The sequence below is a fragment of the Pseudomonas sp. NPDC087358 genome (assembly GCF_044900785.1).
Classification (GTDB): Bacteria; Pseudomonadota; Gammaproteobacteria; order Pseudomonadales; family Pseudomonadaceae; genus Aquipseudomonas.
Window position 1 is genome coordinate 141,062 of record NZ_JBJDOA010000002.1, and the last position, 57,134, is coordinate 198,195.

The window sequence follows — 57,134 nt, forward strand, 5'->3', positions numbered from 1 at the left end:
CGGCTTCACGGCCTATCTGACCCTGGTCGGCCGCATGGGCCCGGAGCGCGCGGCCTACTGCACGGTATTGTTCCCGGTAGTGGCCTTGAACGTCTCGGCCTTCGCCGAAGGCTACCAATGGACCGCCCCCGCGTTGATGGGGCTGGTGTTGGTGATGGCGGGCAATGTGCTGGTGTTCAGGAAGCCCAAGGCGGTGGTGCCGGTAGCGGGGAAGCTGGCCTGATCGTTGATCGTGACTACGCTGGTATCCCCACGGGGATCGTGGGAACGCTCATCGCGAGCGAGCTCACTCCTGCAGAGGGATGCGATCTCTGTAGGAGTGAGCTCGCTCGCGATAGGCTTTTTCAGGCGGTAAAACTTTTCAACCCTTCAACCCTTCAACCCTTCAACCCTTCCACACCTGCTGATTCACCAGATCCTGCGGCTTGTCGCCCAGCAATGCCGCTCGCAGGTTGGCGTACGCACGGTCGGCCATGGCCCGGCGGGTTTCGTGGGTGGCCGAGCCGATATGCGGCAGGGTCACGGCATTGCTCAGCTGGAACAGCGGCGATTCGGCCAGTGGCTCCTTCTCGTAGACGTCCAGGCCCGCGCCACGGATGGTGCCGTTCTGCAGCGCCTCGATCAATGCGGGTTCATCGACGATCGGACCACGGGCAATGTTCACCAGAATCGCGCTTTTCTTCATCAGCGACAGTTCACGGGTGCTGATCAGGTGCCTGGTCTTCTCGCTAAGCGGCACCACAAGGCACACGAAATCCGACTCGGCCAGCAGTTGGTCCAGCGTGCGAAATTGCGCCCCCAGCTCCTGCTCGATCTCGGTCTTGCGGCTGTTGCCGCTATACAGAATCGGCATGTTGAAGCCCAGACGACCCCGTCGCGCGACCGCCGCGCCAATGTTGCCCATGCCCACGATGCCCAGCGTCTTGCCGTAGACATCGGTGCCAAAATGCTGCGCTTCGATGCTGCGTGTCCAGTTGCCGGCCTTGGCATAGGCGTCCAGCTCGGCGACACGCCGGGCGCTGCTCATGATCAATGAGAAACCCAGGTCGGCGGTGCTTTCGGTCAGCACGTCCGGGGTATTGGTGAGCATGATGCCGCGCTCGCTCAGGTAGCCGACGTCGTAATTGTCGTAACCCACCGAAATGCTCGAGACCACTTCCAGCTGTGTGGCACTTTCCAGTTGCTCGCGGCCCAGCTTGCGACCGGCACCGATCATGCCGTGAGCGTGGGGCAGGGCTTCATTGAACTGCTGGTTCAGATCACCCTTTTTCGGGTCCGGGATGATCACGTTGAAGTCTTGCTGCAGGCGCTCGGCCATTTCCGGTGACACGCGGCTGAAGGCAAGGACGGTCTTTTTCATCGGATAGCTTCTCTCGGGCGGTTCGGATGGAAGATGCGTAGCACGCTAACATTCTTGCTGTTGGATTGGCAGGGGATATCCAGGCGACGCAGTGTTTGTGGCGAACGCGGTCCTTGTAGGAGTGAGCTTGCTCGCGATGGGTGGGTACATCCGCCAGGGATTCATTGGCCCCACCCCTGATCGCGAGCACGCTCACCCCTACACATTGAAAATACCGCCGATGGCTTAAACAGTCTCCGGCAACACATGGGTCTGCAGGTCGGCCTCGTGGGCTGCCATGATTTCCGGCAGCGAGCCGCGCAGGTATTCCACCCAGGTCTTGATCTTGGCATCCAGATACTGGCGCGAGGGGTAGATCGCGTACAGGTTCAGCTCATGGGAGCGGTACTGCGGCAACACCCGCACCAGCGAGCCGTTGCGCAGACCTTCGATAGCCGAGTAGATCGGCAGAATCCCGATGCCCATGCCGCTGCTGATCGCCGCTTTCATGGCGTCGGCCGAGTTGACCAGAAACGGTGAGCTGGCGATGGTCACGGTTTCCTGTCCTTCAGGGCCGTCGAACGCCCATTTTTCCAGCGGAAACACCGGGCTGACCAGACGCAGACAGGCGTGATTGAGCAGATCCGCCGGCTTGTGCGCCATGCCGAAGGCCTTGATGTACGCAGGTGATGCGCAAACGATGCTGTAGGTAATGCCCAGGCGCTGTGAGACAAAGCCCGAATCCGGCAGCTCGCTGGCCAGCACGATAGAGACGTCGTAGCCCTCTTCGAGCAGGTCGGGCACCCGGTTGGTCATGGTCAGGTCGAACGACACGTCCGGGTGATTGCGCCGATAGCGAGCAATGGCGTCGATCACGTAGTGCTGACCGACCCCGGTCATCGAATGCACCTTCAGCTGCCCGGCCGGTCGTGCGTGGGCGTCGCTGGCTTCGGCTTCGGCCTCCTCGACATAGCCCAGGATCTGCTCGCAACGCAGCAGATAACGCTTGCCGGCTTCAGTCAGGGCAATGCGTCGAGTGGTGCGGTTGAGGAGTCGGGTTTGCAGGTGCGCTTCGAGATTGGAGACGGCGCGCGACACGTTGGCGGTGGTGGTGTCCAGCTGAGCCGCAGCAGCGGTGAAGCTGCCCGCTTGGGCCACGCAACTGAAGGCGCGCATGTTTTGCAGAGTGTCCATTGGCCGTTCTCTGATGAGATGGCAAATTGTGACATGAAGTTACTGATCCATGTCAGCCATACCAAAGGATTATCTTCCGTTCAGTAATAAAGATTCACAGAAGTCCCGGCTTATCGCCGTAACAGGCGCAACCTAGAATCGCGGCACGATTCATCTCCTCCTCATTCGGGTAATTGCAGCTGTGCCGCGTCGCATCCTCAGAGGGCTCAAGCCCCTCAGTGTCTGGGCTTTAACGTTACTCATCAGCGGCTGCATTGGAACCGGTGGCATTGCTCCCCAAGGCACATCAATGTCGGCCGATACCCTGGCCACCGACGACGCCATCAAACAAGCCGCCATCGACGCGCACTGGCCGGACGGCCAATGGTGGCGCGCCTACCGCGACGATCAACTCAACCGCTGGATCGACCTGGCGGCGCTGGGCAGCCCGAGTCTGGCGATTGCCGCGGCGCGCGTGCGTCAGGCCCGGGCCATGGCGGGTATTGCCGAGTCGGCCGAATCGCTGCACATCAATGGCGACAGCACGCTCAAGCGGCATAACTGGCCCACCGACCAGTTCTATGGTCCGGGCGAGCTCTCCAATACCAGCACCTGGGACAATAACGCCTCCATTGGCCTGAGTTATTCGCTCGACCTGTGGGGCCGCGAAAGCAACAACAGTGAGCAGGCGCTGGACATGGCGCACCTGAGCGCCGCCGAGGCGCGTCAGGCCCAGCTGGAGTTGCAGGACAATATCGTCCGCGCCTATATCCAGCTGTCGCTGAACTACGCACAGCGCGATATCGCCCAAGCCACCCTGGCCCAGCAACAGCAGATTCTCGACTTGGCGCAGAAGCGTCTGAGAGGCGGGATCGGCACGCATTTCGAAGTCAGCCAGGCCGAAACCCCGTTGCCCGAGACCCATCGCCAGATCGACGCGATGGACGAAGCCATTGCCCTTAGCCGCAACCAGATTGCCGCGCTGGCAGGCAAGGGACCGGGCGAGGGTGCCAGTTTGCAGCGCCCAGGCCTGTCGCTCAAGGCAGCCCTTGCACTGCCTTCGGCCTTGCCTGCCCAGCTGCTCGGTCAGCGTCCGGACGTGGTCGCCAGCCGCTGGCGGGTGGCTGCGCAGGCGCGGGGTATCGATGTCGCGCACGCAGGGTTCTATCCCAACGTAGACCTGATGGGCAGCCTCGGCTATATGGCCACCGGCGGCGGTATGCTGGAGTTTCTGACCGGCAAGAAATTCAACTACAGCGTCGGTCCGGCCATCAGCCTGCCGATTTTCGACGGCGGTCGTCTGCGCTCCGAACTGGGCGTGGCCTCGGCCGGTTACGACGCCGCCGTGGCGCAGTACAACCAGACGCTGGTAACCGCGCTCAAGAGCATTTCCGACCAGCTGATTCGTCGCGAATCGATGAACAAACAGCAGGGCTTTGCCGATCAGTCGGTGGCCGCGGCGCAGAAAACCTATGACATTGCCATGGTCGCCTACCAGCGCGGCCTGACCGACTACCTCAACGTGCTCAACGCGCAGACCCTGTTGTTTCATCAGCAGCAAATCCAGCAGCAGGTGCAGGCCGCGCGTCTGACCGTGCACGCCGAACTCGTGGTGGCGCTGGGCGGCGGGTTGATGGCGGGCAATGATTCGCCGAGCCAGGACAAGACCGCAGTGCCAAAGACCCCGGCGTCGCTAGCGGTGTTTGACCGGTGAGCCAGATGAATACGGATTGCCGGCAACGGCCTCATCGCGAGCAAGCTCACGCCTACAGCTTCTGTGGCAAATCGAAAATCGCATCTGCAACACAAACCTCTGTAGGAGTGAGCTTGCTCGCGATTGCGATCCATCAGCCCCCGCAGGCCTTGAACTGAAATGAACACAGCCGTGCACTGGATCAAGTCGCTGGAGTGGCGTCGCGAATTCAACAGCTGGGCGCGCAGCGACGGGGTGACCTGGATCTACATCTTCAAGGTGCTGATCGCAGCGTTCCTCACCTACTGGATAGCGATGCGCCTGGAGTTGCCGCAACCGCGCACGGCGATGATCACGGTGTTCATCGTCATGCAGCCGCAGAGCGGGCATGTGTTCGCCAAGAGTTTCTACCGTCTGCTCGGCACCCTGGCAGGCTCAGTGGTGATGGTCACCCTGATGGCCCTGTTTGCGCAGAACAGCGAACTGTTCCTGGGCAGCCTGGCGATCTGGGTCGGCTTCTGCTGTGCCGGTGCTGCACGCTATCGCAACTTTCGCGCCTACGGTTTCGTGCTCGCCGGCTACACCGCTGCGATGACCGGGCTGCCAGCGCTGGCGCACCCTGACACCTCGTTCATGGCGGCGGTGTGGCGCGTGCTGGAAATTTCCCTGGGCATCGTCTGCTCGACGCTGGTCACTGCCGCAATCCTGCCGCAAAGCTCGGGTGCGGCGATGCGCAACGCCTTGTATCAGCGCTTTGGCACCTTCGCCCAATTCGTCATCAGTGGCTTGCGCGGCGACAGTGATCCGGCTGCCTTCGAGGCCAGCAACGTGCGCTTCATCGCTGATGCGGTAGGGCTCGAAGGCCTGCGTGCGGTCACCGTATTCGAAGATCCGCACATGCGTCGGCGCAATGGTCGGCTGAATCGTCTGAACAGCGAGTTCATGACCATCACCACGCGTTTCAACGCCTTGCATCAGTTGCTCGAACGTCTGCGCCGGCGTGGCCAGACCCCGGCGGTGCAGGCCATCGAGCCAGGCCTGCAGGCCCTGGTGGGCTTGCTTGAACATTTCGCCGGACGCGCGCTCACCGATGCCGATGCGGCACTTCTGGCCAATCGACTGAGCGTCTACAAGGCCGATCTGCCCGAGCGGGTGCGCAGTCTGCGCGCCGAGTTCGTTAGCACCGAACCGAGCGACGATGAGCTGCTGGATTTTCATACCGCCTACGAGCTGCTCTATCGCTTCGTCGACGACATGCACGACTACGCACAGACCCACGCATCATTGGCCGATCACAGCCATGCACGAGAGAACTGGGTCGAACCCTTCGTCAACACCACCAACTGGATGGCCTCGCTGGCGTCGGGGCTGCGTGCGACCTTCATTCTCGGCGTCATGTCGGTGTACTGGGTCGCCACCGCCTGGCCCAGCGGTGCATCGATGACGCTGGTCTCGGCGGCGACCGTGGCCTTGTCGGCGACCACGCCCAACCCGCGGCGCATGTCGTTTCAGATGGCCTGCGGCACCTTTCTCGGCGCACTGCTGGGCTTCTTCATCACCTTCTTCGTGTTGCCGCGAATCGATGGTTTCCCGTTGCTGTGCATGGTGCTTGCGCCGGTGTTCGTGCTGGGGACGTTTCTGACCACACGCCCGCAGTGGGTCGGTTACGGCCTGGGCTTGCTGATTTTTTTCAGCATCGGGTCGGCGCCGGACAATCTCACGGTCTACAACCCCTACAGCTTTATCAACGACTACATCGCCATGGTCATCGGCATGCTGCTGTGCGCGGCGGCCGGGGCAATCATTCTGCCGCCCAACAGCCGCTGGCTGTGGCAGCGACTGGAAAATGACCTGCGCCAGCAAGTGAGCTTTGCCATCAGTGCGCCGCTGCGCGGCATCCGCTCCAACTTCGAAAGCCGCACCCGCGACCTCATGCATCAGGCGTACGGCCTGGCAGCCGGCAAGCCGCAGGTGCAACGCAACCTGCTGCGCTGGATGTTCGTGGTGCTGGAGATCGGCCACGCGATCATCGAGCTGCGTCGCGAGCAAGACGTGCTGCCGGTGCACCCAAGCTATGCCCAATCGCAAGCCTGGCGCCAGGCGATCCGCGCCATGGGCCGTTCGCTGATCCGCCTGTTCCTCCAGCCCGACCGCCACAACCTGGCGCGCAGCCTGTACGCGGTGGACCATGCAATCTTTTGCGTGCAGAACACCGACGAGCCGTTTGCGCCGCATTTCGACACCTCGGCGTTGCGCCGAGTGAAGAGCTACCTGCACTTCATCCGTACCTGCCTGCTGGATCCGCAATCGCCGCTGGCCGGGCTGGCGCACAACCAGGCGGCAGCGCATCCCTCGCAAGGACTTTCAGATGCCACGTGAGATCGCCTTCCATGGCGTTTACATGCCCACCGTGACCGTGGTGTTTCTGGTTGCCATGGTGCTTTCCTGGGCACTGGACCGCTTCATGTCCGGGCTGGATCTGTACCGTTTCTTCTGGCACCCGGCGCTGCTGCGTCTGAGCCTGTTCAGCTGCATTTTTGGCGCGATGGCGCTCACTGTTTACCGTTGAGGCTCCAGACCTGGAGATGAATTCGAAATGAAAAAGTTTTTCAGTCTGATCGCCACACTGTTGATTCTGGCACTGGCTATCTGGATCGGCCGTCTGCTGTGGATTCATTACATGGACACCCCGTGGACCCGCGATGGGCGAGTGCGGGCCGACGTGATCAACGTTGCCGCCGACGTCAGCGGAGTGGTGATCGACGTCCCGGTCAAGGACAACCAGCCGGTGAAGAAAGGTGACCTGCTGATGCAGATCGATCCCGAGCATTATCAGCTGGCGGTCAAACAGGCCGAGGCGATGGTGGCGTCGCGCAAGGCGACCTGGGAGATGCGCAAGGTCAACGCCAGCCGGCGCAAGGACATGGACAGCCTGGTGGTCTCGGCTGAAAACCGCGAAGACGCCTCCAATGTCGCCAATTCGGCGATGGCCGACTATCAGCTGGCGCAGGCGCAGCTGGAGGCCGCGCACCTTAACCTGCAACGCACCAGGGTGCTGGCGGCAGTCGATGGCTACGTGACCAACCTCAACGTGCACCGAGGCGACTACGCGCGCATCGGCGAGGCGAAGATGGCCGTGGTCGACCAGAACTCGTTCTGGGTTTATGGCTTCTTCGAAGAAACCAAACTGCCCCACGTCAGGGTGGGCGACCCGGCGGACATGCAGTTGATGAGCGGCGAAGTCATGAAAGGCCATGTCGAAAGCATCGCCCGCGCCATCTACGACCGCGATAACCCGCAGAGTCGCGAACTGATCGCCGACGTTAACCCGACCTTCAACTGGGTGCGTCTGGCCCAGCGCGTGCCGGTACGCATCCACCTGGATAACGTACCGGACAGCGTGGTACTGGCCGCAGGGATCACCTGCACGGTGATCGTCAATCCGCAGTGATCAGGCGCTTTGGGCGGGAGGCTGCTTGACGCTCGCGGCGACCGTCGTGGCAGCGGCCGCAGCTGCCAGTCGTTGGCGAATTTCCGTGATCGCCACCTCTCGCGCCCACATCCTCAGGGCAAGGTCGTTGGCAATGAAGTTGCCCAGCGGGTCATAGGCGCCCAGCACGACCGAGGGCGGGATGTTCTGGCCGTAATTGATTTCGGTGGGTTTGAAGCGGATCTTGGTCGGGGCATCGGGATACAGCGCGTTGTGGTGGTTCTGGTACAGGTGGTAGCCATCGAGCTTGCGTGCATCAATCAGGTAGGTGTGGCCACCTTTCTGTCCGCCATAGACGAAAGCGCCGACTTTGTCCCGGTAGTAGAAAGCCGAGGTCGAGATGCCTTTGCCATCTGGATCGAGGGCGTCGTGGCCGCCGCCGAAGCCGCCGCGTACGCCAGTGACCTTATGGATGTCCTTCTCGATCTCGGCCGCCGGGGTCCTGAGCTCGAAACCCTTGGCAAAGATCTCCTCCGGCGGGCGCAGATCGCCTCGGAACACCCTGCCGCGATAGATCACCAGGTCATGCCCTTGGACCGTCTTGTTCAGCAGCCGCGCCTGACTTTCCACCAGTGACTGAGCCTGATCCGGTCCCATGGCAAGCCGGTGTGTCAATTGCCTCTTGATGCGCTTGAGATCGGCCGGGTCGGGTCTGATCCGCTGATCGAGGGCTGGCGTCTTGCCGGGGTAGGGGCGTGTGTTCTTGATGTGTTTGAACACCCGTGCACTCACTCTGGACCTGGAAACCGCTGACAGGGCTTTACCTGCCAGCACCAGCCCGAGTGGCCCGACAATTTCGGCAATTGCGGCGAACAGTGCCGCGTCGTAGTGGGCTTCGGCCTCTTCGGGTATGTCGGCATTGAGCGCACGGATGGCCTCCAGCGCCGCCGCGCCCTGGCCGAGCAGAAACGACACCAGCAAGCGCACCGCCAGGCTGCCCCCTGCGCCAAAAGGCAGGGTCGCGACCACCGACAACCCCTGGAATATGAACACCCCGGTTTCCAGAACACTGTCGGCCAGCCGCTCGCTGTCGGTGGACACCAGGGTGTCGATATCGGACAGCATTCGCTTGATACGGATACTGTGCAGCGCATCGAACGCATCGTCTGCGCTGCGAAATTGCAAGGGCGAGATCTGCCGGATGAGCGGCCCCATGAAGGTGTTCACGTAGACCAGCCGGTCCTTGCCGTATCTGAGCTGCAGGTCAAGCGGCAGGCGTCGCAGGATCAGGCGTGCAAGCCTTGAGGACGACTCTATGAAGCTGCGACGGTTCTCCCGGGGCAGAGGCACGACGGCATCCTGTTCGGTTTCATCCAGGAAAATCAGCAACCCGCCAATGGACTTGTCCACTGACGAGCGCAGGTACAGCGCCTGGGCCACGCTGAACTGGCTGGTCTGGGTGCGCAACTCCACCAGTTCGGGTTTAGCCTGGCCCGCGCCGTATGCGGCAATCAGGCGTTTGTACGGCTGGGGTGTCTGCGCCTGCCGGGCGTAGTGTTCGAGGCGGCTTTGCACCTCGGTGGTGGTCTGGATCTTCAACAGCAGCCTGGCTTGCGGGGTGCTCAGGCGCCGCTCGACCTCGGCCTGATAACGGGCCTGAAGGTTCGCCGATTCCAGCGTGTCGATCAGCGCCTGGGGGAAGTCGGAGGGCCATAACACTTGCACCTGTCGGTGATCCACGAGCTGCCGCCGATAACTGTCGGTGACTATTTCATCGAGGGTGAAGTTGCGCCGCTCAAGCGGCCCGAGCAGGGCGCTGGCGTCGATCAGTCCGCTGGTGGCTGCGGGCATGGGTCGATAACCCACGGCAATCGGGGTCTTGCCATGCAGGCGCTGTTTCAGTGCCGGGGAAGCGCCAGAGTCGTCCACCATCCGGCGGATGGACGCGTGGATGTAGCGCAGCGGGTCGAGCAGGTTCGGATCGTAGACGGTGTCGAACAACGCGATCATTTCGTTGCTCACGCGCGTCAATTGCTCTGCCGTAAGATCCGCCAGTGCGGCTGGTGTGCGACCGGCGGCCGGGCGCTGTGGGTTCTCGTGGTAATCGAAACCGGCCGGATCAATGCCTTCGGCGGTGAGTCCGGCGGAATCGAGAAGCGATGTCGAATCGAATGGGGCCAGGGCTTCTCTGGTCCAGCCCTGATCAGCGAAAACGCGTTCGTCAGTAGAGGGGTGCCTGTTCATGGTGTCTTCCTTGACAGTGGATTGACCTTTGGAGAAAGCCTCTGAAGGTCCGGCCCTGTGTGCAGGGCAACTGCAGGAAGTATCAAGCGATGCGCGGCGGTTCGCTGTAGGCCTGATCCTTGGGAGCAGGACGATAGGTCACCGACTTGCGGCGATTGAGGCGCTATGACGCGGGGATTTTCTCAAGCCACGCTGTGGGACGAATCAGCGCAAGGGGCCGAGCTTGAAGCGCTTGCTGAGGATTCGCTCCAGCAAGCCCTTGGGCAACAGCCAGGACATCAGCGGCAGGGCGCGACAGCCGTTACCCAGGCGCAACAGGCGCGGCGGCCTGGCGCGTTGTACGGCAGCGAGCACATCGCGGGCGAACTCGGTGGCTGGCGTCGGATTGGTTTGCGACGCGTTGGCCCGGGCGCGGATGCCCTCGCGAAGCGGCCACCATGCAGAACCTTCATGAATGACCCGCTCGGCCTCATGGCTGGCATTGCTGGCGAACTGAGTGTCGATGGCACCTGGCTGCACCTCCATGACACGCATGCCGAACGGCGCCAGCTCCATACGCAAGGCATCGCTCAGGGCGTGCACGGCGGCTTTCGACGCGCAGTAGGCACCGGCGAACGGCGTGACCAGTACCCCGGACACACTGCCGATATTGACCACCAGCCCCTTGTTGCGGCGCAGCAGTGGGAACAGCGCGCCGGTGACGCCGACAACCGAAAATACGTTGGTTTCGAACTGCCGGCGCATGGCGTCGACACCGCCATCGAGCAGCGGGCCGATGCCGCCGTAACCGGCGTTGTTGATCAGCACGTCCAGCCCTTTGCCCTGTCGCTCAAGCTCGGCGGCCAGTTGTTCCAGCGCCGCGCTGTCGTTGACGTCCAGCGCCACGGCATGCAAGCCCGCCGCCGCCAGCCGCGCTACATCGTCCGGCTTGCGGGCCGTGGCCCACACCTCATGGCCGGCGGCGTTGAAGGCATCGGCCATGGCCCGGCCAATGCCGCTGGAGCAACCGGTAATCAACACGACAGACATGGGCATTCATTCCTTGAGCGGGGGTTATGGGTCAGTCGGAGAAGCTGCCCTGCAGGCGTTCGGCGCGAAACTCCAGGGTCTGCGCCCGGTAGCCGGCACGCAGCGGCGGCAGCGGCAGGCAATCCTGCCATTGACTGCCGGGCAACAGCTGGCCAGGGCCGCGGTAGCGCGGGGCAGTATAAGTGTCATCGGCCAGATTGACCGTGTCGCCCGGGGCGTAAGCGGCGACTTTCCAGCGCAGTTCCTGAAGCGGGACGTCGTTGCCGTTGTCGATCAGCACCAGCAGCGGGCGGCCCGCCGGACATTGTTGCGGGGCGTAGTCCAGGCGCATTTGCAGGCGGTCCAGGCGTTGAACGTCGCGTTTGTCCTGCCAGACCACCACGCCGGCCACAAGTCCCAGCCCTACCGCTGCGGCCAGCGACACGGGCAAGGCTTTGCCGGGGTAGCGCAGCAGAAGGACAAGCCAGGTGAGGATCAGTACAGCGCCGATGATCATGTCTTCGGTCTCGCGAATGCAGGTGCGGGCATCGTACCGAATGGGGAAGGGATAGACCAAGCGTCGAAAACATCAAAAAAAACCCGCCTGCCCTCTGCGGATGGGGATACGCAGAGAGCGGGCGGGGCACTACAACCGGTGGTTACGGCTGCAATCAGCGAGCGATGGTCTGGGTTTTCACGCCAGCGTCGATGCCTGGAGTGGAGCGGCCATAGACGTCTTCGAAACGCTCGATGTCGTCCTCACCCAGGTAGCTGCCCGATTGCACTTCAATGATTTCCAGCGGGATCTTGCCCGGGTTGCGCAGGCGATGCACCGAGGCAATCGGGATGTAAGTGGACTGGTTCTCGGTCAGCAGGAACACGTTTTCGTCGCAGGTGACCTGCGCGGTGCCCGATACCACGATCCAGTGTTCAGCGCGGTGGTGATGCATCTGCAGCGACAGGCTGGCGCCCGGCTTGACCGAGATGCGCTTGACCTGGAAGCGTCCGCCCATGTCCACCGAGTCGTACGAGCCCCACGGGCGGTAGACTTCCAGGTGGTTCTGGGTTTCGCTGCGGCCTTGCTCGTTGAGCGTGTTGACCATCTGCTTGACGCCCTGAACCTTGTCCTTGTGGGCGATCATCATGGCGTCCTTGGTTTCGACGACCACGATGTTGTCCAGGCCGATCACGGTGACCAGTTTGCCGTTGCCCTGGATCATGCAGTTGCGGCTGTCCTGGATCACCACATCGCCCTTGGTGACGTTGCCGTTGTCATCCTTGGCCTGTACGTCCCACAGCGATGACCAGCAACCGACGTCGCTCCAGCCCGCTTCCAGTGGCACCACGCAGGCGCGCTGGGTTTTTTCCATGACCGCGTAGTCGATGGAGTTGTCCGGGCAGCAAGCGAAGCTGGCTTGATCCAGTTCGATGTTGTCGCCGTCGTGCTTGCTGCGCTCAAGGGTCAGCAGGCAGTTGTCGTAGATGTCCGGATCGTGCTTTTTCAGCTCTTCCAGATAGCGGCTGGCGCGGAACAGGAACATGCCGCTGTTCCAGTAGTAGCCGCCGGCTTCGACGAATTCGCTGGCGCGTTTTTCATCAGGTTTTTCGACGAACTGGGCCACGCGGCTGACGCCTTCGGGCAGCAGCGCATCGGCCGTGGACTTGATGTAGCCATAGCCGGTTTCCGGCTTGGTCGCCGGCACGCCGAACAGCACCATTTCGCCACGTTCAGCGGCTACGGTGGCCAGCGCCAATGCACGCTGCAGGGCTTTCTGATCGTCGATCACGTGGTCGGCCGGCAGTACCAGCATCAACTCGTCGCGACCTTCGTTGGCCAGCATCATCGCGGTGATAGCCACGGCCGGTGCGGTGTTGCGACCGAACGGCTCCATGATGATGGCCTGGGTGTCCAGACCCAACGCGCCGAGCTGCTCGCCAACGATGAAGCGGTGGTCCTTGTTGCACACCACCACCGGGTGCTGCATGCCGTCGAACTGCAGGCGCTCGAGGGTCTGCTGGAACAGAGTGTGTTCGCCGGTCAGTGCCAGGAACTGTTTTGGAAACTGTTTACGCGAAAGAGGCCAGAGTCGGGAACCGCTGCCACCTGACAAGATCACTGGAATCATTTTTAATTCTCCAAATAGCAATAGCGTTTTAATGGGCTATACGTCGGTTGTTCTGTCGTTTCGTCTGTCTTGTAGTTGTACCGCTGCAATCGGCGCCCTCACGGTGTGCGTGCTGCGCAGCACCTGGCGCCAACCGCTGAATCCTGTTTTGCCGAAGGTCTGTTTCTGCCGAAGGCGTGGGAGCTCGACTTGCCAGCGATCGACCGGGAACCGGTCGTAAAACCTGCCACTGCGGTGTATCTGAACCACCGCGTTGATCGGCTTGGCTGCCGCTGCGCGGCAGATCGTCAGCAAGCTGGCCTCCCACAGCCTGCGGCCAGAATCAAGAGCCAATCCGGCCTGCGGCCAGAATCAAAGCCGCAGGCGGGTTTGATTTCTTACCGCGTCGAAGTCGGGCGCTTGACCCATACAGGCGACAGGTTGCCGCCGCTGCCGGTGATGTACAGCACCGCAGCTTCACCGCGCTCCAGGGCCACAGGCTTGAGGTCGCTGACCTTCTTGTCGCCGTCGAACAGCGCGAAGCTGACTTTCACCGGATTGATTTCACGCTCGCCGGTGCCCTTGGCCTTGACCGAATCGACCACGGCAGTCTTACCGTCGGCGGTTTTCAGGGTCAGCGCCTTGTCGGTCAGGTTCTGCACGCGAACCAGCGATTTCTGCTTGTTCTTGTACGGCGGCTCTTCCACCAGTTGCGGGGCGCCGGAGGTGTTGTTGACGATGGTGTAGTAGTGATCGCTGGCCAGTTTCACCGGCAGGGTATTGCTGCCGATCTTGGCGCTGTAGTCGCCTTGTGGCATGAAGCTGAAATCGCTGCTGGCCAGTGGGCCGATCTCGTTGAGGCTGGTGTTGCCGACGCTGGCGCTGACTTCCGCGTTGCTAGCGTTGTAGACACGCACGAAGGTCGAGCCTTTTGGCGCGGTCGGCCCATAGAGTGCGGCGTCACCACCGGCGAAGGCCGAGAGCGATACAAAGCCCAGGCTTGCGGCCAGGACGCAGGTTTTCAGCAGGCCGGTCTTGGTCGAACGAGTTGGCATACGAGTTGGGTTCTGCAAGGTCATTTTGAGTAGTCCTCTCAGTTTGACGCCCGGCTGGGCGACTCGGAGTTGTTGGCGTTCAGAGCCAGATTTTGTTGAGGGTCACGAGCCTTTTTGAGTTCGGCGATCCACTGCGGATCGAACTCGGTCAGGTCGTTGTGAGCGGGCAGGTAGCGTTCCGGGAATTCCCAGATCAGCACCTGCGGCGGGCTGCTCTTGAAGGCGTCGGTCTGCAGATACTTGAGCATCGGCAGGATCGGGCCATGGCCGTCTTCGGCGTAATTCACGACATCACTGTGCAGGGCCTGCTTGAGCGCCCCGGCGAAGTTCCAGTTGGGGTTGGCGCTGTAGCTGGTCCCCACCAGACCGACGGCAACCGAGTTGTCGGCGAACAACGCGTCGCTGCTTTCACTGTCGCCCTGGCTCGGGTTGGTGCTGCGCTGCTGCAGGTCATCGGGCTTGGGCAGCAGGTTGCTGAACAGCGGGTCCAACGGCAGGAAGTTGGTCAGGTCACCCTTGTAAGGCGCACTGGATTTGGCTTCGGTGACGAAAGTCTGCGGGTCGCCGCTCAGCGGGGCCTCCCTGGAGATCGCCGCGCCAAGCTGCTGGGCCACGACTTCAGCGCCCATCGGCGTCCAGTGGGTGTCGGTGCGCAGGAACACCTGGCCCTTGTCCTTGGCGCTCTGCAGGGGCGCCAGCAGGTCAGGGGCGAAGATTCCGGCCTGACTCACCTGGGCGTGGAACTGCTGATACAGGTCGGTATGCAGGGCTGCCGGCTTGTTCGCGCCGACGTGCTCCGGATACAGCCGGGTCTTGGCCGGAACGATCGCCAACACCAATTGCGTGCCCTGTTTTTTCAGGGTGTCACGCACGCCCTGGATCAGCGCCAGGTTGTCGGCTTCGTTCTGCTCGCCGTTGACCACCGCGTCGAACTCTTCGTCGGTGTACAGCCATTGGTCCTTGCCCAGGATCACGCCCGGACGACCTTCGTTGAACACCTTGTAGTCCAGCGCGGCCCACAGATTGGTGCCCAGGCGCTTGATCGGAAACTCTTCGTCGTAACGGGTTTCCACCGCCTTGGTCCAGTGACCGTTGAGCACGGTGGTCTCCTTGGACGTCGAGAAGCCGACGAAGCTGCGCAGCGACCACAGACCCAGCACCAGCAGGATCGCCAGGAACAGGAACACGTAGAGGAAACGTAATGAACGGGTCATGTCAGGCTCCTCAGAACTGGAAGTAAAGGAACGGCGAGAAGCTGGCCGCCGAGAGTTTGAGAATCGAGGCAACGAACATCAGCAGGATCAGTCCGCGCATCACGTAGCGCGACCAGTCGGCGGTCCAGTACGCAGGCTGCACCTGCGCGTCGGTGCCGACGATGTAACCCGGTTGATGGATGCTGCCTGGCGTGTCACCTGGCACTGCCTTGATCAGGCCCGGCTCTGCCGAGGCAAGGCCGTCAGCCTGGGCTGGCCTGGCAGTGTTGTTCGTGTCGCTGGTCGGTTTGGCAGGCGCGCGGTTCTGGTAGAAGTCGCGCAGGCCGAAGAACGCCAGGGTGATGTAGGCCACGATCAGGGTTGCCACCTGCAAACCGGTAAGGCTGGCGCGGTTGAGATCCGACAGCTGCCATTGGCCGAAGCTGAACATGGCGCCATACATGCGGGCCGCAACGTGCAGGTTCTCGGAACGGAAGATCACCCAGCCCATCACCACCAGCAGGAAGGTCAAGGCCCAGCGCACCACATTGAAGGTGCGTGGCGCGGTGTTCAGGCCCAAGGCTTTTTCAATGGCCAGCCACACGCCGTGCCAGGCGCCCCAGACGATGTAGGTGATGTTGGCGCCGTGCCACAGGCCACCGAGCAGCATGGTCAGGAACAGATTGCGGTAGGTCGCGACCTTGCCGCCACGATTGCCGCCCAGGGTGATGTACAGGTAGTCACGCAGCCAGGTCGACAGGCTGATGTGCCAGCGACGCCAGAACTCGGTGATCGACTGGCTGACGTAAGGCTGCTTGAAGTTTTCCATGAAACGGAAACCCATCATCAGGCCCAGGCCGATGGCCATGTCGCTGTAACCGGAGAAGTCGAAATACAGCTGCGCGGTGTAGGCCAGCGCGCCGAGCCAGGCATCACCTGTGGTCGGGTGCTGCAAGGCAAAACAATGGTCAGCCACCACCGCCAGGGTGTCGGCGATGAAGACCTTCTTGATGAAACCCTGCATGAACCGCGTACAGCCTTCGGAGAACTTGTCCAGGGTGTGCGTGCGGTTGTTGAACTGGTCCACCAGGTCGCGAAAACGCAGCACGGGCCCGGCGATCAGGTGCGGGAAGATTGCCACGAACGCCGCGAAGTCGATCAGGTTGCGTGTGGCCGGTGTGTCGCCGCGGTACACGTCGATGATGTAGCTGATGGACTCGAAGATGTAGAACGAGATCCCGATCGGCAACAGCACATGCGTCAGGATGAACGGCTCCAGACCAATGGAGGTCATCATCGCGTTGATGCTGTCGACACCGAAGTTGGCGTATTTGAAATAGCCCAGGATGCCCAGATCGACTGCCACGCCCAGCAGCAGCCAGCGCTGCGCAGGTTTGGTCCTGACCCCGGCGGCACCGACGCGCAGGCCGATCCAGTAGTTCCACAGCGTCACACCTGCAAACAGTGCCAGGAAGTCCACTCGCCACCAGGCATAGAACACATAGCTGGCGATCAGCAGCAGCAGGTTGCGATAGCGTTGCCCGCTCAAGTAGTACAAGCCGAGGAACACCGGCAAGAACAGGAACAGGAACACGTTGGATGAGAAAACCATCCTTATCTCTCCGATTGTCCAACATCAAGGGCCGAAGCCCCCCCAAACCCCCCATGGGAAAATGGAGGGGTAAAACAAAAATCTCACGGCCAGCGCCTGATCGTCTGATCGTTCCCACGCTCCGCGTGGGAATGCATTTCTCGGCGCTCCGCGCCATCAAAGGCGACGCAGAGCGTCAGGGGATGCGTGCCCACGCAGAGCGTGGGTACGATCAGGTCGTCAGATCAAGAACCGCCTTTCTCACCCTTCTCATGACTCGGGTCATAGGTGCGGGTCAGGTCGCCGCCGAGGCGAAAGTTCTTGAACGGCTGCATCTTGTGTTTCTGATCCAGCACGTCCGGTCCGCACTCGTACAGCGAGCAATAGGGTTCCAGCCAGGCGAATTTCATGTCGGTCTTGAGGTCCGTCATGTCCTGCTTCTGGCCATCTTTGGCCTGGAATTCATCGCCCGAATCCTTGACCCCGGCCAGTACTCGATCACCCAGGCGCTTGAGCGCGCCGTTGTTTTCCGGCCGCAGATCAACACCATTGGCCTGGGCGAAACTGGCGATCATCGCCAGCGGCGGCAGGGCATAGTTGTGATACGCCAGTGCGCGCTGCTTGCGCTTGAGTTCGTTGGGCAGGAAGCCCTGCGGATCGACCTGATTGGCCGCGACCTTGAACTCCTTCACCGACCAGTCGAACAAGTCCTTGCGGTTGGTTGCCACGGCGGTGGACATCACCGACCAGGCAGCCCAGTACGAGTGGTTGTTGGTCTTGTCCAGGGGCAGGTTGTTCCAGTCGCTGACCACCTGATCGGCCAGCTTGCTGAACCAGGCCTCGATCACTTGCGCATCCTGGCCACGGGTGGCCAGCGGATGCGACTCGGAAAACTTCAGGCGCAGGTAGGACGAGGACATGCTGCCCAGCGCCCATTTGCGCATCGACTTGCCGGTGTGGTTGAAGTCTTTGGACTCCAGCGCGTCAGCCTTGGCCCAGGTGGTGAGCATGTTCAGCGCGCAATCGAGTTGTTCGGGACGACCATCGCGCATGTACTGCATCACCACTTTGCTGGTGTTGCGCTCCATGGTGGTGATGTCCTTGGTGGTGTCGCGGAACGACTGTTCGGAGGCCACGTTCAGTGTCGAACGTGACTTGTCCGAGCCTTCGTACTTGCTGCGAAACTGCAGCGAGCCGGTGTAAGGCTGCGGTGTCGCGTCACAGCTGAACTTGCCTTCGCCGCTCTTGAATTTCTCGACGCCCTCGTAATAACCCTGCGGCGGCACCAGTGTCGAGGCGGCGCTGGCGCTGGTGGCGAACGCTGTCGCAGACAACACGGCCAGCGAGAGGAGGGTGGGGAGCATCAGTTTTGGAGTGTGCATAAGAGCCTCATAACCCGGCTTGCGCGGTTTGATGCGCGACATTCGGGAACACGTTGCGTTTGCATACTTTCGCTTCGACCTGCTGTGGCGCAGCGCCCGCTTCCGGACCCTGCACTTCCAGTGCGAGCAATTGCTGGTCAGCCCAGTCCTTGTCATCGCGCAGTTCGAAGGAGAAGCGCCCGTCGGTTTCAGATGTTTCAGGTTTTTCGATCTTCAGGTCTTCGTGGCGGCCGTTCATGTACCAGAGGCGCGCCTGAAGCGTCTTCACCGAGGTGTCGGCGAACTTGATGTCGATCTGATTGCTGCCGTTGCGCACATCCTTGATGCCGTTTTTGCCGTTGACCAACAGCTCGTTGGTGCCTGGCTTGAGCGTGGTGCTGGTGGTCATCAGCGCCGGTTTGCCTTCGCAGCCGTTATCCAGCAGCGACATCATCTGGCGATAGATGGTCTCCTGGTCCAGGCGGTACAGCGGCGAGAATTCCCAGATGAGAATCTTCGGCGGGTGTTTCTGGAAGTCATCGCTGCCCAGGTATTGCAGCATCGAGCCTTCAAGCCCGCCGCCGGGGAAGGCCACGTTCAGCACGTCAGCACCTATGTATTCCTGCAGAAAACCGGCGAAGTTGTAGTTCTTGCCGCTGTGACTGGTACCGACCAGGGTGATCGACGGGTTACCGGCATCACCGAACAGGTCGCCATCGGCCGCTTCGCCCTTGGGTTCGGTCTCGAACTGATCCATGTACTGGATGGCGTAGCTTGAGCCGCACAATTGACCGGCCATATTGTGCAGAGTGCCCTTCTTGCCCATGCGACCTGACAGATGGGTCTCGAATTCGCGCTTGGGAACGTCGGCGAAGGCCTGCATTTTCTTCACCGATTCGGCGACGATTTTTGCAGTGCGCTGGGCGCCGTAAGGGGTCCAGTGCTGGTCGCCGCGGAAGTAGAAGTCGTGCGCCTGCTGCTCGTTGGTCAGAGGCGAAAGGTCCGGCACGGTGTAGCCCATTTTGGCGAAACGACCGAGCATCGCCTGGTAGTTACGCAGGGCGGTGTTGTAGTCGAACTTGTCACGCTCGGCCGGGAACAGCTTGTTGCGATCGACCAGGCCACGCGTGGGCTGATAGACCACCACCAGCTCCACACCCTTGCTCTTGAAGGCGTCGTGCAGCTGTTGCATGCGGCGGTAGCCTTCAGGCGTCGTATCGAACTCGGTGCGCAGGTCTTCCTTGGTACGGAACAGCCAGTCGCCCTGAGCCTGGACCAGCGTGGTGAAGTTCTGCTGGTAGCGAGTGACGTAGTTTTTCTCGTCGTGAGCTTCCGGGCACAGGCTGCAGCATGGCTCGGCGGTGAAGCTCGGTGCCGTTGCATCGGCGGCGTAAGCGGCGTTGCTGGCGGCGAAAAGCGCAGCGGTCAGGCCGGACAGGCTGAGCAACTTGATCAAATGTGCGTGCATAGACATATCTTCCTCAGTCCCGGAGTTGTTTCTGGCTTTCGACCGGGTCGATCAGCACGGCTTTTTGTTGGCGCACCAGCAGATCGAGAATTTCGTCCTGGCGGTCACCCAGTACACCGTTGAAGCTGATCCCGCTGCTCTTGGTCGGCGCGAGCATCGACACCTTGTACAACTCGACACTCAGCGGCGAATCGATGGACAGCGGGCCGGAACCGTTGGAGGTCAGTTCGCCGCCGACCATGATCAATGACACCTCGGCATCGAACGGGTCGAGCTTGATGTCACGGTCGGTGTCGGACAGATCCTTGATGTGGCCGTAGACGCCCATCAGGCCGTTACCGATGGCCAGGTTTTCGTACAGCTTGATGTTGGTGCTGTTGCGAACCCGGATGCCGTGGCGCTTGTTGGCGAACACGCGATTGCCCCACAGCAGGTTGTCGGCACTTTCATACAGGGTGATGCCGTCGGTGTGGTTGCGGTAAATCTGGTTATAGGCCACCAGGTTGTTCACGCTGTTACGGTCAAGAACGATGCCCGACAGGTGGTTTTCGTAGCTCTTGTTGTTGATGATGAAGCTGTCGTTTACCTCACGGGAAATAATGATCCCGTGCTTCTTCTTGGTCCCGTACACCGTGTTCTCGGCAATGATCAGCCCGTGTGAGCGGTCATGCGGGTCGATGCCGTAGATGATGTTGTCGCGGTAGGTATTGCCCTTGACCACGAAGTCGCGGGTTTCATAGCAGTAGTAGCCGTACCACATGTCCGAGAACTCGGAGTTGACGATCCAGCCGGTCGGGTCCGGACGGTTCATCTGGGCCTTCATGTTCGGCGTGTACTGGGAAATGCTCAGGCCATACGACTTGCTGTTGTTGTACCCAAGGCTTGCGACCTTGGTGTTGAACATGTAGGTCTGGGTTCCGCCCCAGGACAGCAGGAACGGGCGGAATTCCTTCGGCGTCTTGAAGGTGGACGGGGCATTGGCCTTTTCGCTCCAGCCGGTCAGCCTGGTGTCGGCGATGAACAGCTGGTTGTCGTTGACCAGAAACGCACCGGCGTCCTGCGACAGGCGCAGCTCGCTGGTTTTCTTGTCGATTTCAAAGATGCCTTTCTTGCCGACGACGATCGGCAGACGCGCCAGATAGACGCCCGGCGAGGTTTCGCTCAGGTACTGTTTAGGGACCTTTTTCGCCAGCTCCTGCAGAGTCATGTAGCCATCGTCGATGAAGATGGCCTGCGGGATGCCGTGTTGTCGGGCGACCCATTCGGCCATCTTGTTATCGCCGCCAATGAACTCCTTGAGCGAATCCTCCTGCATCATGCGGCGAATCGAGACCTTGCCCGCCTTGCTGCGCACGATTTTCTTCTGCATGGCCTGCTGGGTGTAGCCCGACAGGTCCGGCAGCTTTGGCTTGTCCATCATCAGCGGCCCGATAGGTGGGCTGGTGATGGTGTAGGTGCTCGCCTGATGCAGACCCTTGACCACATCATCGCCGGCCGCCGGCTGCGTCGTTGCAGCAGCGGCTGCCGCCGGAGCGGGAGTGGCCATGGCAGCAGTGCTGGCCAGCAGCAGGGCGCTGCTGAGCACCGCGCTTTCCAGCAGCGCGTGCGGCCAGGCCCGGTGACGCAGACTGTTTGCTTGGCTGTTCATGTCATTGCACTCCTCTCGCAACTTGCATCAGAAGCGCCAGATCACGTCGACGATGGCGCGGTGCATGTAGTTGTCCACACCGCTGTGATACGCATCACCAGGCTTGAATACGCCTGCACGCAGGCGGATCAGCGCCGACGGCTCGTCGAACGACTGGCTCACCGACGCGGGCAGCAGGCCTTGCTTGAAGTACTTGGTCACGACCACGTCCATCTCCTGACCCAGGTCCTTGCGACCGTCTTCGAGCGGCAGCGAGGCGAAGGTGCCGTTGCCGACGCCATCGTCACCGGCGTTCTCGCGGGCCGGGTTGATGCCCGCGCCACCGATACCGGCGTGACCATCCACGCGACGGAACTTGTGGTAGATCAGCGAGGCGTCGTAGTCCTCCTGCATCTGCCAGGAAGCGAACAGCGAGCCGGACTCCACGTTGGCCATTTCGCCCTGGAAGGCTTCACCGAAGCGATGCACGCGTGAGCGGGTACCGGTCCAGTTCGAGCGGTTGCTTTCCAGACCGTTCTGCTCGTAGTTCTTGCTGGCCCGGGAGTAAGCGCCGCCGACCTGCCATTGCGGGTCCAGACGCAAGCGCAGACCCAGGTCGGTGGCCCAGCCGTTGACGTTGCTGCTGTCCTTCTGGCCGGCCAGATACTGATCGGTGGTAGCGTCGTAGGTGCTGCCGATCTGGTCGCGATTACCGGTCAGCCAGGTCAGGCTGCCCCAGTAATTGACGGTGTTCAGGTTGCGGTAGTTGTACGCGTCGCTGTTGGCCTGAATGCCCAGCCAGGTCAGGTCGCCACGGCTGGTCTTGTCCAGATCGTCGATCGACTCGCCCTGATGCTTGAGGCTGCCGCCGTCGTGGCTGTAGTGGGCGCGTACGCCGGCCCACTGGCCGGGGGTCCACTGGTAAGCCACGTCACCGAAAACGTGCTGGCGATCCTTGTCCTGCGCCGACAGCTCGGTCAGGTCGGTGCGGTATTCGCTGAAGCGCTGCGCTGCGCCGACTTCGGCCTTGAGCAGAGTGGTGTCGAACGTCCAGTTCAGCGCCTCGATGTTGGTGTCATGCCATTGGCCATCGTCGTTGCGCAGGCGCTGGCGACCGAGCTTGAGGATCTCGCCAGGGTAGGGCGTGAAGCCGCTGTAGCCGATCCAGAATTCACGCAGCGCCGCATAGCTGTCGTCCACTTCACGGCTGCTCGAAGTACTGCGGGCACGCTGGCTGGTCTGGCCATCGGCGCCGGTGGTCTGCTGATCCAGCGGGTCGGTCTGGATGGTGTCGGTGGCGGTGACCACCTGGCCCATGGCGTAGCCACTCCAGTTGCCCCATTGACCGTACATCCAGGGACGCAGGTCCAGACCGATACCGTTGACGTCGCCACCACCACGGGTGCCCAGGTCACGGTCTTCTTCCATCTGGCCGGTGGCTTTGACTTCGATGCCGAAGTTCTGGTTTTCGGTCAAGGCAGCCAGTGTCGGTGTGGCCCAGACCAGGGTGAAACCCAGACCAAGCCCGGCCGCCATCAGCGGATTCAACTTAAGCTTCATAGAGGTGCGTCCTCGCCGTCTTTTTCTTCTTGCAGGGTCTGCAAGGCCAGCGCGTTCTGCGCCGTGGTGCCCCGGACCTGCTGCTCTCGTTGCAGGAGGCTCTGCGCTTGCGCGCGTTTTTCAGGCGGCAATTGATCGTTGAGTTGTTGCATCAGGTCGGTGGCCTGTGGGGTACCTTGAGCCAGTGCCAGCTGGCCGAAGACCCAGGCGTTGACCGGATCGGGCTTGATGCCCTTGCCTTGCGAGAACAGCTGCGCGAGGGCGAAGTCGGCGCTGTTCTGGCCGCCGCGGGCGGAAGTCAGCAGCTCATCGACGGCTTTCTGCGCGTCGGGGTGGCCCAGGTAGCCACGGCGATACAACTGACCAAGGTAGTAGTGGGCGGAGATCTGCGTCGGCGCGGCCTTGGTCAGGTGCTCCTCGGCTTTCTTCGCATCCGGCAGGACCAGCTTGCCTTCGTAATACAGTTTGCCGAGCAACAGTTCGGCGCGCGGCTGGTCAGCTGCACGGCCGTTGTCCAGGTATTCCATCATCTTGTTGACGTCACCCAGCTCGGGGTAGTCGTACAGCAGTTGCGCCAGGCTGACCCAGGAAGCGGGGTAGCCGGGGGCGACTTTCTCCAGCAGTTGCTGGGCGGTTTTCTCGTCCGGCTTGCCCAGGGTGGCATCGGCCAGCACACGGGCGACGGTGTCGACGCGCATCGCCGGCACGCTGCCCATGGCATAACCGCTTTGCATCTGCGCAAGCAGCGCGGCCTGTTTGTCGGCCTCGCCACGTTTCTGGTAGACCGTGGCCAGTTCCATGTAGCAGACGTCGTTGGTGCGCAGCGCCTGTTTGCAGATGCTTTCGACCTCGGCCAGGTGCTGGTCGTAGGTGCCTTGGGTGCGGTACAGCAACACCTGGGCAAGCCCTGCTTCCGGATAACCGGAGGCGCGCCATTCGTTGATCTTCTGTTGCGCGTTCACGTTGGGGAACGTGTGCGGGTATTGCAGATAGAGCATCGCCAGCGGAATCAGCGTGCCGGCTTCGCCATTGGCAAACGCCTGTTTGAGCAGGCCTTCGGCTTCACGCTGTTCCGCTTCGGTCGAGTTCGGCTTGACCGCCAGCAGCTTGCCCAGACGCGATTGCGCCCGTGGCGACGTCTGTGCGGCGGCGCGATAAGTCGCCTCGGCCTGTTTGATCAGTTCCGGGTCGCGGGTGCCGACCTGGATGTCTGCAAGGCCAACCTGTGCATCGCTATAACCCAGGTCCGCCAGTTGCCGATAGTTCTGCTCCGCCAGCGCGGTATCGCCGCGTTTGAGGGCTTCGTTGGCCAGGCGCTGATCGGGGAGGCCGGCACAGCCAGCCAGACCAATGGCGATCGCCAGGCTCAACAAGGTCGGGGCTGACAAGCTTCGTAGTGGGCTAGCCATGCTTAGAGACCTGCGGCCGTGGCTTTATCGATCAGCCAGTTCAGCGAAGGGCCGCGATCGCTGACCACTTCCACCGGGCGACCGGCCAGGCTGCTGCTCAGCGACTCGTCAGGCTGGATCTGCACGCGCAGGTCGGAGGACAGGTCAGCCGGGCTCAGCGCTGTGGAGCTGACGATCTTGCCGCTGTGAGTGCCTTCTTCACCGGCCACCTGGAAGTTGACGCGCGCCCCTGGCTGTACCTCGCCGAACTGGCGGTAGGTGAAGCGGGCATCGACGTTGGCGGCAACGTTGCGCGGGATCAGCTGGAAGATCACCTGGCCTTTGCTGGCGTACTGACCGTCTGCAACCAGTTGCTTGCCGACGACGCAGTCGCACGGGCTGGTCATGGTGCCTGCCAGTTGACGACCGAACAGCTCTTCAATCTTGGCCGGTTGCATTTCGTCCGGGTCCAGGTTGCCTTTGAGCATGTCCAGCATGCTGGTGTTGAAGGTGGCCAGTGGCGCGCCTTTGGACACTTCGCCGTTGGGTCCGACCAGGCTGGTCATGGTGCCTTCGCGAGGCATGGTCACGTCCATGGTCGGAACGCTCACCAGGCCTGAAGTCGAGTGGCTGACGAAGTACATGCCGTAGACCGATTTGGCGACGAAACCGAAGGCCACCAGACCGACCACGAAGATACCGGCGCTGAAGGTCACGGCGCGCAGACGGCCGAACGCGCTCAAGCCACTGCCGCTGTCCTTTTGCTTGCGGGCCTTGGTGAAGTTGTCGCGCTGCAGGGTGGCGAGCACTTCACCCATGCTGACGATATCGCCGCTCAGGTGTGAGGTGATCAGGTGGCGCAGGGTCGCGATGTCCTGGGCTTCCAGGTGCTGGAACTGGCAACCGACACGGCCGGTGGCCGAGTCGATGGCGCGGACCTGCAGTTCCACGTCCATGGCCAGGCCCAGATTGTCGATCAGAAACTGCAGGCGACCCTTGATCACCTCGCCCAGCGCAGGTCGCTGGCTGGCCGGGGCCACGTAGCTCAAGCCACCGGCGGAGAGGTCTTCGACTCGCACCAGCGGGGCGTTCGGCAGACCGTTGAGCAGGCGCAGCTTGGCTGGGATCTTGACCCGGGCGTGCTGGCGCTGGGCTTCGGATTCGTGGACGACGTTCACATTCTTCACGGCTGTATTCATGGCGGTAGTTCCTGATTAATCGAGTTGATCCATTGATGCGGTCAAAGACCCTTCAGACCATTGTCAGCAGCACGGCAACGAAGATGCTGCCAGCCGAGAAAGTCATGGTTCGAGACGACCAGGTGTTGAACCAACCCTGGAAGCTGGCCATGTCGCGGCTCAGTTTGGTGTCCTGGCGGGTCCAGGACTGACGGTCGAGCCGGAAGAAGACGTAGATCTTCATCAGCGCGCCGACGATCTGGTTGTAATAGAGAATCACGGGGTAGGCAGGGCCAATGGCATGCCCGGAGCAGGACAGCAGCAACGTGAGAATCAGACGGGTGATACCGATCCACAGCAGATAGGCGAGCAGCACGCCCATGCCGAATTTGAAGCTGGCCAGCACGGCAACGGTCAGGCCCAGAATCGAGGTCCACATCGACACCCGCTGGTCAAACAGCACGATGCTGGTGAACACGCCCAGGCGGCGGACACCAAGGCCCAGCGCGCGGGAGTTCTGGCGCAGGTTGTTGCCGTACCAGCGATACATCAGCTTGCGACTGGCTTTCAGGAAGCTCTTTTCGGGCGGGTGTTCGACGGTGTTGATCGCAGCGTCCGGCACGTAGAAAGTGTCGTAACCCAGGCGCATCAGGCTGAACCAGCTGGACTTGTCGTCACCGGTCAGGAACTTGAAGCGGCCCAGGCGCCAGTGCTGCAGGGAATCGCTTTCGACGTCGGCGATGAAGTCCGGGTCGGTGACCACGGTTGCACGAAACACCGACATCCGGCCGGTCATGGTCAGTACGCGCTTGGACAGGGCCATCGAGCACATGTTGATGTGACGCTGGGCGAAGCGCAGCTTGTGCCATTCGCTCATGATGTAGCCACCGCGCACTTCGCAGAACTCGTTGGTGGTCAGGCCACCGACGTTACCGAACAGCTGGAACCACGGCACGGTTTTGCGCACCACGCCTTCAGCCAGGACGGTGTCACCATCGATCACGGCCACCACTGCGCGGTCATCGGGCATGTGGCGCGAGATGGCGCGGAAGCCGAAGGCCAGGCCGTCACGCTTGCCGGTCCCGGCGATACGCACGAAGTCCAGGGTCACGTGAGGCGGTGGGTTGTGTTTGGCCCACAGCGCCTTGACCAGCAGTTCGTCGGACATCTCCACCAGCGAGCAGACTACGGTGGTGGGGTATCCGCAGGCGATCGCTTCGCTGATCACCGAGCTGTACACCTGAGCGGTGGTCAGCGCGTCGATACGAAAGCTGGTGACCATCAGAAACACATGGGATGGATCAGCCGCCTTGCCAAGCTTGCGCACTTTGCGGCGCAGATGCGGGTAGACGATGTAGAGAAAGATCATGCCGCGCACAAAGTGCGTTGCGCCCATCGAGTAACGCCAGATACCGACGATACCGACCAGGAAAATAAAGTCCTTCGACTGGGAGTCGAATAGAGTGACCGGCAACGCCATGGCAATGGCGGCCAGCAAACTTAAATAAAACAGCCAACCTGCGGCCTGGAGAAGGCCGTGTCTTAGCCTTTGCATAGTCGGAACCTCAACGAGTCAGTTGCAAACTCAAGCTGCAAGCGCCAGGCCTCAAGCTACAAGCCGGTGTGGCTTGCAACCTGGGACTGATGCTTGAAACTTGCAGCTCGGTGCTTGCAGCTTGCAGCTGCCTTACCAGCAAATACCTTCGGTCTGACCGTTTTCGGTGGTAGTGCCAGTCATGAAACCAACCAGGTCGATGACTCTCTTGCCAGCCGGAGCGTTGTTGGCCAGTGCGCGGAAGCGCTCGTCGCGGTTACCCAGGATGATCACGTCGGAGTTGTCGATCACCGCGTCGAAGTCCGAGTTGAGCAGGGACGAGACGTGAGGGATCTTGGACTCGATGTAGTCCTTGTTGGCGCCGTGTACACGGGCGTATTCGACGTTGCTGTCGAAGATGCTCAGGTCGAAACCCTTGCCGATCAGCATTTCTGCCAGTTCCACCAGCGGGCTTTCGCGCAGGTCATCGGTGCCGGCCTTGAAGCTCAGGCCCAGCAAGGCAACCTTGCGGGTATCGCTGGCGGCGACGATGTCGAACGCGTTCTGCACTTGCGAGACGTTGCTGCGCATCAGCGAGTTGAGCAGCGGAGCTTCGACGTCCAGCGTGCTTGCGCGGTAGGTCAGGGCGCGGACGTCCTTGGGCAGGCAGGAGCCACCGAATGCGAAGCCTGGGCGCATGTAGTACTGCGACAGGTTCAGCGACTTGTCCTGGCAGACCACGTCCATCACTTCACGACCATCGACGCCGACAGCCTTGGCGATGTTGCCGATTTCGTTGGCGAAGGTGACCTTGGTTGCGTGCCAGACGTTGCAGGTGTACTTGATCATCTCGGCGACCGCGATGTCCTTGCGGATGACCGGTGCGTCGAGTTCTTCGTACAGCGATTGCAGAACGTCACCGGACGCCTTGTCGAATTCGCCGATCACGGTCATCGGAGGATGATCGTAGTCTTTGATCGCGGTGCTTTCGCGCAGGAATTCCGGGTTGACCGCAACGCCGAAATCGACACCGGCTTTCTTGCCCGAGCAGTCTTCGAGAATCGGGATGACCACGTTGGCGACAGTGCCCGGCAGCACGGTGCTGCGCACGACGATGGTGTGGCGAGTGGTTTTGTCACGCAGGACGAAGCCGATTTCGCGGCACACCGACTCGATGAAATCCAGTTCCAGATCGCCGTTTTTCTTGCTTGGCGTGCCGACGCAGATCATCGACAGATCGGTGGCGCGAATGGCCTCGGAAAAGTCCGTGGTACCGCGCAGTTTGCCGGTCTTGATGCCCTTGTCCAGGAGTTCACCCAGACCCGGTTCCACGATCGGGGACTTGCCCTGATTGATGAGGTCGATCTTGGCGCTGGAGATATCTACACCCACAACATCATGACCACGCGCCGAGAGGCAACCAGCACATACTGCACCGACATAGCCCAAACCAAAGATGCTGATACGCATCGTAATCTCCTTAATTTTCACGCCATTAGTTGGCTGGATATAAGTACTGTCTTACAAGTTTCGCGCACTCGTCCGCACGGCAAGTTAATGTCGTGACACAAGCACAGGCAGAATTTAAAAGTGAGCGGCCTGATATCGGAGGCGGGCTCTAACTACGAATTCAAAAGCGTCGGGTGGCTCACATGTGGGTACGTGAGTTCCCGATCTGGGATATGGCATAACACTCCAGCGGATGGTTGCGAGTCGCTGCCGCGCCTCTGGCTCAAGGCTTTTGGCCATGATTCAGTATTGTCTTGCCCGTCAGTGGCTGCAGGCACCCGATTGGTGCTTGCTCAACTTACTTCAACTAGTTTGGTGCGTTCTCTCCTAGTACGTACCACTTGGACCTGATCGCCCTACTACGTTGATAAGTAACTTACAGTTCTATCCATATGCCTTGTAAGAGATGTCCTACAAGGGGGACGAGAATTGTTACGGGATGTAGGAGCCTGAGCTTTCGCCATTAGTTCCTGGCCGCTCGTCCTCTTTTTGAGATTTTTTTAGATGAGCTCGAATTATTGAGTAATCGCACTTTGATGGCACTTGCGGTTTCGCCCTTACTGGCAAGGGGGTTCACAGGCGTGCATGTAACTGTGCCACTAGCATGAAACAGCAAAGTGCCACTAGTCAAAAAAGTTGTTAGATTTTTGAGACAAACAGCGCCTCGGCGTTTAATGGATTGTTTATTGACGCCAAATACTTGTCTGTTGGTCCGTTCGTCTGGCCAAAGCGCTGGCAAGGAACTTTAGGGAGGTGAAAATCGGAGGGCTGGGCTGGGTTTTTTGCTGCGCCATGATCGCCCATGACCGAACGCGGGCACTCTGGCGCAAAGCGGCAGGCATGAAAAAGGGCCTCTGCAGGCCCTTTTTTGCGTCGCTTTTACAGCGCTGATTCGTCTCTGAGGAACACCAGTTTGTCGGGTTTCGACAGTTCCTTGCTGTAGCGATAACCCTGTTCATCGAAGCGCTTGAGGTCGTCGGGGTTGCTGATGCGCTCGGAAATCACGAACCGGCTCATCATGCCGCGGGCTTTCTTGGCGTAAAAACTGATGATTTTGTACTGGCCGTTCTTCTGGTCGCGGAACTCGGTGTTGATGACCCGGGCATTGAGCGCTGAGCGTTTGACGGCCGAGAAGTACTCGTTGGAGGCCAGGTTGAGCAGCACATCGTCGCCTTGTTCGGCCAGTGCTTCATTGAGCCATCCGCTGATGCGTTCACCCCAGAAGGCGTAAAGATCCTTGCCCCGGGCGTTGGCCAGTTTGGTACCCATTTCCAGGCGATACGGCTGCATCAGGTCGAGCGGGCGCAACAGCCCGTAAAGGCCGGAGAGCATGCGCAAGTGTTGTTGGGCGTAGTCCAGGTCCGCTTCGCTGAGGGTTTGGGCGGCAAGACCTGTGTAAACGTCGCCCTTGAACGCCAGCAGGGCCTGTTTGGCGTTGCTGGGGCTGAAGGCGGGTGTCCAGCTGCGGAAACGCGCGGCGTTGAGGCCTGCCAGTTTGTCCGAGAGGTGCATCAGCTCGCTGATCTGCGCGGGTGAGAGCTCGCGCAGTTGAAGGATCAGCTCTTGGGAGTGGTCCAGGTATTGCGGCTGGGTAAAGCGCTCGGTGGTCGGCGGGGTCTCGAAATCGAGGGTCTTGGCTGGGGATATCACCATCAGCATGCGTTCATCTCCTTTAATCGTGGGGGCGATTCTAGGGGTTGTGCGGGGATGACTCCAGCTATGGTGGCGATAGGTAAGGGCCGACACCGGTTTTTTTACCGCGTGCCCCTGTCGCAGTCCCGCTTGCCGGCGGTAGCGATTTTCAGGGCACCAGCGCCGGCAAGCCGGACTGCTACAGGTCGGTGTCTGCAAGCCGGGGTCGTCAGGCGCGGGCAGTCGCTGAGGTTTTCCGCTGATCAAATCCGCTATAGTGCCTCGTCGGTTAAGGCCTGTTTGTTCAAGGATTGGGAGCACGTCGTTTTGCGCATGGTTTTATTGATCGGTGCCTGCCTGCTGGGGCTCAACGCTCAGGCGGCGACCGGGGAAATTGCGACGCTGGATCGCAGCGTCTGGCCCGAAGTCCTGGAGACCCCGCAACTGTTCGATGTGGCGTCTCGCGCGCAGATCCTCAGTTTTGCTCATCAACTGCTCGAGAGCGAAAACCTCAGCGACGTCCAGCTCGCCGAGCGCTTGGGGTTGCGGCAAATCAATTCGCCGACGATCAACCTGATCCGCACGCGTATCTGGGCGCGCCTGTTCGAGAACTGGAAAGCGGCCGAAAAGACCTGTGAGGCTGATGCTTCTTTTTGCGTGCTGGTCGACGATGTGCCGATGCTGCGTCAGCGGGCAGCGGAATACAAAGTCGCAGAGGATTCGTTCTACGTCCGCTGGGCGGCGCCGGCCGATGCGTTCAATCAACGTTACCTCAATGAGCTGTTGCGCATGGCTGCACTGTTTCCGCAGACCAGCAGCGAAATCGAGCGCTACAACTCTGACGAATTGAGCGGCGAAGAGATGCCCGACCGGACCTTTCTGCTCAATTTCGAGAGTGGCCCGACGGTCGCCGATGGCGCTACCGACTGGCTGGCCGATTTCATGCGCCAGCAGAAGATCAATGCGACGTTCTACGTGCTCGGCAAGAACCTGCAGAGCCGCCTGGACAGCAGCTCACCCCAGGCACTACAGACGCTCTACCGCCAGCAGTGCGTCGGACTGCAGGGCTGGGACTACCGCTCTCATGCCCACTGGAACGACTGGCAGAACTCGGTCGAACGCAGCGCCGCCCTGATTCAGCAGACCCTGCCTGACAATTTCGTTCCGCTGTTCCGTCCGCCTTACGGCCACCGTCGAGCGGACGGCGCACAGTTCTTCCGTGATCAGCAACTGCGGGTGTCGCTGTGGAATATCGACTCTCAGGACGCCACTGGCCGCATCAGCGCCGAACAGGCCGCTCACCGGGTGTTGACCCTGATGCTGCTGTGGCGACGCGGCAACATCGTTTTCCACGACAGCACCGACAAGGCCCAACAGGCGGTGCCGTGGTTGATGGCCAACACCGCGCAAACAGGCGTTTCGTGGGAAGACTGTCATATCTATCCGCAGCAGTTGTCGGACGATCCCGATCAAGCCGAGCCTGAAGATGAGGAGATGGATACGCCTGCGGACCAACAGCCGCAACAACCGGAGGACGAACAACCTGACGCTGGGCCGCAAGCACCCGCGCAGCCGCCCGCCGATCAGGCCACGGAGCCGGAAAAACAGGAGCAATAGGGAAGATGCAGAGGAGGGCCGGTAGGGATTTTTCGAGGCTTTCTCGCCGACCGGACTTCCGACTGTAAACGCGTACGAGGCCTGCGCCAAGGGCTATTCGTCATGCTGTGAAATAAACTTCAAATTCGCTCAAAACGCTTTTTTATGTCATCGGTTTTGCGGTATTACGACAACAGACCGCCGAACCCTGCAACACAGGTGGCGTCACCCAGACCCCACTTTGCGCAATTTTTCTCCTGCCTCAAGGGGAAAGCCTCGGCGGCCTTTCCGTAGCGCAGCATCGATGTGTGTTGCGTTACCTGGCTACTACAAAGGTGAGCGAGTATGGATGACCACGGACGCACCCCTTCCTCTAACCAGCCAATCCTCTATGTGCTCGATACCAACGTTCTGATTCACGATCCAAACGCGCTGTTGAATTTCGAAGAACACCACGTCGCAATCCCCATGACGGTCCTGGAAGAACTGGACAAGCTCAAGGCGGGCAAGCACTCGGTCGCTGCTGAATGCCGCCAGGCAATCCGGCTGATCGACAAGACACTCGGCGAAGCGACCCCGGAGGAGGTCGAGCAAGGCGTACCGATCGATCGCGGTACGGGGGTTCTCAAAGGTTATCTGTCCATCCTGATGAGCAAGCGTGAAGAGCCCAACAGCCTTCTGCCTGAGCACCTGAACGACAACATCATCATCAACCAGTTGATCGACCTGCACGCGCGTAAAAAGGAAGTGCGCATCGTACTGGTCACCAAAGACATCAACATGCGCCTCAAGGCGCGTGCCTGCGGTATCGAGGCCGAGGACTACAGCACCGACCAGCTGGTCGATGACGTGTCCATGCTGTCGCGCGGCTACCACACCATGACCGGCTCCTTCTGGGACCGTGTAAGCAAAGTCGACACCCGTCAGGACCACGGCCGTACCTGGCACAAAGTGCAGATGACCGAGCAGATTCCGGCGGTGCACATCAACGAGTTCATCATTGATGAGCAAGGCTTCGTCGGCTGGGTCAAAGGCGTCAAGCCTGACGAGTTGCTGCTGCTGGACATGCACCAGGAGCCATTGCTGCATCAGGAAGCCTGGGGCCTGAAACCACGGGATATCTATCAGGGGCTGGCGTTGTTCGCGCTGCTCGATCCCGACATCCACCTGGTCAATCTGTCCGGCGCGGCAGGGTCGGGCAAGACCATCCTCGCGCTGGCTGCTGCCATCGAGCAGACCATGGTCAGCAAGCGTTACCGGCGCATCATCGCCACCCGAAGCGTGCAAGGGCTCGACCAGGAGATCGGCTTCTTGCCCGGTACCGAGGCCGAGAAGATGGAGCCGTGGCTGGGTGCGATCACCGATAACCTGGAAGCGCTGCACATGGATGATGAAAACACCCATGGCAGTGTCGACTACATCCTGAGCAAAGTGCCGCTGCAGTTCAAATCCCTCAACTACATCCGAGGCCGCAGTTTCCAGCAAAGCCTGATCCTGATCGACGAATGCCAGAACCTCACCCCGCACCAGATGAAGACCATCATCACCCGTGCCGGTGCCGGTTCCAAGGTGGTCTGCCTGGGTAACCTGGCGCAGATCGACACCCCTTACCTGTCGGCCACCAGTTCCGGGCTGACCTACCTCACGGAGCGCTTCAAGGATTTCCCCAACGGCGTGCACATTACCTTGCAAGGGGTGCCACGCTCGATCCTGGCGGAGTATGCGGAGAGTCATCTCTAGGGTTCAAGCCTGACCCTGAAGGCGCCGACTTGCTGGCGAAGGCGTGCTCAACGTCGCCGCGTCAGCGGGTCGGACTGCTATAGGATCAGCGCCTGCATACCCTTGTAGGAGTGAGCTTGCTCGCGAAGGCGTACCGTCGGGCCACTCATGGTTGCCAGACAGGACGCAATCGCGAGCAAGCTCACTCCTACAGTTTCGTGCGTACGATCGCGAGCAAGCTCACTCCTATAGTCTCGTGCGTACAATCGCGAGCAAGCTCACTGCTACAGTTTCGTGCGTACGATCGCGAGCAAGCTCACTGCTACAGTTTCGTGCGTACGATCGCGAGCAAGATCACTCCTACAGTTTCGTTGTGTACAATCGCGACTCCTGTCCAGGAGTTATCCCGTGCTTACTCATCTTGATTCCCAAGGTCGCGCCAACATGGTCGACGTCACTGAAAAATCCGTGACGTCCCGTGAAGCCGTGGCTCAGGCGCGCGTGCGCATGCTTCCCGAAACCTTGCAAATGATCGTCGCCGGCGGCCACCCCAAGGGGGATGTGTTTGCCGTGGCGCGCATCGCCGGAATTCAGGCGGCCAAGAAAACCAGCGACCTGATCCCGTTGTGCCATCCCTTGATGCTGACCAGCGTAAAGGTCGAACTCAGCGCCGAGGGCGACGACACCGTGAGCATTGTTGCCCGCTGCAAGCTCTGCGGACAGACCGGCGTGGAAATGGAAGCGCTGACCGCTGCCAGCGTTGCGGCGCTGACGATCTACGACATGTGCAAGGCGGTGGACCGCGGCATGGTCATCGAGAATGTTCGCCTGCTGGAAAAACTCGGCGGCAAGAGCGGGCATTTCGTGGCCGACGCGCAGGAGGACGCTCAATGAGTATTCAGGTTCAGGTGCAGTTCTTCGCCCGCTTTCGCGAGACGCTGGGCACCGAAAGCGAGCGTCTGGAGGGCAGCTTCGCCAGCGTCGACGCGGTGCGTCAGCATTTGCTTGGGCGCGGCGGCGTGTGGGAGGTGCTCGGCGAGCAAGGCATCATGTGCGCTCGGAACCAGGAACTGTGCTCATTGAGCGAGCCTGTGGAGCCCGGCGATGAAGTGGCGTTCTTTCCCACCGTGACCGGAGGCTGAGCATGGCGATCAGGGTGCAGGCCACGCCGTTCGACCCCGGCGCCGAGGTCAACGCGATGCACGATGCCAATGTCGGCGTCGGCGCGGTGGTGAGCTTTGTCGGCTACGTGCGCGATTTCAATGATGGGCGGGACGTGGCGGGGATGTTTCTGGAGCACTATCCGGGCATGACCGAAAAAGCTTTGGGCAAGATTGTCGACGAAGCCGGGCGACGCTGGCCGTTACTGCGCGTCGACGTGCTGCATCGTGTGGGTGCGCTGGAACCGGGCGAGCCCATCGTCTTCGTCGGCGTTGCCAGCGCCCACCGTCAGGCCGCTTTCCAGGCCTGCGACTTCATCATGGATTACCTGAAGACCCGTGCGCCGTTCTGGAAAAAAGAGAACACCTCCCAAGGACCGCGCTGGGTGGAAGGGCGCGATAGCGATCATGCTGCGGCGGATCGCTGGAAGTGATCAAAGTACGGGCTTGGCAGACGACCTGTAGCAGTCCGGCTTGCCGGCGGTAGCGGTCTTGAAATCGCCACCGCCGGCAGGCCGGACTGCTACAGCAAATCATCCCCCGACCTTCGACATCATTCCGCTGCAGGTTCAACCCTGGGCTGGCGCACCACCGCTCGCAACAGCTCGGTCGGTGGCGTCTCGCAGCTGATCTTGCGACCCAGCTTTTCTTCGATCGACGGCAACTGGTAGGAGTCGTCTTCACCGGCAAAGCTGATCGACACACCGTCGGCGCCCGCGCGGCCGGTTCGGCCGATCCGGTGCACGTAGTCGTCCGGCACTTCCGGCAAAGTGAAGTTGATCACATGGCTGATGCCGTCGATGTGAATCCCGCGCCCTGCGACGTCGGTCGCCACCAGCACGCGAATCTTGCCCTCACGAAAGCCTTCCAGAGTCTTGATGCGTTTGTGCTGCGGCACATCGCCCGACAGCTGCGCGGCATTCACGCCATCGCGCACCAGGCGCTCTTCGATGCGCCGCACTTCGTCCTTGCGGTTGGCGAATACCATGACCCGCGACCAGCCGTTGTCGGTGATCAGGTTGAACAGCAGCTTGTACTTGTCGGCCGCCGCCACGGCATAGATGTGTTGCTCGACGTTATCGCTGGCCACGTTCTCCGATTCGATCTCGACGATCGAAGGGTCGGTGGTCCATTGCTTGGCCAGGTTCATCACATCTTCGGTGAAGGTCGCCGAGAACAGCAGCGTCTGACGCTCGCCCTTGTGCGGGGTCTGGCGAATGATCGAGCGCACCTGCGGGATGAAGCCCATGTCCAGCATGCGGTCGGCTTCGTCCAGCACCATGACTTCGACCATGTCCAAATGCACCTCGCCGCGCTGGTTGAAGTCCAGCAGGCGGCCAGGGGTAGCGACCAGAATGTCGCAATGACGTGCTTCGAGTTGCTTGAGCTGCTTGTCGAAGTCCATACCGCCGACGAACGTCATGACGTTGAGGTCGGTGTACTTGGTCAAGGCCGCGGCATCCTTGGCGATCTGCACCACCAGCTCGCGGGTCGGCGCGATGATCAGCGCACGGGGTTCGCCCATATAGCGTTCCTTGGGCGGCGGCGTCTGGGTCAGTTGGGTGATGATCGAGATCAGGAACGCGGCGGTCTTGCCGGTGCCGGTCTGGGCACGTCCGATCGCATCCTTGCCCTTGAGGGTAAAGCCCAGAACGCCTGCCTGGATCGGCGTGCAATAGGGGAATCCCAGATCCTGGATGGCGTGCATCAGTTCCGGCGCAAGGGGAAAGTCGTGAAAGCGGGTCTTGCCTTCCTGCGGTTCGACCACGAAGTCGCTGATCGACCACGGTGCGACGACAGGCTTGGGCGCGCGTTCGCGGCGCGGGCGCTCGACCTTGGGGGTCGCAGGCGCGGGCGGGGTGATAGCCTCGGGCGGCGCAGTTTGCGCTACAGGCGTGGCGGCTTCCCGGTATGAGCCTTCGGTCGGGCTTTTCGAAGCGGGAAGAGGAGCAACAGGTGCGAGCTGTTCAGCCTCGCTTTTACCGAACATTTTTTTTAGTGCTTTAAGCACGGTCATCTCGTCGATTGATTAAGGAATGTACGCCGGGCAGTGTAAAGCAAGAACCCGGCGCGGCGTAGTGCCATACCAAATCCGCAGGATAAATGAAAGGAACAATTGGCCGATCAGCGCAACCGATCCGCGAGCCAGACACCTACATCGCTGATTTCCTGCGGTAACACTTCGTGGCCCATTGGGTATTCCTGCCATGTTGCGGTGACGCCCTGGGCCTTGAGCTGCTCGTAGGCGGTTCGCCCCATGGCGTTCTGCACCACGTCGTCATGCTGTCCATGCAAGCAATACACCGCAATGCGCTGCTGGCTGGCGGACAGGTGCATGTCGTCACTGAACGTCGGCGCATAGGTGGACAGGGCCAGAACCCCGCCCAACGGGCCTTGCCAGCGCAAAAAAGCGGTATGCAACACCACCGCGCCGCCCTGCGAGAACCCGGCCAGGAAGATACGTGCAGGGTCGATGCCCTGGTCCCGCTGCTGTTCGATCAGGGACAGGATCCGCTGGGCGGAGCCTTCGAGTTGCTCACGATCAATGGCGCGCGCGGGGCTCATGGCCTTGATGTCGTACCAGCTGGGCATTTCATAGCCGCCGTTGATGGTGACCGGGCGGGTCGGCGCCTGGGGCAGGATGAACCGGGTGGTGAGCAGAGACTGCTGCAGCGCCTCGGCCACGGGCATGAAGTCGTAGCGGTCAGCACCCAGCCCATGCAGCCAGATGACACAGGCATCGGCGGTGTTTACCGGCTCGAGAATCAAGGGTTCGCTCATGTGTGCTCCATTTGTGTGCGATGGCTCGGGCGCGGCGCGTCAAGGCGGTGCGCAGCCGTATTCAGATGTGAAAGAAGATGTCGCAAGACTACAAGTTTCCGGCTTGACCTGTCGCTAATTCGACTTTGCCAGCATGGTGGTACGGGCTTTGCTACACAACCCCCGGAGTGAAGGCGCTCACCTCCGGCGGTAACACTAATAGGCTATTACTGATTCAGCCCGTTGTTACGTCGAGGTAGCAAGGAGTCCATCGACACGGATTCCCGGCACGATTCGCTTTGGGCCTCGGGGTTCAAGGACATCAGGGGGCTTCAGTCAAGATGACCCAATCGGATCAGCAACGCGGTGGACGAGACGCTTGGCGCCCGTTACTGATTCGGGTCTTACGTCGCATGACCCAAAAACAAGCCAGCACGGGTCATTAACGCCTCACAAGGGTGCGACGGGACTAAAGCTCCTACACAACAAAGAGCAAACTGGAGGTTTGAATGAAGATGTTGAAATCCACCCTGGCTGTAGTGGCCGCCGCAGCAGCGCTCGGTATCACCGGTTTCGCTCAAGCGGGCGCCAAACTGGACGCCATCAAGGCGAAGGGCTTCATCCAGTGCGGCGTGAGTGACGGTCTGCCAGGTTTCTCGGTGCCTGACAAAAGCGGCGCCATCCAAGGTATCGACGCCGACTTCTGTCGCGCTGTAGCGGCTGCCGTGTTCGGCGACGCCAAGAAAGTCAAATTCAGCCAGCTGAACGCCAAAGAGCGTTTCACCGCGCTGCAGTCGGGCGAGATCGACATCCTGTCGCGTAACACCACCTGGACCAGCTCTCGCGACGCGAGCATGGGTCTGGTGTTCCCTGGTTTCGTCACTTATTACGACGGCGTTGGCTTCCTGGCCAACAGCAAGCTGGGCGTGAAAAGTGCCAAGGAACTGGACGGCGCGACCATCTGCATTCAAGCCGGTACCACTACCGAGCTGAACGTGTCCGACTACTTCCGCGCCAACAACCTGAAGTACACGCCGATCACCTTCGACACCTCCGACGAAAGCGCCAAGTCGCTGGAATCGGGTCGTTGCGACGTACTGACCTCCGACAAATCTCAGCTCTACGCACAACGCTCCAAGCTGGCTTCGCCGAAAGACTACGTCGTTCTGCCTGAAACCATCTCCAAAGAACCACTGGGCCCGGTCGTCGCACGTGGTGACGAAGAGTGGACCACCATTGTTCGCTGGGTTGGCTACGCACTGCTGAACACCGAAGAAGCTGGCGTGACGTCGAAAAACGTCGAAGCCGAAGCCAAGTCGACCAAGAACCCGGACGTCGCTCGTCTGCTGGGTGCTGACGGTGATTACGGTCCGCAGCTGAAACTGCCGAAGGACTGGGTCGTCAAGATCGTGGCTCAAGTAGGTAACTACGGCGAAATCTTCGAGAAGAACCTGGGTAAGACCACTCCTCTGGAAATCGACCGCGGTCAGAACGCTCTGTGGAACGCTGGCGGCATTCAATACGCACCACCTGTGCGTTGATTGACCTGCGCCTGGCTGCGTAACCCGCAGCCGGGCGCTTCGTTCCATTTCTTCTGGGGCACTCCATGCAAAATCAAATCAGCGCACCAAAGCAGAGCCTGTCGCTCAGCGATCCCAAAGTGCGTGCGTGGCTATTTCAGATAATCACGGTTATCGCTGTAGTCGCGATGGGTTGGTATCTGTTCGATAACACCCAAACCAACCTGCAACACCGGGGTATCACCTCAGGTTTCGGTTTCCTGGAAAACAGTGCCGGTTTCGGCATCGCGCAGCATCTGATCCCGTTCACGGAGTCGGATACCTACTCGCGGGTTTTCCTCATAGGTTTGCTCAACACACTGCTGGTGACCTTCATCGGCGTGATTCTCGCGACCCTGCTGGGCTTTCTGGTCGGCGTGGCGCGGCTGTCCAACAACTGGATCATCAATAAACTGGCGACGGTCTACGTCGAGGTTTTCCGTAACATCCCACCGCTGCTGCAGATTCTGTTCTGGTACTTCGCGGTGTTCCTGACCCTGCCGGGACCGCGCGCAGCCCATGGCTTCCTCGGCTCGTTCTTCGTCAGCAGCCGTGGCCTGAACATGCCGGCGGCGATCACCAACGCTGCCACCTGGCCGTTCGTGATCAGCGTGATCGTGGCGATCGTCGCCATCGTGCTGATGACCCGATGGGCCAACAAGCGCTTCGAAGCCACTGGCGTACCTTTCCACAAGTTCTGGGCAGGCCTTGCGCTGTTGATCGTGATCCCGGCGCTGTGCGCACTGATCTTTGGTGCTCCGGTGCATTGGGAAGTCCCTGAACTCAAGGGCTTCAACTTCGTTGGCGGCTGGGTATTGATCCCCGAACTGCTGGCCTTGACCCTGGCCCTGACGGTCTACACGGCGGCGTTCATCGCCGAAATCGTGCGTTCGGGCATCAAGTCGGTCAGCCACGGCCAGACCGAAGCGGCGCGCTCGCTGGGCCTGCGCCCGGGTCCGACCCTGCGCAAGGTCATCATCCCGCAGGCACTGCGGGTAATCATCCCGCCGTTGACCAGCCAATACTTGAACCTGGCGAAGAACTCTTCGCTGGCGGCCGGTATCGGTTACCCGGAAATGGTTTCGCTGTTCGCCGGTACCGTTCTGAACCAGACCGGTCAGGCCATCGAAGTCATTGCCATCACCATGAGCGTGTACCTGGCGATCAGTATCAGCATTTCCCTGCTGATGAACTGGTACAACAAGCGCATTGCGCTGATCGAGCGGTGAGGAAACGCGCATGACATCTCATACTTTCAAACCTGATATGCCGCCGCCGAGCAAAGTCTTCGGCCCGGTGGCATGGATGCGCCAGAACCTGTTCTCGAACTGGCTCAACACACTGTTGACCCTGTTCGCGATCTACCTGATCTGGCTGGTCGTTCCGCCGCTGTTGAGCTGGACGATCTTCGACGCCAACTGGGTCGGCACCACGCGCGCCGACTGCACCAAGGCGGGCGCCTGCTGGGTGTTCATCGAGCAACGCTTCGGCCAGTTCATGTACGGCTATTACCCGCAGGAGCTGCGCTGGAGGGTCGACCTGACCGTGTGGCTGGCGATCATCGGCGCCGCGCCGTTGTTCATCAAGGCCGTGCCGCGCAAGGCTGTCTATGGCCTGAGCTTCCTGGTGCTGTATCCGATCGTGGCGTACTTGCTGCTGCACGGCGGCGTCTTCGGCATGACCGAAGTTGCGACCAGCCAGTGGGGCGGGCTGATGCTGACCCTGGTCATCGCCACGGTGGGTATCGCCGGTGCGTTGCCGCTGGGTGTGATCCTGGCGCTGGGCCGTCGCTCCGACATGCCGGCGATTCGCGTGATCTGCGTGACCTTCATCGAGTTCTGGCGGGGCGTTCCGCTGATCACCGTGTTGTTCATGTCGTCGGTGATGCTGCCGCTGTTCCTGCCTGAAGGCATGAACTTCGACAAGCTGCTGCGGGCGCTGATCGGCGTGATCATGTTCCAGTCGGCCTACGTGGCCGAAGTGGTGCGTGGCGGCATGCAGGCCATTCCCAAGGGGCAATACGAAGCGGCAGCGGCCATGGGCCTGGGTTACTGGCGGCGCATGGGCCTGGTGATTCTGCCGCAAGCCCTGAAGCTGGTGATTCCCGGGCTGGTCAACACCGTGATCGCGTTGTTCAAGGACACCAGCCTTGTGATCATCATCGGCCTGTTCGACCTGCTCAACAGCGTCAAGCAAGCTGCCGCCGACCCGAACTGGCTCGGCATGGCGACCGAGGGCTACGTATTCGCAGCCCTGGTGTTCTGGATCTTCTGTTTCGGCATGTCCCGCTACTCCATGCATTTGGAGCGTAAGTTGGACACAGGCCACAAGCGTTAGGAGTTATGTGATGAGTGAAGCTATCAGCAAGCCTCTGGGCGCCGAAGGCATGATCCGGATGGAGGGCGTACACAAGTGGTACGGCCAGTTCCACGTGTTGAAAGACATCAACCTGAACGTGCGTCAGGGCGAGCGCATCGTCTTGTGCGGCCCGTCGGGTTCGGGCAAGTCGACCACCATTCGCTGCCTTAACCGTCTGGAAGAGCACCAGCAGGGTCGCATCATCGTCGATGGCACCGAACTGACTTCGGACCTCAAGCAGATCGAAACCATCCGCCGTGAAGTCGGCATGGTGTTCCAGCACTTCAACCTGTTCCCGCACCTGACCATCCTGCAGAACTGCACGCTGGCACCGATGTGGGTACGCAAGATGCCGAAGAAAAAGGCTGAAGAAATCGCCATGCACTACCTGGAGCGCGTACGCATTCCGGAGCAGGCGCACAAGTACCCGGGCCAGCTGTCCGGCGGTCAGCAGCAGCGTGTGGCGATTGCCCGTGCCCTGTGCATGAAGCCGAAAATCATGCTGTTCGACGAACCGACCTCGGCGCTCGACCCGGAAATGGTTAAAGAGGTGCTCGACACCATGGTCGGTCTGGCGGAAGAAGGCATGACCATGCTCTGCGTGACCCACGAAATGGGTTTCGCCCGCACCGTGGCCAACCGCGTAATCTTCATGGACAAGGGCGAAATCGTCGAACAGGCCGCGCCTAACGACTTCTTCGACAACCCGCAAAGCGATCGCACCAGGTTGTTCCTGAGCCAGATTCTGCACTGAGTCGATCGTTGCTCAACCCGAAACCCGGACCTTGTGTCCGGGTTTTTTGTCTGCGAAACAAAGCGCGCAGTCAATGCCAGCAAGCCTGCGCAGACGGCCCATTGCCCTCACGTGGCGATGTTCTACAGCAACTGGCCGACCGGGCATAAGCGGTCGACATCTCAGGGCGTGCGGGCACAGGCGATCGACATCTATAGCGCCTGCGCAGCCTGCTTTTGATTCTGGCCGCAGGCCGTGGGAGCTTGGCTTGCCAGCGATCTGCCGGGCACCGGCAGTAGAATCAGACGGCGCGGTGGGTCAGGTTCCTAGCATTCACAGGGTTTGCTGGCGCTGCCCGGCAGATCACCCGATCGCGGTCCGCAGCAAGCTGGACTCCCACGCCTTCCGGGCAGAAGCGAATTCCGCAGGGGGGCGCTTTTTGATGCGGTTCAAAACTGTACCCAATCTGCGCAAAACTTGTGTTCTGTGTCGTTCTCCAACAGGATTGCTGCTTTGCGCAATGCGCTGTTACACATCCTGCCCCCACGAGAATCCCATGACGACCAAGGCGCCACCGGCGAGCGACACGCTTTCCCACTCCCCCAAACACCATGAAATCGATGAGTTGTTGATCGACGCCGAGGCGGACGACGAGCAAGTACAGCAACATCAAGCTGTACTCAAGCGCCCGTGGTTTCTGTTGCTCGGGCTGGTGTTGGTGGCGTTGAACCTGCGTCCGGCGTTGTCGAGCATGGCGCCGTTGCTCAGCGAAGTGTCGAAAAGCCTGGGGTTGTCTGCCGCCACGGCGGGGTTGCTGACCACGCTGCCGGTGTTGTGTCTGGGACTTTTCGCGCCGCTGGCACCGATTCTGGCCCGGCGCTTTGGCAGCGAAAGGGTGGTACTGGGCATTCTGTTGACCCTGGCCTGCGGCATCATCGTGCGCAGCTCGTTCGGTGAAATCGGTCTGTTCGCCGGTAGCATCATGGCCGGCGCGAGCATCGGCATCATCGGCGTGCTGCTGCCAGGGATCGTCAAGCGCGATTTCGCCAGACAGGCGGGAACCATGACCGGCGTGTACACCATGGCGTTGTGCCTGGGTGCGGCGATTGCGGCCGGCTCCACTGTGCCATTGAGCAAGGCGCTGGGAGACGGCAGCGGCGACAGCTGGGCCCTGGGTCTGGGCTTCTGGATCGTCCCGGCCATTCTCGCGGCGCTCTTCTGGTGGCCGCAGACGCGCCAGAAGCAGGGTCAGCATCAGGTGGCTTATCGCGTGCGCGGCTTGCGCCACGATCGCCTGGCCTGGCAGGTGACGCTGTACATGGGCCTGCAATCGTCGCTGGCCTACATTGTCTTCGGCTGGTTGCCGTCGATCCTCATTGGTCGTGGCCTGACGCCGACCGAAGCAGGAATACTGCTCTCCGGCTCGATCATGGTGCAGTTGATCAGCTCCTTGACCACGCCCTGGCTGGCGACCCGTGGCAAGGATCAGCGACTGGCGATCGTGGTGGTCATGCTGCTGACCCTGGGCGGACTGTTCGGCTGCCTGTATGCACCACTGAACCAGCTGTGGTTCTGGGCGGTGATGTTGGGTCTGGGGCAGGGCGGAACGTTCAGCCTTGCGCTGACCCTGATCGTGCTGCGTTCGCGCGACTCGCATGTCGCCGCCAACCTGTCGAGCATGGCTCAGGGCTTCGGCTACACCCTGGCGTCACTGGGGCCGTTCGCCGTCGGTGTGGTCCACGACTGGACCGGCGACTGGAACTCCGTGGGCTGGATCTTTGGCGTGATTGGCGTCGCGGCGATCATTGCCGGCCTGGGCGCCGGGCGCGCGCTGTACGTGAACGTCAGCAGCGAGAAGGTCTGAGTCAGGGTATTGCCGTGGTGAATGTGCATGGCCAAACCCGGTGCTGGCGCTTATCGTGCAGACACCTTTCCCACGGACGTCCCCGGCATGAGCGAAATCGACCAGAGTGAGCAGCACAGTGCGCTGATCACCCGCTTCTACGAAGCCTTCAACCGCCTCGACGCCGAAGCCATGGCGGCCTGCTACACCGACGACGTGGTGTTCAGTGACCCGGTCTTCGGCCAACTGAACGGGCAACAGGCGGGCGACATGTGGCGCATGCTGACCTCGCGGGCCAGGGATTTCTCCGTGCGTTTCGACAACGTACGTGCCGATGAGCGCACCGGCGCCGCGCATTGGGTCGCCACCTACCTGTTCAGCCAGACCGGGCGCACGGTCATCAACGATATCCAGGCAAGCTTTGTCTTTCGTGACGGCAGGATGTGCGAGCATCACGATCATTTCGATCTGTGGCGCTGGTCAAGCCAGGCCCTGGGTGCAAAAGGTGCGTTGCTCGGCTGGGCGCCTTTCGTGCAGAACGCCATTCGTGCCCAGGCGCAAAAGGGCTTGAAGGCATTTCAGGCGGGCCGATGAGGCTCTGTTAGAATCGCCGCTCCAGTGCCTGTAGCTCGCTGATTTTCCATGACCGAAACTGCCATCGCCGCTGTCCCAGCGGTTGATACCCTCATCCCGAAGCCTTGGTTCGTGTACCTGATACGCGCGGCCAACGGCGCCCTGTACTGCGGTATCAGCGACGACCCGCAAAAGCGCTTCGCCAAGCATCAGAGCGGCAAGGGGGCGCGTTTCTTTCATTCGAGCCCGGCAGTGGCGCTGGTGTTTGTCGAGGCCTGCGCCAGCAAAGGCGACGCGTTGCGGCAGGAGCTGGCGATCAAGAAGCTCAGCAAGGCGGCCAAAGAGCAGTTGGTCATGGCAGCGCAATGATCTGGTCCTGCGCGTGGTAGGAGAAGGGCGGCTGAGCCTGATAGTCCAGGCGCACGATCGGCACCACATTGCCATGTGCCGCGAGTTTTCTCTGAAAATTTCGCGCCGGTTCCAGCCCTGCTTCGAGTGACGGGGCGTAGAGGAACACCGCCGGGATGTAGTCTTTCAAGGAATAGCCGTCGTCCACCGTCGCCATGATCAGTTCATTCCAGATGAAGTCCATCGAGGGGTACTGTGGTGCTATGGCCAGAGCATTGTTCCAGCCGATTTGGCTGTCCACGTTCCAGGAGCACTGATTGTGGGTGTCGCCTGCCTGCAGATCGCCGGTGTACTCGATCCAGTCTGTAATCGTGGTGATCCCGATCTCCTCGCAAGAGCCCCAGGCGTGCCCGGCATTGCGGTGAGGGACGTCCGGTTGTGGATAAATGGCCTGGGTGACGGGTTTCTCGTTCAGGCGCCCACAGCCGTTGTGACGCAGGTTGCCGCTGGTCGATGCGTCGAAGGGGTAGAGGCAGATCAATCCCGCGTCGAAACCCGGCAGGCCGTAGCGTTCGCCCTCTCTGGCGTTGCGCAGGATAAAACCCGAAGGGTTGAGCATCATCGCGGGGTGCATATCCTTGCGAACCCATGAGAACGCCGCGCCTCCCTGAGCGATGGCGCCGGGGCTGAATGTCCAGGGAAGATAATCGCCATCCTGGGTGGCTCTGATCAACAAGCAGCTGCAGTAATAATGGCCGCGAGGCAGATTGCTGCCGATTTCCCGGCAGTCGTTGTTCTGGTCGTCATACAGCCGGTTGAGCGAGGCTACGACCTCTTCTGGCGACTGTATTGCGTGGATCGACAAAGCGTTGGCGGCGCTGATCGGAGTGTGGGGCGGCCTGGCTGACTCACAGCCTTGCAACAACAGGGCGCAAAGCGCCAGGCTCAGACAGGTCATCTTCATGATGGCGGGCTCCTTCCATTGACAGGGCTTAAGCCTAGTCCTCACGTCGCCGCACAAGACCTGCGCGCTGGAACGTGTTGCGATAACCCGGTGGTTGGTTATCGCGGCATTCGATTTGGCAGTCACGTCACTCGACGCGGGCAGGGGCAGCCACTAGGCTGATCGGTCCATAGACGAGGTTCGAGAGCTCATGTCAGAACTGATCCTGCATCACTACCCAACCTCCCTGTTCTCCGAGAAGGCGCGCTTGATGCTCGGTTTCAAGGGGCTGTCGTGGCGTTCGGTAATCATCCCACCGATTCTGCCCAAACCCGATGTGACTGCCTTGACCGGCGGCTATCGCAAGACGCCGGTGCTGCAGGTAGGCGCTGACATCTATTGCGACACCGCTCTGATCGGCCATCGCCTGGAGCAGGAAAAATCCTCGCCGTCGTTTTATCCCGAGGGCCAGGAGTTCACCTCGCTGAGCCTGGCCAACTGGGCGGACACTGTGCTGTTTCTGCATTCAGTGGCCCTGGTGTTTCAGCCGGCATCGCTGGCGGTGCGCTTCGCCAAGGTCCCGCCCGAAGGCGTGAAGGCCTTTGTTGCCGATCGAGCAACCTTCTTCGACGGCGGCAGCGCTACACGTGTTCCGCTTGAGCTGGCGCAGCATCAGTGGCCGACCCTGATGAGTCGCCTGGAGACCCAGCTGGAGCGCAACGGCGACTTCCTCCTGGGTGCCCCGTCGATTGCCGACTTCGCCGTGGCCCACACCTTGTGGTTCCTCAAGCAGACCCCGGTGACCGCACCGCTGGTCGATGCTTACCCGGCCGTGCTGGCGTGGTATCAGCGGGTGATCGGCTTTGGGCATGGCGCGCCCAGCGAGTTGAGCCCGGCCGATGCGATCGAGATCGCCCGTCATGCCACGCCTGCGCCGTTACCGGATGAAGCGTTCACGGATCCGAACGGCTTCGAAGCCGGACAGCAGGTGAGCGTGTCGGCAGTGGACTACGGGGTGGACCCGATCCATGGCGAGCTGGTGTTCAGCGGGCGTGAGCAAATCATCCTGCGTCGCGAGGATGAGCGCGCGGGCACCGTGCATGTGCACTTCCCGCGCTATGGCTTTCGCATCGCAAAGCGCTGAGTTACTTCAGCGCTGCCAGAATCTCATCCGGTGAAAACCCTCTGATCAGCGTGCCGTTGACGTCGATCAGAGGAATGCCGCGTCCGCCCAGTGCTTCGTAGGCCTTGCGACCTGCGGCGGACTTCTCGATGTCGAACTCGGTGTAGGGAATGCCCTTGCTGTCGAGGAAGCGGCGGGTCTGTTTGCAGTAGCCGCACCAGTCGGTGGCGTACAGCGTGACCTGCGCCTGCGCCTGTGCCTGGGTCGACACGGCCTGGGACGGATTGACGAAGTGTTCGATCTTGCCCCAGTTCTGATAGACCACCACCACCAGCATGATCAACAGGAACTTCTTCAGAGTGCGCCCGAGCATGGCTGTCAGCGCCGCTTCAACTGATCGGTAAGCTGCGTCGGCAGGCCCTTGATGATCAGGGTGCCTTTCTCTTCGTCGTATTCGATCTTGTCGCCCAAAAGGTGTGCTTCGAAGCTGATCGACAGGCCTTCGGCGCGGCCGGTGAAGCGGCGAAACTGATTGAGGGTGCGCTTATCGGCCGGAATCTCCGGCGACAGCCCGTAGTCCTTGTTGCGAATGTGCTCGTAGAAGGCGCGCGGGCGATCTTCGTCGATCAAGCCGGACAACTCTTCCAGGGCAATGGGTTCACCCATCTTGCTCTGGCTGCTGGCGTAGTCGACCAGTGCCTTGGTCTTCTCGCGGGTCGACTCTTCGGGCAGGTCTTCGCTTTCGACGAAGTCGCTGAAGGCCTTGAGCAGGGTACGGGTCTCGCCGGGACCGTCTACGCCTTCCTGGCAGCCGATGAAGTCACGGAAGTACTCGGAGACCTTCTTGCCGTTCTTGCCCTTGATGAAGGAGATGTACTGGCGGGAGGCTTTGTTGTTCTGCCACTCGGAGATGTTGATGCGCGCGGCCAGGTGCAGCTGGCCCAGATCCAGATGGCGAGAAGGCGTGACATCCAGCGCTTCGTTCACCGCCACACCCTCGCTGTGGTGCAGCAGCGCGATGGCCAGGTATTCGGTCATGCCCTGCTGGTAATGGGCGAACAGTACGTGGCCACCGACTGAAAGATTGGACTCCTCCATCAGCTTTTGCAGGTGCTCGACCGCCACGCGGCTGAAGGTCGTGAAATCCGTGCCTTCATCCACGTACTCCTTCAGCCAGCCACTGAATGGATGGGCACCGGACTCGGCGTGGAAAAACCCCCATGCCTTGCCCTGTTTGGCGTTATAGCTCTCGTTGAGGTCGGCCAGCATGTTCTCGATGGCCTGGGACTCCGCGAGTTCGGAATCTCGAGCGTGGAGGACTGCGGGCGTACCGTCGGGTTTCTTGTCGATCAGGTGGACGATGGCATGACGGATCGGCATTGATTTCTCGGCTGCTGAAGTGGAACTGAACGGGGGCAGGCTCGCCCGTGCGAAAGTCGCCAAGTGTACCGCAGACCGGCTGCGGGACGCGCTGGACGGGCTGAAAACGCTGCCTGGCGCCCATTTATATGACTTTTTTACCCTTGCGGCGTGATAAAGCTGACCAAATGGGTAGCAAGGTGCGGATATTTGCTTGGCTCTGTGCTAGTTTTGCCCGGTCTTGCGCACTGAAGCGCGCCAAGCATGCAGTTTGTGGGCGTTCGGCCGAACCAAAGGCCGATTTGAGTATCTACATTTCGCGTCTGTACACACTCTGCAAACCATATGAATTTGATAGGGAAGGAACACCACCATGGCTCTGACTAAAGACCAATTGATCGCCGATATCGCAGAAGCTATCGACGCGCCTAAAACCACCGCGCGCAACGCTCTCGACCAATTGGGCCAAATCGTTGCTGACCAACTGGAAAATGGCGGCGAAATCACCCTGCCAGGCATTGGCAAGCTGAAAGTGACCGAGCGTCCTGCCCGTACTGGCCGTAACCCTTCGACTGGCGCTGCCATCGAAATCGCTGCCAAGAAAGTGATCAAGCTGGTTGTGGCCAAAGGCCTGACCGACGCTGTCAACAAGTAAGCGAAAACGCTGCTTGTAGATAAAACCGTGTGGCGGAGTGATCCGGACACGGTTTTTTTGTGGGCGGGATTTGACGCTTGCCCCGGCCAGCCGGCCTGCAACGCCCACGCAGCGTATCTGGCATCCGGCGAGTAGCGGTTTTGCTGCCGCTGCGCGCCAGATCGCCTGCACGCCGGCTCCTACGGCCTTCGGCCAGAATCGAGCGCAGTACGGTGCGCTTCAGCTTCGCGGTTGCCCCCAGCGCTCAGCCCGCCAGGCTTGTTGCTGTGCCTTGTCCTGAAACGTCCAGGCGACGAAACGGCTTTGCTTCTGCCCCTGAGACATCTCCACGACGCGGCTTTGGACCGCACCGATCTTCTTCAGCGTGCTCTGGATCAGCGGCAGGTTGGAGGCCTTGGAGACCAGCGTGCTGAACCACAGCACCTGGGTCTGCACCTTCACGCTCTCGTTGATCAATTGCCCCACGAAACGCGCCTCACCCCCTTCGCACCACAGCTCCGCAGCCTGACCGCCGAAGTTCAGCACCGGCAGTTTGCGCTTGGGATCGGCCTTGCCCAGTGCCCGCCATTTACGCTGGCTGCCTCGCAGGGCCTCTTCGGCTGAAGCGTGGAAGGGAGGGTTGCACAGGCTGATGTCGAAGCGTTCTTCGGCTTGCAGCAGGTCGAGCAGGATGTGCTTGCGGTTGTCTTGTTGGCGCAGGCTGATGGCCTTGCCCAGGTTGTTGGCCTTGACGATGGTCGCGGCCGAGGCCAGGGCAATCGGGTCGATGTCCGAGCCCACGAAGCGCCAGCCGTACTCACCCTGGCCGATCAGTGGATAGATGCAGTTGGCGCCCGTCCCGATATCCAGCGCCTGAACCGCCGCGCCGCGAGGGATCACTCCGTCGTTGTGTTCAGCCAGCAGGTCAGCCAGAAAATGCAGATAATCGGCACGCCCCGGGATGGGCGGGCACAGATAGTCTGCGGGAATATCCCAATGGGCAATGCCGTAGAAAGACTTGAGCAGCGCGCGGTTGAACACCCGCACGGCAGCCGGATTGGCGAAGTCGATGCTTTCCTTGCCATACGGGTTGATGATCACGAACTTGCCCAGCTCCGGGCTGCCTTTGATCAACCGTGGGAAGTCGTAGTGGCCCTGATGGCGGTTGCGCGGATGCAGGCTGGCCTTCTCGCGAGGCTCGGCAGGTTTGGCCTGTTGAGCAGGTTTGGCTTTTTTGCGTGGGGGATTGCGTGGAGGGTTGCGGGAGTCGGCGCTGGTCATCGGTGATGCATCTCGTGAAAGCACAACCCCTGTAGGAGTGAGCTTGCTCGCGATAACCGTGTATGAGTAAGGGTTAGGTTACTCATATACCGATATCGCGAGCAAGCTCACTCCTACAGGGGGCATGGTCGTCAACCGGCCTGCGATTCAGGCCGGCTGATTTGATCAGATTACAAACTGGCAATCCGTGCGTGTTGCTCGGCCAGCTTGCCCAGGGCCTGCTCGGCTTCGGCCATCTTCGCGCGTTCCTTGGCGATGACTTCCGGCGGCGCCTTGTCGACGAACGCGGCGTTGGACAGCTTGCCGCCCACCCGTTGCACTTCGCCTTGCAGGCGCTGGATTTCCTTGTCCAGACGCGCCAGTTCGGCGTCCTTGTCGATCAGGCCGGCCATGGGTACCAGCACTTCCATTTCGCCGACCAGGGCGGTGGCGGACAGCGGTGCTTCGGCGCCTGCGGCCAGAACGGTGAACGATTCGAGCTTGGCCAGCTTCTTGAGCAGGTGCTCGTTCTCGTCCAGGCGGCGCTGATCTTCGGCGCTGACGTTCTTGAGGAACAGCTGCAGCGGTTTGCCCGGGCCGATGTTCATTTCGCCACGAATGTTGCGCACGCCCAGCATCAGGCTCTTGAGCCACTCGATATCGCCTTCGGCGGCGGCATCGATACGCGACTCGTTGGCCACCGGCCACGGTTGCAGCATGATGGTCTTGCCTTCGATACCGGCCAGCGGCGCCAGGCGCTGCCAGATTTCCTCGGTGATGAACGGCATGAACGGGTGAGCCAGGCGCAGCGCCACTTCCAGCACGCGAACCAGCGTGCGGCGAGTGCCGCGCTGGCGCTCGATCGGCGCGTTTTCATCCCACAGCACCGGCTTGGAAAGCTCCAGGTACCAGTCGCAGTACTGGTTCCAGATGAACTCGTACAGCACTTGTGCCGCGAGGTCGAAACGGAACTGATCCAGCTGGCGGGTGACTTCGGCTTCGGTACGCTGCAGCTGCGAGATGATCCAGCGATCCGGCAGCGACAGTTCGACCGCTTCGCCGTTCTGGCCGCAATCCTCGCCCTTGTCCAGCACGTAGCGCGCGGCGTTCCAGATCTTGTTGCAGAAGTTGCGATAGCCTTCGACGCGGCCCATGTCGAACTTGATGTCACGACCGGTGGAGGCCAGCGAGCAGAAGGTGAAACGCAGGGCGTCGGTGCCGTAGCTGGCGATGCCCTCGGCGAATTCATCGCGGGTCTGCTTCTCGATCTTCTTCGCAAGCTTGGGCTGCATCATGCCCGAGGTGCGTTTTTGCACCAGTGCCTCGAGTTCGATGCCGTCGATGATGTCCAGCGGGTCAAGGACGTTGCCCTTGGACTTGGACATCTTCTGACCCTGGCCGTCGCGCACCAGACCGTGCACATAAACGGTCTTGAACGGCACCTGCGCGGTGCCGTCTTCGTTCTTCACCAGGTGCATGGTGAGCATGATCATCCGGGCAACCCAGAAGAAAATGATGTCGAAGCCGGTCACCAGCACGTCGGTGGGGTGGAAGGTCTTGAGGAAATCGGTCTGCTCCGGCCAGCCCAGGGTGGAGAAGGTCCACAGCCCCGAACTGAACCAGGTGTCGAGCACGTCGTTGTCCTGCTGCAGCACAACCTCAGGCCCCAGGTTGTGCTTGGCACGGACTTCGGCTTCGTCGCGGCCGACATAGACCTTGCCGGACTCGTCGTACCAGGCCGGGATACGGTGGCCCCACCACAGCTGACGGCTGATGCACCAGTCCTGAATGTCGCGCATCCAGGAGAAGTACATGTTCTCGTACTGCTTGGGCACGAACGCGATACGGCCGTCTTCGACAGCGGCAATGGCAGGTTCGGCCAACGGTTTGGTGGACACGTACCACTGATCGGTCAGCCACGGCTCGATGACGGTGCCGGAACGGTCGCCTTTGGGCACCTTGAGGGCGTGGTCGTCGACGCTGACCAACAGGCCCGCGGCGTCGAACGCGGCAACGATCTGCTTGCGCGCCTCGAAGCGGTCCAGGCCTGCGTATGCGGCCGGGAGGCTGCCATCGACCGACTCGTTCAGGGTGCCGTCGAGATTGAACACTTGAGCGACCGGCAGAACGGCGGCGTTCTTGTCGAAAATGTTCAGCAGCGGCAGGTTGTGGCGCTTGCCGACTTCATAGTCGTTGAAGTCGTGGGCCGGAGTGATCTTCACGCAACCAGTGCCGAACTCGGGATCGCAGTAGTCGTCGGCGATGATCGGGATGCGTCGGCCCACCAGCGGCAGCTCGACGAACTTGCCGATCAGCGCCTGGTAGCGCTCGTCGGTCGGGTTTACCGCGACGGCGGCGTCGCCGAGCATGGTTTCCGGGCGGGTGGTGGCGACGACCAGGTAATCCAGGCCTTCAGCGGTCTTGGCGCCATCGGCCAATGGATAGCGCAGGTTCCACAGGTTGCCTTTTTCGTCGTGGTTTTCCACTTCGAGATCGGAAATGGCGGTGTGCAGCTTGGTGTCCCAGTTGACCAGGCGCTTGCCGCGATAGATCAGGCCGTCTTCATGCAGGCGCACGAAGGCTTCCTTGACCGCTTCGGACAGGCCGTCGTCCATGGTGAAGCGCTCGCGGCTCCAGTCGACGGACGAGCCCAGGCGACGAATCTGACGGCTGATGTTGCCGCCGGACTGGTCTTTCCATTCCCAGACTTTTTCGAGGAATTTTTCGCGACCCAGGTCATGGCGGCTCTGGCCCAGCGCTTCGAGCTGACGCTCGACCAGCATCTGGGTGGCGATGCCCGCATGGTCGGTGCCCGGCTGCCACAGGGTGTTGCGACCCTGCATGCGACGGAAACGGATCAGGGCGTCCATGATCGCGTTATTGAAACCATGGCCCATGTGCAGGCTGCCGGTGACGTTCGGCGGCGGAATCATGATGGTGTACGAGTCGCCCGCGCCTTGCGGAGCGAAGTAGTTTTCGGACTCCCAGGTCTGATACCAGGAAGTTTCGATGGCGTGCGGCTGGTAGGTCTTGTCCATGCGAGGCGGGAACCTGATCTGCTTTAAGTCGAAAAGCCGACGAGTATAGCTTTTCAGGGCAGGTGCAAGCTACAAGCGGTGACTGGCGGGGTATGAGCGGTGTGCGCTCGGCCTGAAGAGTTGATCCATATCGCTTTTGATTCTGCGCGAATGGCGGGGAGCAAGCTGCTCGCGATCTGCTGCTCAGCGGCAGTCACTCCTGGGCACTCGGTACGCCTGGCACCATTGAGTCGTCTGACACCACTGCGGTGCCCGGCAGATCGCTGGCAAACCGAGCTCCCGCGCCCTCCGGGCAGAAGCTGCGTTTACGTCGCCAAGCCGGGCGCGCACTCGGGCACAAGCGGCGTTTACGCCGAGGCTCAGTTGTCGTACTGCGCCAACAACCTTTCCATCCGGGCCTCCAGCCGACGCTTGATTTCGTTCTCGATGTGCGGGGCGAAGTCGTCGATCACGTCCTGCATGATCAATCGCGCCGCAGCACGCAGTTCGTTGTCCAGGTGCAGCAGGTCGTCGGGATTGGGCGTGCTGTTGTGCGGCTCGGGTTCGGGTGCGGCTGTCGGCGGTGTTGGTGGCGTGAGGGCTGCAACAGGCTCAGGGATGAGTACGGGAATGTCATCGGCGTGGACGTGCTGGTCGTCGTCGGCAATGACCTGGCCGCTGACCACATCGAACAGCAGGGGGATCTGGCCTTCGTCGGCGACCGTGTCGGTCAGCAGCGGCGGTTGCGGGGAATGTTCGCCGAGCAGTTGGCGGATCGACTCGAGGTCGTCCAGCAGGTGCGCGGAGTCTTTCAGGTTTTTTGAATTATCCATCGTGTGCTCAAAGACGCTGCAGCCGGTGATCCTGCAGAGGATAGCCCTGTTCACGGTAGAAGCGGAAACTCTCTCGCGCTGCTAGCCGGATGGCCGGATCTTCCACCACGATCTCGGCAATGCGAGCGAAGCGTTTGAAGAATTCGGGGATGCGCAGGTCGAGATTGACCAGCAGATCCTGATGTTGTCCCGGGTCGGTGCCGATGCCCAGTACCACCGGGGCGTCGTGATCGTCCTCTGCCGGACCATGTGGCACGAAGGTTTCGCCCTTGAAGCGCCACAGACGGGCGTCCAGCTCGGCACGCTGTTGGGCATCGCTGCAATGCAGGTAGACCCGGTGCCCGAGGCGCCAGGCCTTGTCCGTGAGTTTGCAGGCGAAATCCAGCCGCGCGAGTGGGTCGGCGCTGGGCAGGATGTAGAAGTCGACTTGGGTCATGGTAATTCCAGAACGTACGTGCCGGCCCCTGCGACGGGGCACGGCACGTTCTGCGGCGTTACACGCCAGCGCGGTCGAGCAGGTATTGAGTCAGCAGTGGCACCGGACGGCCAGTGGCGCCCTTGTCCTTGCCGCCGCTCAGCCATGCCGTGCCGGCGATGTCCAGGTGCGCCCACTCGTAAGCCTTGGTGAAGCGCGAGAGGAAGCAGGCCGCGGTGATGGTGCCGCCTTTCGGGCCGCCGATATTGGCGATGTCGGCGAACGGGCTGTCCAGTTGCTCCTGGTACTCGTCGAACAACGGCAGCTGCCAGGCGCGGTCATCGGCGCGTTTGCCGGCATCGAGCACCTGGTCGATCAGCGTGTCGCTGTTGCCCAGCAGGCCCGAAGTGTGGCCGCCAAGGGCGACGACACAGGCGCCGGTCAGGGTGGCGATGTCGATCACCGCCTGCGGCTTGAAGCGTTCGGCGTAGGTCAGGGCATCGCACAGCACCAGTCGGCCTTCGGCGTCGGTGTTGAGGATTTCGACAGTCTGGCCGCTCATGGTCTTGACGATATCGCCCGGACGGGTCGCGTTGCCGCTCGGCATGTTTTCGGCAGCGGCCACGATGCACACCAGGTTGATCGGCAGTTGCAGTTGCAGGACCGCATGCAGGGTGCCGAACACGCTGGCGGCGCCGCACATGTCGAACTTCATCTCATCCATGCCGGCGCCCGGCTTGAGGCTGATGCCGCCGGTGTCGAAGGTGATGCCCTTGCCGACCAGCACGAACGGCTTGTCGCCTTTCTTGCCGTTGGCGTACTGCATCACGATCAGGCGCGGTGGCTGGGCACTGCCCTGGCCGACGGCCAGAAACGAGCCCATGCCCAGTTCGGCGATTTTTTTCTCGTCGAACACTTCTACCTTCAGGCCTTTGTTGGCTTTGCCCAATGCCTTGGCTTGCTCGCCCAGGTAGACCGGGTGGCAGATGTTCGGCGGCATGTTGCCCAGGTCGCGCGTCACTGCCATGCCGGCGGCGATCGCCTGTGCATGCCTGGCGGCGCGTTCGACTTCGGCGACGCTGGCCTTGGCCGTCAGCAGGGTGACTTTTTTCAACGCGCGTGGATCGGCCTTCTGGCTCTTGAAGCGATCGAACACGTACTCGCCGTCTGCGAGGGTTTCGACCAGCAGGCGGTTCTTGCCGTAGACGTCGCGGTTCTTGACGTTGACCTGATCCAAGGCGAAGGCCGCATCAGTGCCGCCCAGGCTTTTCAGGGTGTTGAGCGCGCCAGTGACGATTTTGCGGAATTGGCGATCGGTCAGTTCAGGTTCCTTGCCCGTGCCCACCAGCAGTACGCGGTCGGCCTTGAGGTTGGGCAGGCTGTGCAGCAACAGGCTCTGGCCGGTTTTGCCCGACAGATCGCCGCGCTTGAGCACGGCGCTGATCGCACCACCGCTCAGGGTGTCGACATTTTTAGCAGCATCGCTCAGCGTGCGGCCTTCACCAACGGCAACCACCAGGGTGGCGGTCTTCAAGGTTTCTGCACTGACGCTTTTAACAACCAATTCCATGTCGGGGTCCCCGAATAAACTGTGGGTAATCGCAAATGAGTTCGCGGCTCGGCGCAGGTCGAGGTGTCTCGCATCGCCCTGCCAGCGGCAAGGCCCGCAGTTTGACCCTGCGAGCCGATAGATGACAACCCCGTCGGAACGCTCGTACTTGCATTGGTTGGAGAAGTATCCGGCACGCGCAGTGACAGACACACCCAATCACAGGATAATGCCGCATATTTTTTTGGTGGGTCGCCGTCGCGAGCACCATGGCTGACCCATTTCCTTGTCAGGCTGCCTGAGCGTGACAACCCTGGAGTGTCTGGTTTGATTGTCTTCCGTTACCTGTCCCGAGAAGTGCTGGTTACCTTGAGCGCTGTCAGCGCCGTGTTGTTGGTAATCATCATGAGTGGCCGTTTCATCAAATACCTGGCCCAGGCTGCATCCGGTGCGCTCGACCCGGGCGTGCTGTTTCTGATCATGGGCTTTCGTCTGCCCGGTTTTCTGCAACTGATTCTGCCGCTGGGTCTGTTTCTCGGGATTCTCCTGGCTTACGGGCGGCTGTACCTGGAAAGCGAAATGACCGTCCTGGCGGCCACCGGCATGAGCCAGCAGCGTCTGCTGTGGATGACCATGGCGCCCGCTGCCCTGATTTCCCTGCTGGTCGCCTGGCTGAGCTTCAGTCTTGCACCGCAAGGCGCTACCCAGTTCCAGCTGCTGCTCAACAAGCAGGATGCAATGACCGAGTTCGACACCCTGGTGCCCGGTCGTTTCCAGACGCTGCGCGATGGCAGTCGCGTGACCTACACCGAAACCCTGTCCGATGACCGGGTCAATCTCGGCGGCGCGTTCATTTCCGAGAAGAAGCTCGGCGAGAAGAAGGACCACGGCATCACCGTCCTGGTCGGGGAGAAGGGGCGCCAGGAAATCCGTCCAGACGGCAGTCGTTACCTGATTCTGGAAAACGGCTATCGCTATGACGGCAATCCCGGGCAGGCCGACTACCGCGTCATCAAGTACGACACCTATGGGGCATTGCTGCCCAAGCCCGACATCAGCGACGAGATCACCGACCGCGATGCCATCTCCACCAGTGAGTTGCTCCACGGTGAGCCATCGTTGCGTAACTCGGCCGAGCTGCAATGGCGTCTGTCGTTGCCGATCCTGGTGTTCATCGTGACATTGATGGCCGTGCCGCTGGCGCGGGTCAATCCACGTCAAGGGCGCTTCCTCAAGCTGCTGCCGGCGATCCTGCTGTACATGG

Annotated in this window: 47 protein-coding genes and 1 pseudogene (2 of these 48 running past the window's edge); 20 read left to right on the plus strand and 28 right to left on the minus strand. The window is 61.0% G+C overall.

Annotation, left to right across the window (positions count from 1 at the left end):
- Positions 1-223, plus strand: partial view of a DMT family transporter gene (locus ACI2KS_RS04275; protein WP_404617528.1) — the end only. It extends 677 nt beyond the left edge of the window; 223 of the gene's 900 nt are visible here — the last part of the coding sequence; its start codon lies beyond the left edge, outside the window; the stop codon is at positions 221-223.
- A gap of 162 nt (positions 224-385) precedes the next feature.
- Here ACI2KS_RS04275 and ACI2KS_RS04280 read toward each other — a convergent pair whose 3' ends face one another.
- Together ACI2KS_RS04280 and ACI2KS_RS04285 are read right to left on the minus strand one after the other, a co-directional pair.
- Positions 386-1,360, minus strand: coding sequence for a 2-hydroxyacid dehydrogenase (locus ACI2KS_RS04280; protein ID WP_404617530.1), 975 nt, complete (start codon positions 1,358-1,360; stop codon positions 386-388).
- A 225-nt stretch (positions 1,361-1,585) separates the two neighbouring features.
- Positions 1,586-2,533, minus strand: a complete 948-nt coding sequence (locus ACI2KS_RS04285; RefSeq protein WP_110946929.1) for a LysR family transcriptional regulator — start codon at positions 2,531-2,533, stop codon at positions 1,586-1,588.
- Positions 2,534-2,714: 181 nt separating this feature from the next.
- Between ACI2KS_RS04285 and ACI2KS_RS04290 the strand changes: the two genes are divergently transcribed.
- The 4 genes from ACI2KS_RS04290 (at position 2,715) to ACI2KS_RS04305 (ending at position 7,656) form a co-directional block, all read left to right on the plus strand.
- Entirely contained in the window at positions 2,715-4,226 is a 1,512-nt protein-coding gene (locus tag ACI2KS_RS04290) for an efflux transporter outer membrane subunit (RefSeq protein ID WP_404617532.1), read from the plus strand.
- A 159-nt stretch (positions 4,227-4,385) separates the two neighbouring features.
- Complete coding sequence (locus tag ACI2KS_RS04295) at positions 4,386-6,584, plus strand: FUSC family protein (RefSeq protein ID WP_404617534.1); 2,199 nt, start codon at positions 4,386-4,388, stop codon at positions 6,582-6,584.
- Positions 6,574-6,774, plus strand: a complete 201-nt coding sequence (locus ACI2KS_RS04300; RefSeq protein WP_404617536.1) for a DUF1656 domain-containing protein — start codon at positions 6,574-6,576, stop codon at positions 6,772-6,774. Before ACI2KS_RS04295 ends, ACI2KS_RS04300 begins: the two co-directional genes overlap by 11 nt.
- Before the next feature lie 27 nt (positions 6,775-6,801).
- Entirely contained in the window at positions 6,802-7,656 is an 855-nt protein-coding gene (locus ACI2KS_RS04305; RefSeq protein WP_404617538.1) for an efflux RND transporter periplasmic adaptor subunit, read from the plus strand.
- On the opposite strand, the gene ACI2KS_RS04310 is transcribed toward ACI2KS_RS04305, so the two are convergent.
- The 16 genes from ACI2KS_RS04310 to yaaA all read right to left on the minus strand — a co-directional run bounded on the left by ACI2KS_RS04310 (position 7,657) and on the right by yaaA (position 30,115).
- Positions 7,657-9,879 (minus strand): hypothetical protein, encoded by a 2,223-nt coding sequence (locus ACI2KS_RS04310; protein ID WP_404617540.1) that lies wholly within the window; start codon positions 9,877-9,879, stop codon positions 7,657-7,659. It lies immediately after the preceding gene.
- A gap of 204 nt (positions 9,880-10,083) precedes the next feature.
- A complete protein-coding gene (locus tag ACI2KS_RS04315; protein ID WP_404617542.1) occupies positions 10,084-10,908 on the minus strand; it encodes an SDR family oxidoreductase in 825 nt (274 codons plus the stop codon).
- Between the two features lie 31 nt (positions 10,909-10,939).
- Positions 10,940-11,404, minus strand: a complete 465-nt coding sequence (locus ACI2KS_RS04320; protein ID WP_404617544.1) for a multidrug transporter — start codon at positions 11,402-11,404, stop codon at positions 10,940-10,942.
- Between the two features lie 154 nt (positions 11,405-11,558).
- The gene (locus ACI2KS_RS04325; RefSeq protein ID WP_404617546.1) at positions 11,559-13,013 is read right to left on the minus strand and encodes a mannose-1-phosphate guanylyltransferase/mannose-6-phosphate isomerase; all 1,455 of its coding nucleotides are present in this window, start codon (positions 13,011-13,013) and stop codon (positions 11,559-11,561) included.
- Positions 13,014-13,390: 377 nt separating this feature from the next.
- On the minus strand, positions 13,391-14,047 hold the full coding sequence (locus tag ACI2KS_RS04330) for an alginate O-acetyltransferase AlgF (RefSeq protein ID WP_404617548.1): 657 nt from the start codon (positions 14,045-14,047) through the stop codon (positions 13,391-13,393).
- A gap of 38 nt (positions 14,048-14,085) precedes the next feature.
- A complete protein-coding gene (locus tag ACI2KS_RS04335) occupies positions 14,086-15,261 on the minus strand; it encodes an alginate O-acetyltransferase (RefSeq protein WP_404617550.1) in 1,176 nt (391 codons plus the stop codon).
- A gap of 10 nt (positions 15,262-15,271) precedes the next feature.
- Positions 15,272-16,852, minus strand: a complete 1,581-nt coding sequence (locus ACI2KS_RS04340) for an MBOAT family O-acyltransferase (protein ID WP_404617552.1) — start codon at positions 16,850-16,852, stop codon at positions 15,272-15,274.
- Positions 16,853-17,076: 224 nt separating this feature from the next.
- A complete protein-coding gene (locus ACI2KS_RS04345; protein ID WP_404617554.1) occupies positions 17,077-18,213 on the minus strand; it encodes a mannuronate-specific alginate lyase in 1,137 nt (378 codons plus the stop codon).
- 7 nt (positions 18,214-18,220) lie between these two features.
- Entirely contained in the window at positions 18,221-19,660 is a 1,440-nt protein-coding gene (locus ACI2KS_RS04350; protein ID WP_404618465.1) for an alginate O-acetyltransferase, read from the minus strand.
- 13 nt (positions 19,661-19,673) lie between these two features.
- The gene (gene algG, locus ACI2KS_RS04355; RefSeq protein WP_404617555.1) at positions 19,674-21,308 is read right to left on the minus strand and encodes a mannuronan 5-epimerase AlgG; all 1,635 of its coding nucleotides are present in this window, start codon (positions 21,306-21,308) and stop codon (positions 19,674-19,676) included.
- A 27-nt stretch (positions 21,309-21,335) separates the two neighbouring features.
- The gene (locus tag ACI2KS_RS04360) at positions 21,336-22,847 is read right to left on the minus strand and encodes an alginate export family protein (RefSeq protein ID WP_404617557.1); all 1,512 of its coding nucleotides are present in this window, start codon (positions 22,845-22,847) and stop codon (positions 21,336-21,338) included.
- Positions 22,844-24,256 (minus strand): alginate biosynthesis TPR repeat lipoprotein AlgK, encoded by a 1,413-nt coding sequence (algK, locus tag ACI2KS_RS04365; protein ID WP_404617559.1) that lies wholly within the window; start codon positions 24,254-24,256, stop codon positions 22,844-22,846. The genes ACI2KS_RS04360 and algK overlap by 4 nt, the downstream gene beginning before the upstream one ends.
- Positions 24,257-24,258: 2 nt before the next feature.
- Positions 24,259-25,434 carry a PilZ domain-containing protein gene (locus ACI2KS_RS04370; RefSeq protein WP_404617561.1) on the minus strand — a complete coding sequence of 392 codons (1,176 nt, stop codon included), beginning with the start codon at positions 25,432-25,434 and terminating at the stop codon, positions 24,259-24,261.
- Positions 25,435-25,486: 52 nt separating this feature from the next.
- Positions 25,487-26,968, minus strand: a complete 1,482-nt coding sequence (gene alg8, locus ACI2KS_RS04375; RefSeq protein ID WP_404617563.1) for a mannuronan synthase — start codon at positions 26,966-26,968, stop codon at positions 25,487-25,489.
- Positions 26,969-27,100: 132 nt separating this feature from the next.
- Positions 27,101-28,417 carry a nucleotide sugar dehydrogenase gene (locus ACI2KS_RS04380; protein WP_404617565.1) on the minus strand — a complete coding sequence of 439 codons (1,317 nt, stop codon included), beginning with the start codon at positions 28,415-28,417 and terminating at the stop codon, positions 27,101-27,103.
- A 918-nt stretch (positions 28,418-29,335) separates the two neighbouring features.
- Positions 29,336-30,115, minus strand: a complete 780-nt coding sequence (yaaA, locus tag ACI2KS_RS04385) for a peroxide stress protein YaaA (protein ID WP_404617567.1) — start codon at positions 30,113-30,115, stop codon at positions 29,336-29,338.
- A gap of 300 nt (positions 30,116-30,415) precedes the next feature.
- Here yaaA and ACI2KS_RS04390 point away from each other — a divergent pair.
- The 5 genes and pseudogenes from ACI2KS_RS04390 to moaE all read left to right on the plus strand — a co-directional run.
- Positions 30,416-31,594, plus strand: a pseudogene (locus tag ACI2KS_RS04390) (polysaccharide deacetylase family protein); the annotation flags it as partial.
- A gap of 435 nt (positions 31,595-32,029) precedes the next feature.
- On the plus strand, positions 32,030-33,424 hold the full coding sequence (locus tag ACI2KS_RS04395; RefSeq protein WP_404617569.1) for a PhoH family protein: 1,395 nt from the start codon (positions 32,030-32,032) through the stop codon (positions 33,422-33,424).
- A gap of 387 nt (positions 33,425-33,811) precedes the next feature.
- The gene (moaC, locus tag ACI2KS_RS04400) at positions 33,812-34,297 is read left to right on the plus strand and encodes a cyclic pyranopterin monophosphate synthase MoaC (RefSeq protein WP_404617571.1); all 486 of its coding nucleotides are present in this window, start codon (positions 33,812-33,814) and stop codon (positions 34,295-34,297) included.
- Entirely contained in the window at positions 34,294-34,545 is a 252-nt protein-coding gene (locus tag ACI2KS_RS04405) for a MoaD/ThiS family protein (RefSeq protein ID WP_404617573.1), read from the plus strand. The genes moaC and ACI2KS_RS04405 overlap by 4 nt, the downstream gene beginning before the upstream one ends.
- Before the next feature lie 2 nt (positions 34,546-34,547).
- Positions 34,548-34,997: a molybdopterin synthase catalytic subunit MoaE gene (gene moaE / locus ACI2KS_RS04410; RefSeq protein WP_404617575.1), complete on the plus strand. Its 450-nt coding sequence runs from the start codon at positions 34,548-34,550 to the stop codon at positions 34,995-34,997.
- 119 nt (positions 34,998-35,116) lie between these two features.
- Here moaE and rhlB read toward each other — a convergent pair whose 3' ends face one another.
- Together rhlB and ACI2KS_RS04420 are read right to left on the minus strand one after the other, a co-directional pair.
- Positions 35,117-36,580: an ATP-dependent RNA helicase RhlB gene (gene rhlB / locus ACI2KS_RS04415; RefSeq protein WP_404617577.1), complete on the minus strand. Its 1,464-nt coding sequence runs from the start codon at positions 36,578-36,580 to the stop codon at positions 35,117-35,119.
- 107 nt (positions 36,581-36,687) lie between these two features.
- On the minus strand, positions 36,688-37,344 hold the full coding sequence (locus tag ACI2KS_RS04420) for an alpha/beta hydrolase (RefSeq protein ID WP_404617579.1): 657 nt from the start codon (positions 37,342-37,344) through the stop codon (positions 36,688-36,690).
- Between the two features lie 488 nt (positions 37,345-37,832).
- Between ACI2KS_RS04420 and ACI2KS_RS04425 the strand changes: the two genes are divergently transcribed.
- From ACI2KS_RS04425 to ACI2KS_RS04455, 7 genes are all read left to right on the plus strand, one after another.
- Entirely contained in the window at positions 37,833-38,864 is a 1,032-nt protein-coding gene (locus ACI2KS_RS04425; RefSeq protein WP_404617581.1) for an amino acid ABC transporter substrate-binding protein, read from the plus strand.
- Positions 38,865-38,929: 65 nt separating this feature from the next.
- The gene (locus ACI2KS_RS04430; protein WP_404617583.1) at positions 38,930-40,111 is read left to right on the plus strand and encodes an amino acid ABC transporter permease; all 1,182 of its coding nucleotides are present in this window, start codon (positions 38,930-38,932) and stop codon (positions 40,109-40,111) included.
- A 10-nt stretch (positions 40,112-40,121) separates the two neighbouring features.
- Positions 40,122-41,219, plus strand: a complete 1,098-nt coding sequence (locus ACI2KS_RS04435) for an amino acid ABC transporter permease (protein WP_404617585.1) — start codon at positions 40,122-40,124, stop codon at positions 41,217-41,219.
- Positions 41,220-41,229: 10 nt separating this feature from the next.
- On the plus strand, positions 41,230-41,994 hold the full coding sequence (locus ACI2KS_RS04440; RefSeq protein WP_404617587.1) for an amino acid ABC transporter ATP-binding protein: 765 nt from the start codon (positions 41,230-41,232) through the stop codon (positions 41,992-41,994).
- Positions 41,995-42,529: 535 nt separating this feature from the next.
- Complete coding sequence (locus ACI2KS_RS04445; RefSeq protein ID WP_404617589.1) at positions 42,530-43,837, plus strand: CynX/NimT family MFS transporter; 1,308 nt, start codon at positions 42,530-42,532, stop codon at positions 43,835-43,837.
- 87 nt (positions 43,838-43,924) lie between these two features.
- Positions 43,925-44,410: a nuclear transport factor 2 family protein gene (locus ACI2KS_RS04450; protein WP_404618466.1), complete on the plus strand. Its 486-nt coding sequence runs from the start codon at positions 43,925-43,927 to the stop codon at positions 44,408-44,410.
- Between the two features lie 48 nt (positions 44,411-44,458).
- Positions 44,459-44,758, plus strand: coding sequence for a GIY-YIG nuclease family protein (locus ACI2KS_RS04455; protein WP_404617591.1), 300 nt, complete (start codon positions 44,459-44,461; stop codon positions 44,756-44,758).
- Here ACI2KS_RS04455 and ACI2KS_RS04460 read toward each other — a convergent pair.
- Positions 44,742-45,701, minus strand: coding sequence for a hypothetical protein (locus ACI2KS_RS04460; RefSeq protein WP_404617593.1), 960 nt, complete (start codon positions 45,699-45,701; stop codon positions 44,742-44,744). The genes ACI2KS_RS04455 and ACI2KS_RS04460 overlap by 17 nt on opposite strands.
- A 190-nt stretch (positions 45,702-45,891) precedes the next feature.
- Here ACI2KS_RS04460 and ACI2KS_RS04465 point away from each other — a divergent pair, with 190 nt between their 5' ends.
- Positions 45,892-46,824: a glutathione S-transferase family protein gene (locus tag ACI2KS_RS04465; RefSeq protein WP_404617594.1), complete on the plus strand. Its 933-nt coding sequence runs from the start codon at positions 45,892-45,894 to the stop codon at positions 46,822-46,824.
- 1 nt (position 46,825) lies between these two features.
- Here ACI2KS_RS04465 and ACI2KS_RS04470 read toward each other — a convergent pair whose 3' ends face one another.
- Entirely contained in the window at positions 46,826-47,176 is a 351-nt protein-coding gene (locus ACI2KS_RS04470) for a glutaredoxin family protein (RefSeq protein WP_404617596.1), read from the minus strand.
- A gap of 5 nt (positions 47,177-47,181) precedes the next feature.
- Complete coding sequence (yejK, locus tag ACI2KS_RS04475) at positions 47,182-48,183, minus strand: nucleoid-associated protein YejK (RefSeq protein WP_404617598.1); 1,002 nt, start codon at positions 48,181-48,183, stop codon at positions 47,182-47,184.
- A gap of 352 nt (positions 48,184-48,535) precedes the next feature.
- On the opposite strand from yejK, the gene ACI2KS_RS04480 reads away from it, so the two are divergent.
- Complete coding sequence (locus ACI2KS_RS04480) at positions 48,536-48,817, plus strand: HU family DNA-binding protein (RefSeq protein ID WP_007905514.1); 282 nt, start codon at positions 48,536-48,538, stop codon at positions 48,815-48,817.
- Between the two features lie 219 nt (positions 48,818-49,036).
- Here ACI2KS_RS04480 and rlmF read toward each other — a convergent pair whose 3' ends face one another.
- The 5 genes from rlmF to ACI2KS_RS04505 all read right to left on the minus strand — a co-directional run bounded on the left by rlmF (position 49,037) and on the right by ACI2KS_RS04505 (position 55,891).
- Entirely contained in the window at positions 49,037-50,077 is a 1,041-nt protein-coding gene (rlmF, locus tag ACI2KS_RS04485) for a 23S rRNA (adenine(1618)-N(6))-methyltransferase RlmF (protein ID WP_404617600.1), read from the minus strand.
- Positions 50,078-50,247: 170 nt separating this feature from the next.
- Positions 50,248-53,094 carry a valine--tRNA ligase gene (locus tag ACI2KS_RS04490; RefSeq protein ID WP_404617602.1) on the minus strand — a complete coding sequence of 949 codons (2,847 nt, stop codon included), beginning with the start codon at positions 53,092-53,094 and terminating at the stop codon, positions 50,248-50,250.
- A 359-nt stretch (positions 53,095-53,453) separates the two neighbouring features.
- Entirely contained in the window at positions 53,454-53,906 is a 453-nt protein-coding gene (locus ACI2KS_RS04495; protein WP_404617604.1) for a DNA polymerase III subunit chi, read from the minus strand.
- A gap of 7 nt (positions 53,907-53,913) precedes the next feature.
- Positions 53,914-54,342 carry a DNA polymerase III subunit chi gene (locus ACI2KS_RS04500; protein WP_404617606.1) on the minus strand — a complete coding sequence of 143 codons (429 nt, stop codon included), beginning with the start codon at positions 54,340-54,342 and terminating at the stop codon, positions 53,914-53,916.
- Positions 54,343-54,400: 58 nt separating this feature from the next.
- The gene (locus ACI2KS_RS04505) at positions 54,401-55,891 is read right to left on the minus strand and encodes a leucyl aminopeptidase (RefSeq protein WP_404617608.1); all 1,491 of its coding nucleotides are present in this window, start codon (positions 55,889-55,891) and stop codon (positions 54,401-54,403) included.
- A 306-nt stretch (positions 55,892-56,197) separates the two neighbouring features.
- Here ACI2KS_RS04505 and lptF point away from each other — a divergent pair, with 306 nt between their 5' ends.
- Positions 56,198-57,134, plus strand: the 5' portion of a protein-coding gene (lptF, locus tag ACI2KS_RS04510) for an LPS export ABC transporter permease LptF (protein WP_404617610.1). 182 nt of this gene lie beyond the right edge of the window; 937 of the gene's 1,119 nt are visible here — the first part of the coding sequence; it begins with the start codon at positions 56,198-56,200; the stop codon falls past the right edge of the window.

What these genes read in the sequence shown, in the direction of transcription:
- ACI2KS_RS04360 (WP_404617557.1), bottom strand. Translation starts at nt 22,847, where the DNA reads ATGAAGCTTAAGTTGAATCCGCTGATGGCGGCCGGGCTTGGTCTGGGT.
- ACI2KS_RS04460 (WP_404617593.1), bottom strand. Translation starts at nt 45,701, where the DNA reads ATGAAGATGACCTGTCTGAGCCTGGCGCTTTGCGCCCTGTTGTTGCAA.
- alg8 (WP_404617563.1), bottom strand. Translation starts at nt 26,968, where the DNA reads ATGCAAAGGCTAAGACACGGCCTTCTCCAGGCCGCAGGTTGGCTGTTT.
- ACI2KS_RS04285 (WP_110946929.1), bottom strand. Translation starts at nt 2,533, where the DNA reads ATGGACACTCTGCAAAACATGCGCGCCTTCAGTTGCGTGGCCCAAGCG.
- ACI2KS_RS04405 (WP_404617573.1), top strand. Translation starts at nt 34,294, where the DNA reads ATGAGTATTCAGGTTCAGGTGCAGTTCTTCGCCCGCTTTCGCGAGACG.
- ACI2KS_RS04340 (WP_404617552.1), bottom strand. Translation starts at nt 16,852, where the DNA reads ATGGTTTTCTCATCCAACGTGTTCCTGTTCCTGTTCTTGCCGGTGTTC.
- ACI2KS_RS04430 (WP_404617583.1), top strand. Translation starts at nt 38,930, where the DNA reads ATGCAAAATCAAATCAGCGCACCAAAGCAGAGCCTGTCGCTCAGCGAT.
- ACI2KS_RS04350 (WP_404618465.1), bottom strand. Translation starts at nt 19,660, where the DNA reads ATGCACGCACATTTGATCAAGTTGCTCAGCCTGTCCGGCCTGACCGCT.
- ACI2KS_RS04495 (WP_404617604.1), bottom strand. Translation starts at nt 53,906, where the DNA reads ATGGATAATTCAAAAAACCTGAAAGACTCCGCGCACCTGCTGGACGAC.
- ACI2KS_RS04330 (WP_404617548.1), bottom strand. Translation starts at nt 14,047, where the DNA reads ATGCCAACTCGTTCGACCAAGACCGGCCTGCTGAAAACCTGCGTCCTG.
- ACI2KS_RS04325 (WP_404617546.1), bottom strand. Translation starts at nt 13,013, where the DNA reads ATGATTCCAGTGATCTTGTCAGGTGGCAGCGGTTCCCGACTCTGGCCT.
- ACI2KS_RS04370 (WP_404617561.1), bottom strand. Translation starts at nt 25,434, where the DNA reads ATGAATACAGCCGTGAAGAATGTGAACGTCGTCCACGAATCCGAAGCC.
- ACI2KS_RS04305 (WP_404617538.1), top strand. Translation starts at nt 6,802, where the DNA reads ATGAAAAAGTTTTTCAGTCTGATCGCCACACTGTTGATTCTGGCACTG.
- ACI2KS_RS04280 (WP_404617530.1), bottom strand. Translation starts at nt 1,360, where the DNA reads ATGAAAAAGACCGTCCTTGCCTTCAGCCGCGTGTCACCGGAAATGGCC.
- ACI2KS_RS04445 (WP_404617589.1), top strand. Translation starts at nt 42,530, where the DNA reads ATGACGACCAAGGCGCCACCGGCGAGCGACACGCTTTCCCACTCCCCC.
- ACI2KS_RS04465 (WP_404617594.1), top strand. Translation starts at nt 45,892, where the DNA reads ATGTCAGAACTGATCCTGCATCACTACCCAACCTCCCTGTTCTCCGAG.
- ACI2KS_RS04310 (WP_404617540.1), bottom strand. Translation starts at nt 9,879, where the DNA reads ATGAACAGGCACCCCTCTACTGACGAACGCGTTTTCGCTGATCAGGGC.
- ACI2KS_RS04450 (WP_404618466.1), top strand. Translation starts at nt 43,925, where the DNA reads ATGAGCGAAATCGACCAGAGTGAGCAGCACAGTGCGCTGATCACCCGC.
- ACI2KS_RS04435 (WP_404617585.1), top strand. Translation starts at nt 40,122, where the DNA reads ATGACATCTCATACTTTCAAACCTGATATGCCGCCGCCGAGCAAAGTC.
- ACI2KS_RS04380 (WP_404617565.1), bottom strand. Translation starts at nt 28,417, where the DNA reads ATGCGTATCAGCATCTTTGGTTTGGGCTATGTCGGTGCAGTATGTGCT.
- ACI2KS_RS04480 (WP_007905514.1), top strand. Translation starts at nt 48,536, where the DNA reads ATGGCTCTGACTAAAGACCAATTGATCGCCGATATCGCAGAAGCTATC.
- ACI2KS_RS04320 (WP_404617544.1), bottom strand. Translation starts at nt 11,404, where the DNA reads ATGATCATCGGCGCTGTACTGATCCTCACCTGGCTTGTCCTTCTGCTG.
- rhlB (WP_404617577.1), bottom strand. Translation starts at nt 36,580, where the DNA reads ATGACCGTGCTTAAAGCACTAAAAAAAATGTTCGGTAAAAGCGAGGCT.
- ACI2KS_RS04335 (WP_404617550.1), bottom strand. Translation starts at nt 15,261, where the DNA reads ATGACCCGTTCATTACGTTTCCTCTACGTGTTCCTGTTCCTGGCGATC.
- ACI2KS_RS04395 (WP_404617569.1), top strand. Translation starts at nt 32,030, where the DNA reads ATGGATGACCACGGACGCACCCCTTCCTCTAACCAGCCAATCCTCTAT.
- rlmF (WP_404617600.1), bottom strand. Translation starts at nt 50,077, where the DNA reads ATGACCAGCGCCGACTCCCGCAACCCTCCACGCAATCCCCCACGCAAA.
- ACI2KS_RS04490 (WP_404617602.1), bottom strand. Translation starts at nt 53,094, where the DNA reads ATGGACAAGACCTACCAGCCGCACGCCATCGAAACTTCCTGGTATCAG.
- ACI2KS_RS04440 (WP_404617587.1), top strand. Translation starts at nt 41,230, where the DNA reads ATGAGTGAAGCTATCAGCAAGCCTCTGGGCGCCGAAGGCATGATCCGG.
- algK (WP_404617559.1), bottom strand. Translation starts at nt 24,256, where the DNA reads ATGGCTAGCCCACTACGAAGCTTGTCAGCCCCGACCTTGTTGAGCCTG.
- ACI2KS_RS04345 (WP_404617554.1), bottom strand. Translation starts at nt 18,213, where the DNA reads ATGCACACTCCAAAACTGATGCTCCCCACCCTCCTCTCGCTGGCCGTG.
- ACI2KS_RS04425 (WP_404617581.1), top strand. Translation starts at nt 37,833, where the DNA reads ATGAAGATGTTGAAATCCACCCTGGCTGTAGTGGCCGCCGCAGCAGCG.
- ACI2KS_RS04455 (WP_404617591.1), top strand. Translation starts at nt 44,459, where the DNA reads ATGACCGAAACTGCCATCGCCGCTGTCCCAGCGGTTGATACCCTCATC.
- ACI2KS_RS04470 (WP_404617596.1), bottom strand. Translation starts at nt 47,176, where the DNA reads ATGCTCGGGCGCACTCTGAAGAAGTTCCTGTTGATCATGCTGGTGGTG.
- yaaA (WP_404617567.1), bottom strand. Translation starts at nt 30,115, where the DNA reads ATGCTGATGGTGATATCCCCAGCCAAGACCCTCGATTTCGAGACCCCG.
- ACI2KS_RS04420 (WP_404617579.1), bottom strand. Translation starts at nt 37,344, where the DNA reads ATGAGCGAACCCTTGATTCTCGAGCCGGTAAACACCGCCGATGCCTGT.
- ACI2KS_RS04300 (WP_404617536.1), top strand. Translation starts at nt 6,574, where the DNA reads ATGCCACGTGAGATCGCCTTCCATGGCGTTTACATGCCCACCGTGACC.
- algG (WP_404617555.1), bottom strand. Translation starts at nt 21,308, where the DNA reads ATGAACAGCCAAGCAAACAGTCTGCGTCACCGGGCCTGGCCGCACGCG.
- ACI2KS_RS04315 (WP_404617542.1), bottom strand. Translation starts at nt 10,908, where the DNA reads ATGTCTGTCGTGTTGATTACCGGTTGCTCCAGCGGCATTGGCCGGGCC.
- ACI2KS_RS04500 (WP_404617606.1), bottom strand. Translation starts at nt 54,342, where the DNA reads ATGACCCAAGTCGACTTCTACATCCTGCCCAGCGCCGACCCACTCGCG.
- moaE (WP_404617575.1), top strand. Translation starts at nt 34,548, where the DNA reads ATGGCGATCAGGGTGCAGGCCACGCCGTTCGACCCCGGCGCCGAGGTC.
- ACI2KS_RS04295 (WP_404617534.1), top strand. Translation starts at nt 4,386, where the DNA reads ATGAACACAGCCGTGCACTGGATCAAGTCGCTGGAGTGGCGTCGCGAA.
- ACI2KS_RS04505 (WP_404617608.1), bottom strand. Translation starts at nt 55,891, where the DNA reads ATGGAATTGGTTGTTAAAAGCGTCAGTGCAGAAACCTTGAAGACCGCC.
- yejK (WP_404617598.1), bottom strand. Translation starts at nt 48,183, where the DNA reads ATGCCGATCCGTCATGCCATCGTCCACCTGATCGACAAGAAACCCGAC.